This window comes from Vibrio sp. 2132-1 (assembly GCF_033344315.1).
On sequence record NZ_JAWPON010000011.1, the window covers coordinates 1 to 57,671 of the forward strand.

The 57,671-nt window shown below is 41.9% G+C and carries 57 protein-coding genes (1 of these 57 running past the window's edge); 16 read left to right on the forward strand and 41 right to left on the reverse strand.

Annotated elements, in window-relative coordinates:
- Positions 1 to 1,739: 1,739 nt before the first annotated feature.
- From neuC to R8N47_RS13675, 17 genes are all read right to left on the reverse strand, one after another.
- Positions 1,740 to 2,861 (reverse strand): UDP-N-acetylglucosamine 2-epimerase, encoded by a 1,122-nt coding sequence (gene neuC, locus R8N47_RS13595; protein WP_318070314.1) that lies wholly within the window; start codon positions 2,859 to 2,861, stop codon positions 1,740 to 1,742.
- Between the two features lie 7 nt (positions 2,862 to 2,868).
- Positions 2,869 to 3,912 carry an N-acetylneuraminate synthase family protein gene (locus R8N47_RS13600; protein WP_102780293.1) on the reverse strand — a complete coding sequence of 348 codons (1,044 nt, stop codon included), beginning with the start codon at positions 3,910 to 3,912 and terminating at the stop codon, positions 2,869 to 2,871.
- Complete coding sequence (locus tag R8N47_RS13605; protein WP_239912268.1) at positions 3,905 to 4,591, reverse strand: cytidylyltransferase domain-containing protein; 687 nt, start codon at positions 4,589 to 4,591, stop codon at positions 3,905 to 3,907. The genes R8N47_RS13600 and R8N47_RS13605 overlap by 8 nt, the downstream gene beginning before the upstream one ends.
- Before the next feature lie 145 nt (positions 4,592 to 4,736).
- The gene (locus R8N47_RS13610; RefSeq protein ID WP_318070313.1) at positions 4,737 to 5,924 is read right to left on the reverse strand and encodes a hypothetical protein; all 1,188 of its coding nucleotides are present in this window, start codon (positions 5,922 to 5,924) and stop codon (positions 4,737 to 4,739) included.
- Positions 5,921 to 6,712 carry a glycosyltransferase gene (locus R8N47_RS13615; protein WP_102780290.1) on the reverse strand — a complete coding sequence of 264 codons (792 nt, stop codon included), beginning with the start codon at positions 6,710 to 6,712 and terminating at the stop codon, positions 5,921 to 5,923. The genes R8N47_RS13610 and R8N47_RS13615 overlap by 4 nt, the downstream gene beginning before the upstream one ends.
- On the reverse strand, positions 6,709 to 7,554 hold the full coding sequence (locus R8N47_RS13620; protein ID WP_239912270.1) for a glycosyltransferase family 52 protein: 846 nt from the start codon (positions 7,552 to 7,554) through the stop codon (positions 6,709 to 6,711). The genes R8N47_RS13615 and R8N47_RS13620 overlap by 4 nt, the downstream gene beginning before the upstream one ends.
- Before the next feature lie 479 nt (positions 7,555 to 8,033).
- Positions 8,034 to 8,954, reverse strand: coding sequence for a glycosyltransferase family 2 protein (locus R8N47_RS13625; RefSeq protein WP_239912271.1), 921 nt, complete (start codon positions 8,952 to 8,954; stop codon positions 8,034 to 8,036).
- Complete coding sequence (locus R8N47_RS13630) at positions 8,941 to 10,275, reverse strand: hypothetical protein (protein ID WP_102780287.1); 1,335 nt, start codon at positions 10,273 to 10,275, stop codon at positions 8,941 to 8,943. The genes R8N47_RS13625 and R8N47_RS13630 overlap by 14 nt, the downstream gene beginning before the upstream one ends.
- A gap of 19 nt (positions 10,276 to 10,294) precedes the next feature.
- On the reverse strand, positions 10,295 to 11,272 hold the full coding sequence (locus tag R8N47_RS13635) for an NAD-dependent epimerase/dehydratase family protein (protein WP_239912273.1): 978 nt from the start codon (positions 11,270 to 11,272) through the stop codon (positions 10,295 to 10,297).
- Positions 11,273 to 11,303: 31 nt separating this feature from the next.
- Complete coding sequence (locus R8N47_RS13640) at positions 11,304 to 13,010, reverse strand: thiamine pyrophosphate-binding protein (protein ID WP_318070311.1); 1,707 nt, start codon at positions 13,008 to 13,010, stop codon at positions 11,304 to 11,306.
- Between the two features lie 16 nt (positions 13,011 to 13,026).
- The gene (gene rfbH / locus R8N47_RS13645; protein ID WP_102780284.1) at positions 13,027 to 14,340 is read right to left on the reverse strand and encodes a lipopolysaccharide biosynthesis protein RfbH; all 1,314 of its coding nucleotides are present in this window, start codon (positions 14,338 to 14,340) and stop codon (positions 13,027 to 13,029) included.
- A complete protein-coding gene (rfbG, locus tag R8N47_RS13650; protein ID WP_102780283.1) occupies positions 14,340 to 15,422 on the reverse strand; it encodes a CDP-glucose 4,6-dehydratase in 1,083 nt (360 codons plus the stop codon). The genes rfbH and rfbG overlap by 1 nt, the downstream gene beginning before the upstream one ends.
- A gap of 3 nt (positions 15,423 to 15,425) precedes the next feature.
- Positions 15,426 to 16,199 carry a glucose-1-phosphate cytidylyltransferase gene (gene rfbF / locus R8N47_RS13655; protein ID WP_102780282.1) on the reverse strand — a complete coding sequence of 258 codons (774 nt, stop codon included), beginning with the start codon at positions 16,197 to 16,199 and terminating at the stop codon, positions 15,426 to 15,428.
- A gap of 21 nt (positions 16,200 to 16,220) precedes the next feature.
- Positions 16,221 to 17,186, reverse strand: coding sequence for an FAD-binding oxidoreductase (locus R8N47_RS13660; RefSeq protein ID WP_102780281.1), 966 nt, complete (start codon positions 17,184 to 17,186; stop codon positions 16,221 to 16,223).
- 160 nt (positions 17,187 to 17,346) lie between these two features.
- Complete coding sequence (locus R8N47_RS13665) at positions 17,347 to 18,339, reverse strand: Wzz/FepE/Etk N-terminal domain-containing protein (protein WP_102780280.1); 993 nt, start codon at positions 18,337 to 18,339, stop codon at positions 17,347 to 17,349.
- 305 nt (positions 18,340 to 18,644) lie between these two features.
- A complete protein-coding gene (locus tag R8N47_RS13670; RefSeq protein WP_318070310.1) occupies positions 18,645 to 21,347 on the reverse strand; it encodes an SLBB domain-containing protein in 2,703 nt (900 codons plus the stop codon).
- A gap of 66 nt (positions 21,348 to 21,413) precedes the next feature.
- On the reverse strand, positions 21,414 to 21,929 hold the full coding sequence (locus R8N47_RS13675) for a porin family protein (protein ID WP_033905977.1): 516 nt from the start codon (positions 21,927 to 21,929) through the stop codon (positions 21,414 to 21,416).
- A 641-nt stretch (positions 21,930 to 22,570) separates the two neighbouring features.
- Between R8N47_RS13675 and R8N47_RS13680 the strand changes: the two genes are divergently transcribed.
- From R8N47_RS13680 to waaA, 9 genes are all read left to right on the forward strand, one after another.
- Positions 22,571 to 22,780: a hypothetical protein gene (locus tag R8N47_RS13680; RefSeq protein ID WP_140094649.1), complete on the forward strand. Its 210-nt coding sequence runs from the start codon at positions 22,571 to 22,573 to the stop codon at positions 22,778 to 22,780.
- Between the two features lie 67 nt (positions 22,781 to 22,847).
- Positions 22,848 to 23,522: a YjbF family lipoprotein gene (locus R8N47_RS13685; RefSeq protein WP_258516110.1), complete on the forward strand. Its 675-nt coding sequence runs from the start codon at positions 22,848 to 22,850 to the stop codon at positions 23,520 to 23,522.
- A complete protein-coding gene (locus R8N47_RS13690; protein WP_318070309.1) occupies positions 23,519 to 24,280 on the forward strand; it encodes a YjbG polysaccharide synthesis-related protein in 762 nt (253 codons plus the stop codon). Before R8N47_RS13685 ends, R8N47_RS13690 begins: the two co-directional genes overlap by 4 nt.
- Positions 24,281 to 24,282: 2 nt before the next feature.
- On the forward strand, positions 24,283 to 26,481 hold the full coding sequence (locus R8N47_RS13695; protein ID WP_318070308.1) for a YjbH domain-containing protein: 2,199 nt from the start codon (positions 24,283 to 24,285) through the stop codon (positions 26,479 to 26,481).
- Positions 26,482 to 26,617: 136 nt separating this feature from the next.
- A complete protein-coding gene (gene rfaD, locus R8N47_RS13700; protein ID WP_258516096.1) occupies positions 26,618 to 27,559 on the forward strand; it encodes an ADP-glyceromanno-heptose 6-epimerase in 942 nt (313 codons plus the stop codon).
- Between the two features lie 126 nt (positions 27,560 to 27,685).
- Positions 27,686 to 28,672 carry a lauroyl-Kdo(2)-lipid IV(A) myristoyltransferase gene (gene lpxM / locus R8N47_RS13705; RefSeq protein ID WP_017634970.1) on the forward strand — a complete coding sequence of 329 codons (987 nt, stop codon included), beginning with the start codon at positions 27,686 to 27,688 and terminating at the stop codon, positions 28,670 to 28,672.
- Entirely contained in the window at positions 28,669 to 29,391 is a 723-nt protein-coding gene (locus R8N47_RS13710) for a glycosyltransferase family 25 protein (protein WP_053807624.1), read from the forward strand. Before lpxM ends, R8N47_RS13710 begins: the two co-directional genes overlap by 4 nt.
- The gene (gene waaF, locus R8N47_RS13715; RefSeq protein ID WP_025768326.1) at positions 29,388 to 30,443 is read left to right on the forward strand and encodes a lipopolysaccharide heptosyltransferase II; all 1,056 of its coding nucleotides are present in this window, start codon (positions 29,388 to 29,390) and stop codon (positions 30,441 to 30,443) included. The genes R8N47_RS13710 and waaF overlap by 4 nt, the downstream gene beginning before the upstream one ends.
- Entirely contained in the window at positions 30,437 to 31,705 is a 1,269-nt protein-coding gene (gene waaA / locus R8N47_RS13720; RefSeq protein ID WP_318070307.1) for a lipid IV(A) 3-deoxy-D-manno-octulosonic acid transferase, read from the forward strand. The genes waaF and waaA overlap by 7 nt, the downstream gene beginning before the upstream one ends.
- A 29-nt stretch (positions 31,706 to 31,734) precedes the next feature.
- Here the strand turns inward: waaA and R8N47_RS13725 are convergent, their stop codons facing one another.
- The 13 genes from R8N47_RS13725 to R8N47_RS13785 form a co-directional block, all read right to left on the reverse strand.
- Entirely contained in the window at positions 31,735 to 32,595 is an 861-nt protein-coding gene (locus R8N47_RS13725; protein ID WP_213911491.1) for a glycosyltransferase family 2 protein, read from the reverse strand.
- A gap of 80 nt (positions 32,596 to 32,675) precedes the next feature.
- The gene (locus tag R8N47_RS13730; protein WP_180944539.1) at positions 32,676 to 33,302 is read right to left on the reverse strand and encodes an acetyltransferase; all 627 of its coding nucleotides are present in this window, start codon (positions 33,300 to 33,302) and stop codon (positions 32,676 to 32,678) included.
- Positions 33,303 to 33,304: 2 nt separating this feature from the next.
- The gene (locus R8N47_RS13735) at positions 33,305 to 33,874 is read right to left on the reverse strand and encodes a GNAT family N-acetyltransferase (RefSeq protein ID WP_180944540.1); all 570 of its coding nucleotides are present in this window, start codon (positions 33,872 to 33,874) and stop codon (positions 33,305 to 33,307) included.
- The gene (locus tag R8N47_RS13740) at positions 33,871 to 34,611 is read right to left on the reverse strand and encodes an SDR family NAD(P)-dependent oxidoreductase (protein ID WP_258516099.1); all 741 of its coding nucleotides are present in this window, start codon (positions 34,609 to 34,611) and stop codon (positions 33,871 to 33,873) included. Before R8N47_RS13740 ends, R8N47_RS13735 begins: the two co-directional genes overlap by 4 nt.
- Positions 34,604 to 34,822 (reverse strand): acyl carrier protein, encoded by a 219-nt coding sequence (locus R8N47_RS13745; protein ID WP_140367251.1) that lies wholly within the window; start codon positions 34,820 to 34,822, stop codon positions 34,604 to 34,606. Before R8N47_RS13745 ends, R8N47_RS13740 begins: the two co-directional genes overlap by 8 nt.
- On the reverse strand, positions 34,823 to 35,890 hold the full coding sequence (locus R8N47_RS13750; RefSeq protein WP_213911493.1) for a 3-oxoacyl-[acyl-carrier-protein] synthase III C-terminal domain-containing protein: 1,068 nt from the start codon (positions 35,888 to 35,890) through the stop codon (positions 34,823 to 34,825).
- Between the two features lie 3 nt (positions 35,891 to 35,893).
- Positions 35,894 to 36,088, reverse strand: coding sequence for a phosphopantetheine-binding protein (locus R8N47_RS13755; protein ID WP_265571544.1), 195 nt, complete (start codon positions 36,086 to 36,088; stop codon positions 35,894 to 35,896).
- Positions 36,089 to 36,125: 37 nt separating this feature from the next.
- Complete coding sequence (locus tag R8N47_RS13760) at positions 36,126 to 37,661, reverse strand: amino acid adenylation domain-containing protein (protein WP_318070306.1); 1,536 nt, start codon at positions 37,659 to 37,661, stop codon at positions 36,126 to 36,128.
- A gap of 27 nt (positions 37,662 to 37,688) precedes the next feature.
- Positions 37,689 to 38,774, reverse strand: coding sequence for a DegT/DnrJ/EryC1/StrS family aminotransferase (locus tag R8N47_RS13765; RefSeq protein ID WP_258516102.1), 1,086 nt, complete (start codon positions 38,772 to 38,774; stop codon positions 37,689 to 37,691).
- Positions 38,775 to 38,804: 30 nt separating this feature from the next.
- Complete coding sequence (gene rfbA, locus R8N47_RS13770) at positions 38,805 to 39,677, reverse strand: glucose-1-phosphate thymidylyltransferase RfbA (protein ID WP_318070305.1); 873 nt, start codon at positions 39,675 to 39,677, stop codon at positions 38,805 to 38,807.
- Positions 39,677 to 40,741 carry a dTDP-glucose 4,6-dehydratase gene (gene rfbB / locus R8N47_RS13775; RefSeq protein WP_258516103.1) on the reverse strand — a complete coding sequence of 355 codons (1,065 nt, stop codon included), beginning with the start codon at positions 40,739 to 40,741 and terminating at the stop codon, positions 39,677 to 39,679. The genes rfbA and rfbB overlap by 1 nt, the downstream gene beginning before the upstream one ends.
- A 143-nt stretch (positions 40,742 to 40,884) precedes the next feature.
- Positions 40,885 to 41,595, reverse strand: coding sequence for a 3-deoxy-D-manno-octulosonic acid kinase (locus tag R8N47_RS13780; protein WP_318070304.1), 711 nt, complete (start codon positions 41,593 to 41,595; stop codon positions 40,885 to 40,887).
- Positions 41,596 to 41,606: 11 nt separating this feature from the next.
- Positions 41,607 to 42,014 (reverse strand): diacylglycerol kinase, encoded by a 408-nt coding sequence (locus R8N47_RS13785; protein ID WP_005395798.1) that lies wholly within the window; start codon positions 42,012 to 42,014, stop codon positions 41,607 to 41,609.
- A gap of 107 nt (positions 42,015 to 42,121) precedes the next feature.
- On the opposite strand from R8N47_RS13785, the gene R8N47_RS13790 reads away from it, so the two are divergent.
- Genes R8N47_RS13790 through R8N47_RS13800 form a run of 3 tightly spaced genes read left to right on the forward strand, consistent with a single transcriptional unit; the run spans position 42,122 to position 44,765 of the window.
- Positions 42,122 to 43,177 carry a glycosyltransferase family 9 protein gene (locus R8N47_RS13790; protein WP_318070303.1) on the forward strand — a complete coding sequence of 352 codons (1,056 nt, stop codon included), beginning with the start codon at positions 42,122 to 42,124 and terminating at the stop codon, positions 43,175 to 43,177.
- Positions 43,178 to 43,212: 35 nt separating this feature from the next.
- Positions 43,213 to 43,980, forward strand: coding sequence for a glycosyltransferase family 2 protein (locus R8N47_RS13795; RefSeq protein WP_047103887.1), 768 nt, complete (start codon positions 43,213 to 43,215; stop codon positions 43,978 to 43,980).
- Positions 43,977 to 44,765: a glycosyltransferase family 2 protein gene (locus R8N47_RS13800; protein ID WP_064377027.1), complete on the forward strand. Its 789-nt coding sequence runs from the start codon at positions 43,977 to 43,979 to the stop codon at positions 44,763 to 44,765. The genes R8N47_RS13795 and R8N47_RS13800 overlap by 4 nt, the downstream gene beginning before the upstream one ends.
- 30 nt (positions 44,766 to 44,795) lie before the next feature.
- Here the strand turns inward: R8N47_RS13800 and R8N47_RS13805 are convergent, their stop codons facing one another.
- The 9 genes from R8N47_RS13805 to R8N47_RS13845 form a co-directional block, all read right to left on the reverse strand.
- Positions 44,796 to 45,731 carry a glycosyl transferase family 90 gene (locus R8N47_RS13805; RefSeq protein ID WP_213869615.1) on the reverse strand — a complete coding sequence of 312 codons (936 nt, stop codon included), beginning with the start codon at positions 45,729 to 45,731 and terminating at the stop codon, positions 44,796 to 44,798.
- Positions 45,718 to 46,200 carry a pantetheine-phosphate adenylyltransferase gene (gene coaD / locus R8N47_RS13810; RefSeq protein ID WP_064377025.1) on the reverse strand — a complete coding sequence of 161 codons (483 nt, stop codon included), beginning with the start codon at positions 46,198 to 46,200 and terminating at the stop codon, positions 45,718 to 45,720. Before coaD ends, R8N47_RS13805 begins: the two co-directional genes overlap by 14 nt.
- An 86-nt stretch (positions 46,201 to 46,286) precedes the next feature.
- On the reverse strand, positions 46,287 to 47,096 hold the full coding sequence (gene mutM, locus R8N47_RS13815; protein WP_046874104.1) for a bifunctional DNA-formamidopyrimidine glycosylase/DNA-(apurinic or apyrimidinic site) lyase: 810 nt from the start codon (positions 47,094 to 47,096) through the stop codon (positions 46,287 to 46,289).
- Positions 47,097 to 47,199: 103 nt separating this feature from the next.
- Complete coding sequence (locus tag R8N47_RS13820; protein WP_318070302.1) at positions 47,200 to 47,673, reverse strand: hypothetical protein; 474 nt, start codon at positions 47,671 to 47,673, stop codon at positions 47,200 to 47,202.
- A 70-nt stretch (positions 47,674 to 47,743) separates the two neighbouring features.
- Entirely contained in the window at positions 47,744 to 49,276 is a 1,533-nt protein-coding gene (locus R8N47_RS13825; protein WP_318070301.1) for a phosphoethanolamine transferase, read from the reverse strand.
- An 88-nt stretch (positions 49,277 to 49,364) separates the two neighbouring features.
- Positions 49,365 to 49,535, reverse strand: a complete 171-nt coding sequence (gene rpmG / locus R8N47_RS13830) for a 50S ribosomal protein L33 (RefSeq protein ID WP_004410866.1) — start codon at positions 49,533 to 49,535, stop codon at positions 49,365 to 49,367.
- A 13-nt stretch (positions 49,536 to 49,548) separates the two neighbouring features.
- Positions 49,549 to 49,785, reverse strand: a complete 237-nt coding sequence (rpmB, locus tag R8N47_RS13835) for a 50S ribosomal protein L28 (RefSeq protein WP_005384783.1) — start codon at positions 49,783 to 49,785, stop codon at positions 49,549 to 49,551.
- 302 nt (positions 49,786 to 50,087) lie between these two features.
- Positions 50,088 to 50,762, reverse strand: coding sequence for a RadC family protein (gene radC / locus R8N47_RS13840; protein WP_213972354.1), 675 nt, complete (start codon positions 50,760 to 50,762; stop codon positions 50,088 to 50,090).
- A gap of 114 nt (positions 50,763 to 50,876) precedes the next feature.
- On the reverse strand, positions 50,877 to 52,550 hold the full coding sequence (locus R8N47_RS13845) for a methyl-accepting chemotaxis protein (protein ID WP_318070323.1): 1,674 nt from the start codon (positions 52,548 to 52,550) through the stop codon (positions 50,877 to 50,879).
- A 193-nt stretch (positions 52,551 to 52,743) separates the two neighbouring features.
- On the opposite strand from R8N47_RS13845, the gene coaBC reads away from it, so the two are divergent.
- The 3 genes from coaBC to R8N47_RS13860 all read left to right on the forward strand — a co-directional run bounded on the left by coaBC (position 52,744) and on the right by R8N47_RS13860 (position 55,662).
- Positions 52,744 to 53,943: a bifunctional phosphopantothenoylcysteine decarboxylase/phosphopantothenate--cysteine ligase CoaBC gene (gene coaBC, locus R8N47_RS13850; RefSeq protein WP_318070300.1), complete on the forward strand. Its 1,200-nt coding sequence runs from the start codon at positions 52,744 to 52,746 to the stop codon at positions 53,941 to 53,943.
- Between the two features lie 171 nt (positions 53,944 to 54,114).
- Entirely contained in the window at positions 54,115 to 54,705 is a 591-nt protein-coding gene (gene slmA, locus R8N47_RS13855; protein WP_005379386.1) for a nucleoid occlusion factor SlmA, read from the forward strand.
- Positions 54,706 to 54,711: 6 nt separating this feature from the next.
- A complete protein-coding gene (locus tag R8N47_RS13860) occupies positions 54,712 to 55,662 on the forward strand; it encodes a Kdo(2)-lipid IV(A) acyltransferase (protein ID WP_033905948.1) in 951 nt (316 codons plus the stop codon).
- An 84-nt stretch (positions 55,663 to 55,746) separates the two neighbouring features.
- On the opposite strand, the gene pyrE is transcribed toward R8N47_RS13860, so the two are convergent.
- Both pyrE and rph read right to left on the reverse strand, forming a co-directional pair.
- Positions 55,747 to 56,388 (reverse strand): orotate phosphoribosyltransferase, encoded by a 642-nt coding sequence (pyrE, locus tag R8N47_RS13865; RefSeq protein ID WP_017634993.1) that lies wholly within the window; start codon positions 56,386 to 56,388, stop codon positions 55,747 to 55,749.
- Between the two features lie 104 nt (positions 56,389 to 56,492).
- Positions 56,493 to 57,209, reverse strand: coding sequence for a ribonuclease PH (gene rph / locus R8N47_RS13870; protein ID WP_318070299.1), 717 nt, complete (start codon positions 57,207 to 57,209; stop codon positions 56,493 to 56,495).
- Between the two features lie 184 nt (positions 57,210 to 57,393).
- Between rph and R8N47_RS13875 the strand changes: the two genes are divergently transcribed.
- Positions 57,394 to 57,671, forward strand: partial view of a YicC/YloC family endoribonuclease gene (locus R8N47_RS13875; RefSeq protein WP_047103771.1) — the 5' end (the start) only. It continues 589 nt past the right edge of the window; the window shows 278 of its 867 coding nt (coding positions 1–278); it begins with the start codon at positions 57,394 to 57,396; the stop codon falls past the right edge of the window.

The window sequence follows — 57,671 nt, forward strand, 5'->3', positions numbered from 1 at the left end:
GCGGCTGCAACCCTGCTTGCTCAAAATCTATTCAAACATGGTTGTGCTTTGGGGAAATTATGAGGGGATCCCTCAGCATCTTGTGTGCCTGCAGCTAATTCGTCCAACGCTGATGCAATGCTAATTGAATTATTCTTAGATAATTCAGGGGCTTCTCGTTCTTGAAGCGTGTTGCTGATACTGTCTGTCATAGAATGGGATATTTTATATGTTCGACTAGCCAATTACTAACAAGTCGAGGATTATAATTTATTTCGTACTGAAATTATATCCTATATTAACAACATGCTCGTAACTTCGTTGATTCTTTAATAAAAGAAGGGCTTAACCCCCTAATTATAAAGAGAGTTTTTATTCACCTGTTCGAAAATGGCGTGTCATATATGGCATTTATAGGTAAACGTTAAATAAGCTGGTGAAATCTTATTCCACGTCACTCAGTTCAATGTTCCATGGCATCAGGTCCGATATATCATCGGCGAGTGAATGCTTCGGAAACTCCGTGAACATGTGCCGGAAGTAATCATATAGCCGGATCAATATAAAATGACATAGCCAATATGTTCCTTGAACAGCCTATCGATACCACACCGCATCTTTCTTCGTATAGACTTTATCTGCGCCCATTTCTTTTCGATTGGATTTAAATCTGAACCGTAAGGAGGCAAAACTCAGCTATACATCTATGTTCTGCAATCGAACCCAAAGTATCTTCTCTTTTGTGAAAGCTAGCATTTCCTATCATAATGGTACTTTCCTTTTTGAGTTTTAGAAGTACCTCCTGAGTCATTCAAGCACGAAATACGTCTGCGCTAATGCACCAAGGGAAAAGACCTACAGTAATCATGCTCATATCTACTATTACACCAATTACATTTAAACACCCTTTAGCTTGCCAATTATGCTTTCCAAAGCAGCGCGTGCCTATATTTCAACACCTTTGAGTTCTAGGCATGAAAGGCAAAACTGCTTTCATCAAGATATATAATTGTTCTTCCTGATGCCTAGTACTCATTAATTCCTTGCAGAAAGCACTCTTCTTTCATCTTGTCGACTTTAGGGTGTTTTAGCATTTTTTATAGCTAACTTTTGCACGCTTAAGCGCATAATGAATACATGCTGAGTCACACCCAAACGCTTCGCTCTTTCCCACAGATAATCATTAGGTCGTTGCTTAACAACTTTAATCAAAACCGCCATGTCTATCTTAGTTGATGGCTAATTACGCGTCTAATTACGCGTAAGTACGGGGACAATATTCTGACTCCAACGAAATAGAGTGTGAATAGAAACATCGATGTACTGACTTAATTGCTGAAAAAGTCAGGGAGTGTTTTTTATTTTGAGCCAAAACTTTTTGGCGAAAATCTATACTGTACGACATCTCACTATAATGCCGTATGATATTTATTAAGCTATATCCGCTCATGATCTGCTGAGTATTGAGCGGATACTCCAAACTAGAATGATACGTTGTTGTAAGGACCATCAACAGAAGGCTCTGCACCTATCACGGAAGTCGCATGAACATCCCCGCCATTCAAGAACTCTGAGAACCTTGCTTAAATAATTTACGTCCATTGCACGCCTCGTTCGTTTGCGTTGAATGCCTCCCTAAAGCTCATTTCTTGCTTTAAAAAGTTCAAACACACCTACCTGACCCTTGAAAAAAACCTTTAAAAATAGGCACATTAATGCGATATTCCTGCTACACCTATTTAGGGTTCCTAGTTTTGAAACTAAACTTTATCGATGAATACTTTTTGCTTACTCACACTCCAAACTTCATCTGACAAAAGCGCATTCATGAAAAGCTCATCACTATTTCCAGCACCAAACTCTTGCTCAGGGCTGTAGGTGCTGACCTTTGCCTTGCTGATTGCAGTCAAAATCTCGTCTTGTTTTTCTGGCACATTGATGATCGACTTTGCTTGAGACCTCATATTTTGCCTTGTACCTAAGTTTATCGAAGGTTTTCCATAGAACGGTACCTCTCTAACACCAGCGCTAGAATTTCCAATCATGAACTCGGAATGCTTGAGAAGAGTCAAGAAATGTTCAAATCTAACACTTGGAAACAGCCTAAACTGCTCTCGGTTCTCAAGCCTCTTCAGTTCTTCCAAAATAACGTCTGAACCATGGTCATTATTTGGGTAGATAACAACATAGTTATCGCCACTTTTAATCAAGGCATCGACTACCTCACTAATTCTGTCAGGCAAGAGGTCGACTTCTGTGGTTACTGGGTGATACATAAAGACAGAATATTGCTTATAAGGGATTTCGTACCTAGCTCTGACCTCGTCCAGCGAAGGAAGGCTAGGCGACACCATGATATCCAAATCAGGAGAGCCAATGACAAAAATACTACTATCCGCCTCTCCTAACTGAATTAATCGCTGTCTCGCAGTACCATTTGAGACAAAATGCAGATGAGACATTTTGGATACTGAATGACGGATCAGCTCATCGATAGTCCCCGAGACTTCACCGCCCTCAATATGTGCCACCAAAACATTATTTAGCGCACCCACGATAGCACCAGCCATCGCTTCAACACGATCACCGTGGACGACGATCATATCTGGGTTAAGCTCTTTGACATAATCGGATAAACCATGAATTGTTTTTGCAAGCACAACGTCCATCGAGTCATGACCGTTCTGGTTAATGTACTGATATAGCGAGTTGAAGCCAGCTTTCTTAACTTCGTTGGCTGTCATGCCATACTTAGCAATCATATGCATCCCCGTCACAAAAATGTGAGCCTCAAATTGAGAGTGGTGATCGACTTTGGCTATCAAGCTTTTTAATTTGCCAAAATCCGCTCGCGTACCGGTCAAAAACAATATTTTTTTCATAGCTTACTTACTTCACGTGTTCTTTTTTGAGCTGGACGTCAGCGGGTATATTTTGCTTAGCAACACTGCCAATAAGCGATTCATAATCTTCTGCTAAGTAATCACCGGTACCAGGGCGTTTTACCCAAAGATTATCACGTGTAAAAGTTTCACCTTCTTTAATTTCCGCGATCGTAACGACACTCGCGTAAGCAAAATCAATCGTGACCTGCTCTTCTTTTGCAGCTTCTTTCTTACCACCACGCATCTGTGCCATACGCTTAGATTGAGCAATCAACTCTGCACACTCATTTGCATCCATCGAGCAAATAATATCCGGTCCCGAACGATTCTTACTGTCGGTAAAGTGTCGCTCTAATACAGAAGCTCCTGCAGCAACTGCACCTAAGCAAGCAAGGTTATCGATACTGTGGTCCGAAAGTCCAACCACTGCATCTGGGAACGCGTCTTGGAGCTGGCTCATAGCTCCGATACGAATTAGGTGATCCGGTGTAGGGTAGAGGTTTGTCGTATGCAGCAGACAAAAATCAGTGTTGTGTTTTCTAAAGATGCTGACCGCTTTTTCGATAGAAAGAATATCGTTCATACCTGTACTGAGTATGATCGGCTTGCCAAAGCTAGCAATCAGGTCAAGAAGTGGATAGTTGTTACACTCACCTGAACCAATTTTGTAAGCGGGAACGTTCATACGCTCCAATCGTAAAGCCGCGGCACGAGAGAACGGCGTGCTAATGAAAATAGCCCCCTTTGATTCAACGTACTGTTTTAGCGTCGTTTCATCTTCTTCGTTTAGAGCACAGCGCTCCATGATCTCATATATTGATACATCTGCATTGCCCGGAACAACATTCTTGGCCTCCGCACTCATCTCGTCTTCAACCACGTGCGTTTGATGCTTAATGACTTCCGCACCACCCTCAATCGCCGCATCGACCATTTGCTTAGCTACATCTAGTGAGCCTTCGTGGTTGATACCGATTTCAGCGATAACGAGTGGCTCATAGTCCAGACCAATTTTTCGGCCAGAGATTTCAAATACAGGGTTACTCATGGTCATCTTCCATTATTCTTTCAATGTTTAATAAGTCTTCTAATCTGTCGATATCCGCTGATTGTTTTTCAGACATTTCATACGGATACACACCTTCTCTTGGAATTTGATCAAACTGTTTAAAACTGTCTACCGAGAAGATGTAAATAGCACCATTAGGTTGATAAGTCGTAGGCAAGTCTTGTCGTCGAGTGTAAGGAGCAGCCGCCCCATAAAGACCACTTATCGTGCCGTTTTCGTTTAATTGATAAGCTTTCGCTGGGCAATGACCTGGTTCAAAGACGCTTATCGTACATGTTGCGCCCTTCTCGTAATAAAGACTCAGCGCATCTGAAATATGCAAAGAGCTTCTAAGTGGGGACGTGGGCTGTAACAACACTATCGTCGTTATGTTCTCTGTCCTTTCAAGCTCAGCAATAGCGTGGCTGATCACGGCCTCACTCGTCGCCTCATCAGTTGCCAAATGTGAAGGTCGGTTAAGTACCTCAGCACCGAACTGTCGACTGACATCGGCGATTTCTTGGTCATCCGTCGTTACAAACACACGGTCAATTTGTGAACACTCGAGGGCCGCCTCAATCGTCCAGGCGATGACAGGCTTACCCTTCAACGGAAGTACATTTTTTCTCGGCAGCCCTTTCGAACCACCTCTAGCCGTGATAAGCGCACAGTTTGACATCTAACACCTCTGCCACTCTAGAATTTTAGTCGGTAAATTAAATCAGTCCAACGAGTTCAATTATCAATGCTCCAGCCCAAAGGCTATTACATGAACACGACCCAAATTGTACATGACTGATTAAGATAATAAAATAAAAATGTAATCAAATTAAAAGCCTAGGTCGGATGGAGCGATGTAAATTATTGCTGACATCTTCACTATTAATAACTTTTCTCCTGCTAAAACACATAAAGAAGAATGTGATATAAAACATAAAGACTGCATCAAAAATTAGATTTACGAAAAGCAAAACTATGAACACAGAAAATGGAATCATTAACCTCTTCGCGAAGTAAGAGATAGAAAAGATAACTAAGAACAACAAAAAAACGCCGTTATCAAACAACATCTGCATATATGAATTATGTAGTACCTTACCAAAAACCTCTATACTTTTTCCGCCCCCGTAGCCAAAGAGTATTATAGACGTATCATCAATCATCATCGAAACAGCAGATAATTGAGCCATCAATCTAAAAATTATAGAGTTTAATTTATACGATACAGCACTGGTCTGGTAGTCATCGTTTGGCTTCAAGTCAAGCATGGCACTCAGATAAAACATCAAAAGTATATAACTTATAGCAATAGCGAATGACCAAAAGTAAGCATTATACTTGATATCTTTAAAGGAGTTTAAGACTACGTACAATACAAGAAGGATTATAATGGAAAAAGACTGACTAGCAAAAATAAAGAGCACAAGTGCTGCTTTATATCTTGTAGATTTAAGTTCTGAAAAATCTAAATACATTAGAAATAATAGAGAAGTTAACGCAAAGTAGTTTGAATCATTCAAAAACCCACTAAATCGTATGGTATTATAAATACCATTATCCCAACCAACAATCCAAAGATATATAACACCGAAAAACGGGGTTATTATTACGAATGACTTTATAATACTCAACACATCAAACCTACTACTATCATTTATAAAGAATAGTGGTAAAAATATAGCAAAGACCTTGACCGCTTTGAAAAAAGCTTCCAATATCGTCGCTTCGTGTGTAATAGAGAGACCACAAAAGATTATGCTCGAAAGAAAAAACAAAACTAACTTAAATATCATTGGTCTAGTAAAACACATTGTTCCATACATTAAGAATAGACCGAGAACTAGAACTAGTGACAACATATTTACATTAAGTCTACCAAACAACGTGAGTGTCACTAAGAAACACGAAAAAATCATGTATTCATATCTTAACTTCCCTTTGTTCAATAATAATGACATAAAAAGGCATAGTAAAACACCAGAAGAAGAAACTATTGCTTCAGCTGGATTCATTTATATAACCTCTTGACTGGCTTGACTGCCGAGCCAATATACTTAGCAAAAACCAACCTTTTGACATGTATATAACAAGGAGCAACTATAAAGCCTTTACAATAATTAAAAAAACTCTGCGAAGGTAACATTAACCTCTCATAATATTCAGTATCAATAAAACTGTGGTCAAGTTCTCTTTTGAATATAAAAGGCTCATGTGTAATATATCCCCCAGTTATTTCCACCCCTCTATATCGAATAATATCACAACCCAAATTCATCTTCTTTTGAATTGAATTTAATCCATTAGGTGTGAATACGTAGTGCGCATCACATTTCATTAAATAGTCACACGAACTCAAAGAAAAGCAATAGTTATAAAACTTTGCCAATGAACGCTCAGGCTCCTCTCTAACTGAATCATAATATCCTTCACCAGCCAATATTGGAGATATATCATAGGAAAAGATTTTAATTTCACAAATATCCTTTAGCTCATTTTGCAATCTCTTTACAATCGACAATGTATTATCGTCAGAACCGTTATCAACTACTATTATTTCTTTACAAAGCGTGCAAACTGATAGTATCGACATTTCAATATAAGCCGAACCATTTTTTATTCTATATATTGCAGCTAAAGAAGGTGATAAATTAGATTTTTTGTTGATATTCAGATAGTTCTGTGTTGAATTCGAATCATGCTGCTCTCTCGTTACAAGCCGCCCTTTAAATGTGTGCTTGTATACATCTAGCTTAATAAAAGAAAGTACAAACAAAACAATCTTTTTAAAATAGGAAATCAATTTTCACCTCTTAGAATGCAATTTATTTCAATTGAGTATGAGCTACTATCACTTTTGATTTTTCCAAATCTATGAATGAGTCTCTTGTCAAACATACAGCCAATAGTTAAAAATTGACAACCAAATGAGTTACTGTTATCAATAGCCCCACTTGAAAATAGAGATACTACGACCTCAACATTAGGATCATTGTAATAAAGTTCGCTAATAACCCCTGACTCCAAAATTTCAACATTATCGATGTCGTACATAGTTGAATCTCTTGGGTGTAGTTTTAAGCACACTTTATAAGACGTATAATTAATAAAATACTCACAAATCGACTGATAAATGCGTTTCTTTTCTCCTTCGCTTAAAACACCATCCTCACTAAGGGGTTGCGTCAATACAACGACGGACTTATCAGATATTAATTTTGGCTTGGTAGAAAAAATCTTACATTCCCTCGCAAGGTAATCATATAAGTCAGTGCCGTTAACTCTTGTGGCTTTGTTATCTATCACTTTTGGCGAAGGCTTGTCGTTAATTAGGTACACTTTATTAACTACGTCTGAATAGCCAAATGGCTTATAATCTAACCCAACTATTTTTTTTATTTCATTTTGAAAATTTCCAGGCCTATCTAAATAGTTTGCTAAGCCATCTTCTAAAAGCCTTACGTCTTCAATGCGTTTAAACAATGGAAACAACTCTAGATGATCGTGACCAAAAAAGACATTTTCATGATAGTTAAAAAAGTTAGATATTTCTTTATACTTCCCATGGATACATCCGTATCTAAGCAACACCTTTGAAAAAATTGAGACCTTGAAAGCTGAATTAAGTATCAGGTAATTTTCCATCTCATCCTTTTTAATAATTGAAGCTAAGCCACTATAAATGACGAAAAGAGTATTACGAGTCCCTTTGTTAAGGTATAAATATAGACACAGAGAGTGCAAACTGTCTACGTAGACTATATTTTTATAATCCGAGGTGCATTTTGACTCTACAACCAATTTGCTTTGTCTTATATTCTTAGTCAACATTATTTCTCTAAAAACCCAATTAGAAATTATATCTTGAGATTAGTGTTAATTCAAAAAAGATAAAATCACCACATCAAAAGATTAATCTCACCAATTTAAAACACAATCTCACTATTGTTAAAAATCATCTATTAAATATCGCCTAATTGAAATTAAGATATAAAACCTTTTTCAAACAATCTGTTCTATTATCTAAATCATTATCACGGTGATTGTAATTTTCCACTAGCGATTGATATATACATGTATATTAAACATATACAAACTGTAATCCACTTAGATCCTGTAAATGCTCACTTTCTAATTATCTTATAGATGATTTTTTTCACTAAAGCCATAATGACTAAATAAGTTAACTTTGACTTATAAAGATCTTGAATAAATCTAGTTAAACCAGTATATCTTAAATTAGAGTTTCTTAAATTATAGATTATTACATTTGCAAAGAAAGATGCCAAAGAAGAAGAAACAAATTCCATTTTTGTAGACTCTAGGTTCAATTTATCAATCACGCGTATATATCGGAGTAATAATTCTCCTCTCATATCAAACCTATCATATCTATGTGTTTTATATACATCTGATTCAAGGGATGTGCCTTGATTGCAACTGCACCTATCCTCTACAACAAGGTTACCGCCTCTTGAAAGTATCTGAAGCACAAATATTTCATGAGGATACAAAATAATACTTTCTCCTGATATAGCCTTTAAGAACCCTTCAATATCAATATACCGCTTATTAAAGATTGTTCCACTCATATAGGAATGAGTAAAAGCATACTTCTCTATTGCATAGTTGCAATCAGTCACTAGTGCTGGGGAAAAGTTATACATATTCCCATTTTCCGTGCTTACATTTGTAAAAACGATACCCACACTATCTTTTTGATCAATTCCAGTCCATATTTCATACAAACTTTCCGAGTCAACAATATCCTCGTCACTCAAAAAGAACACATGATCGTTGCTAGCCATTTCAAGCAATTTTAAAATGTTTCCAGTAAAGCCAAGGTTTTGTTCATTTCTGTTTATTTTCAAACGTTCATCAGAAATTTTTTGTAATGAGTGCCAAGTACCATCGCTAGAACAATTATCAGAAACTATTACTTCAAAGTCTAAACATGATTCTAAAATTTTTTTTACGTTTTTGGTCACAGTATCGCATCGATTAAAAGTAGGGATAGCAATTGTGAGCTTCTTATGGTTTTCCATGTTTATTCCTAAATTTTGTAAAAATATATCTAGAGTGAGGATAAGAAAACAACAGCACAACACTCGCGTATGCAATAATAAAATTGAAACTTGAAGAAAATTTTCCAACTATAGGTAAAACTATAGCAACAGCTACTCCTGTTATTATTGCGTTCAATGCATGTTTTTCAGATTTAAAACTTCTTATGTAACATGCGTGACCATTTATAAGATTTCTAGCGAATGTCATCATTAAAATTATAATAATATAACTGTTAGAAAGAATATTTTTGGAAAATGGCAACTCGAAATATGTTACAGCTTGAAAAGAGACAAATACCATAGTGCCTAATAGAAAAAATCCCGCGGAAGATATTATTTGCACTCTATTAAAGTAATTATCTAATTGGCTAATATTTCCTAAGGACACCATTCTTGAAAACATTGGCATTTTTGTTGTAACCAAAGCAGCAGTGACAGATAAACATAAGTTGGAAATTTGAAACAGCAAACCCAATTTACCGGAAAACTCAGGTCCGTAATACTTGAAAGCTAGTGGATTGATAATATAGAACATAAAATAACCGCCTAGCCAAGAAATACCCATTTTCCATTGTAAAGGCCAGATTTCCTTTCTCCAACTGAGGGGGGATTTTATGCTCTTACATCTTCTGTAGTTTCTGAATGCTTGAATGAAATATCCAGTATGATTCCTAGCCACCCAAATGGAAATAAAAATAGCATTTACAAAGTTCAGAATAACTAAAGAGTATAGTGGTGCACCAAAATATAGTGTACTCCAAACTCCAAGACTAGAAACTATTGTAGCTAGAAAAATAACTTTCTTTACTCTAGCAATGTAGCCTAACCCTTCTAATATAGACACTACAATAGTAATAAAACAGTTTATGCTTGCGAAGATGACTAGAAGCATCCATGGATTTTTCCATGTCACATCGTAGCTCTCTGTTGTGCTAGAAAAAAAATATAAACCAGCCGGAATTAATATAAGTACAATAAGAATACAGATAACAAAGTAAACCATTAAAGATTTAACTATCAAGCAACTTAAACGGTTTGTATATTGCCTCCTGCCAAAATAATAGCTATCTTTGACAGTTATCTTTGCCACTTCATGACTAATAAACTGCCTTACTATAGTTGACAGACCTAATTCAAAAATCATTTGAAGACCAATCAGGCTACTAAAGGCATAATAATAGCCGAGCTCAACTTCTGTTACATAGTTTAGTAATAAAAATAAGGTTAGAGCTCCAGAAAGAGACTGCCATAACTTTTGAGCAATCGCGTAAATAACTGCCTTATCGAAGTATTTTTCCATAACGAGAATTCAACGAACATCAATTAACATAATATTTAATAGTTTTATCTATCGCTTCATTTAAAGTCGTATATACTCTCAAGCCCAACTCTTTCTGAGCTATTTCAATTGAAGGGAAGTAAGTATTGAAACCCAGACTTTCGGGAGCGAGGACTGACACATCCGTTCTCGTTTTAGCAATACTTTCGGCAAGCTCTCGAATAGTAACAGGCACATCGCTACCCACATTGTAGATGGAGCGGTCCTTTCCTTTTACAAGCATTGTTAACAACCAGATAACCAAATCTGCTGCATACAAATAAGAACGAACTGTTTTTCCATTACCTTGAATGGTAATGTTTTTTTGATTAAGACGGTCAGCTATGAAGTTACCAAACGCAAAACTCCCATCTAGCGGGAGATAAGGCCCCGAAAAAGCGAAGCACCTAGCTATTACGACATCACAAGTTGCATGTTCTTTAAGGTATTGCTCTGCTTTGTTTTTGGATAGACCATAAACGTCAGATTCGACTATAAACTCACCTTCAGAAAAGGATTCGGTTATGCCCTCACATACGGACGGAGGAATTCGACCATAAGCGGCACCGGAGCTGGTAAACAATAGACGCCTACAGCTCACTGATTTTGCGAAATGCACGACTTCCGCCATTCCGTCTAGTATCGTGCTTCTTGCGTCTTCTATATCAGTAGTCGAAACGGATTTACTTGGTACATCCGTTGCTGCATGAATAATGTAATCAAACGTTGTTGCTACTGCGGGAATGTTTCGAACATCGCCGGAAACAAAGCTCACACCTTTAGCATAAGCAAGATGAGGATACTCAAGAGCGAAACGATCTGGATTGCGGGTCAGAACCGTTGCCTCAAGTTCTAACTCATGGTTCAAGTTGAGATAGTTGATCGCCTCTAATAGCCATTTACCAAAGAACCCTGTTCCACCTGTGATAAAAAGCTTCTTCTTTTTAAATAGCGGCAGAACAGAAGACAGTTTACTCACGATCAACTCCAAATCAGCTTTGTCAATTCTTCTACTCGCTGTCATTTGGGTACTGCTCATCAATTGGTTTACCGAAGGCTAAACGTGGTTTGCAAGCAGTTACACCACTGAGAGACACTTCTAACAAGAGCGGTCTAGGGTCACTCACATAACTCATAACCGCTTCTCTAAATTGACTTTCGCTCTCAACCAGTTCAGATTCAACGCCATAGGCTTGACCAATTTTGAAGAATGAACTGGAGAATTCGTCCCAGTACGTTGGTTGGTTACGCCCCTCGAAATACATATCTTGAAAGTTTTTCACCATACCGAGCGATCTGTTGTTGAACACCAGCACGAGTAAAGGGATCTTCTCCCTATTTAAGATATCCAACTCTTGGATGTTAAGTTGAATACCTCCATCACCGGATATAGAAACAGTATATTCACCGGTTGTCACTTGAATTCCTATCGCAGTAGGCAATGAGAAGCCCATAGCTCCCAAGCCACCTGAGTGATGCATCTTTTGTTTTGGTTCCAACAATAGTGAGTGTGCAACCCACATCTGGTGATTACCAACATCAGGCACATAATGGACGGTTTTTCCACCAAAGCTTTCACTGAGAACCTTAACCAACTGAAACGGCGTCAAATCATACTCATGATATTCGTCGACAAACTTTTCTTGAAAAATCGATTGCACTTCATTGCGCCAATCGCAGCAACTTACGTCGTAGTCTGCTAGCAAATAATGGCTAAAAAAGTCATTGCAAGGCGCGATAACGCTATGAGTGGATTCGATACGGTTATTGATTTGAGCCTCATCAATATCAATTTGGATTATCTGCTTAGCACTGCGAGCAAAGTCTCCAGTGTTAGCGCCAGTTTGTCGAACATCGAGTCGACTACCTAACACAATAACGACATCAGCATTCTGCACTGCGTAGTTCGCTGCACGCGTGCCATAGGCACCTAACATACCCAAATAACCCGGGTAATTTGATGTTTTCTCGCTCCCTTTCAAGCTCGAAACATGAGGAATACCCATGGCTGACACTTTCTTCTGCCAAGCATCAAATTCAGGCTCAGAGCAAGCGCCACCACCAATGATAAACAATGGTTTTTCAGCCTGTTGTAATGCCTGATCGACGAATGAAAAGTCATATTTTTCGGTATTAGTTTCAAGAAAATCAGTATTTCGAGCTATGGCTTCAATCTCATCCAATGTTATAACTAAACTTTCACGCTGAAGATTCATCGGAATATCAATAAGCACAGGACCGGGGCGTCCACTTCGTGCAATGTTGATGGATTTTTGAATTTCGAATAACAGCTGTTCAACTGCGGACACTTGAACACTGTACTTTGTGATGGTCCCAACTAAGCTAACGATATCTAGTTCTTGAAAGCCTTGTTGCCGGATTGGACGATCACCTTTCAACTCATAAGTATTAACTTGACCTGTGATGAATACACACGGGTAGCTATCTAACCAACAATCCGCAATACCGGTAATCAAGTTCGTGGCACCAGGTCCACTCGTACCCAAGGCTAAGCCGATTTGCTGGTTGTTCGTTGCTCTCGCCACGCCACCAGCTGCAAATGCTGCAGCTTGCTCATGATGGAGTGAAATGAGTTTCGTCTTCCCTACCTCGTTTATACTATCAACAAGGTGAGCAATCATTCCACCGATAAGTTCGAAACCTACGGTCACGTGATTAAGTGAAAGTAGGTGTGCTACAGCATCTGAAGCTTTCATATATAACCCAACTATCCTAAAAACTTACGCCAAAGAACTCTTCAAACTTCTCAATAACAAAGTCCAAGTGGTCATTCCCTAGGCCTGGAAACACACCAATCCAGAATGTATTGTTCATGATTAAGTCAGTGTTGGTCAAGTTACCAACAACGCGATAATTTACATGCTCAAAATACGGTTGACGAGTTAGATTACCTGCGAATAACAGACGAGTACCAATCTTGTTTTGGTCCATAAACTTAAGTAAGTCTACTCGATCAATACCAGAGTCTTCACGAATTGTAATTGGAAAACCAAACCATGATGGGTCAGAATTCACAGTTGCTTCAGGAAGAATGATAAACTCTTCACATGAAGCAAGACCATTACGTAGATAAGTGTAATTATCTTTACGTTTCTGAACTAGTTCTTCTACTCGATCCATCTGTGCGAGACCACAAGCCGCTTGCATATCAGTGATTTTTAAGTTGTAACCTAAATGTGAGTAGGTGTATTTATGATCGTAACCTTGTGGTAAAGAGCCTAACTGCATATCAAAGCGCTTTTTACAGGTATTATCACAGCCTGGCGCACAGTAACAATCACGCCCCCAGTCACGGAAAGATTCAACTAACTTACGTAGTTCGTTGTCTTTCATAAATACTGCACCGCCCTCACCCATAGTAATATGGTGGGCAGGATAGAAACTTACTGTCGAGATATCGCCAAAGGTACCGACCATCTGTCCATTGTATGTCGAACCTAAAGCATCACAACAGTCTTCGATAAGCCATAAGTTATATTTGTCCGCTACGCGGCGCGCTTCTGTTAAGTCGAACACATTACCTAGAGTGTGCGCGACCATAATCGCTTTAGTTTTACTGGTAACAGCTGCTTCGATCATTTCGGGCTTAATTTGGTATGTTGGAATATCAACATCAACAAATACAGGTACCAAACCATTCTGGATAGTTGGGTTTACCGTTGTAGGAAAACCCGCTGCAACAGTAATAACTTCGTCACCAGGCTTTAGCTGACGTTCGCCTAATTTCGGGGATGTTAGTGCCGTTAACGCAAGAAGGTTAGCCGAAGAGCCCGATGTTGTGGTTAGCACGTAAGGTACACCTAAGTACTCGCCTAGACGCTTTTCGAATGCATCATTAAAACGACCAGTGGTTAGCCACCCATCTAAAGAAGCCTCAACCATCAATTGAAGTTCTTTTGCGCCAAGAACTTTACCGGAAGGTGGAACTACGCTTTCTCCGCCAATAAATTCTTTTGGCGCGTATTCTAGCTCTGCGTATTGCTCTACAAGTTCTGCAATTTGTGCTCTTAATTGCTCTTTCGACATTATTTTTTACCTGCTCTTGCGGTCATGTATTCTTTTATCTCATTAATCGTATAGGTCTTAATGTCTTCACCATTAAGCCAAGCTTTTTGCCAGCTCACGATTTTATCTAAAGTAGTTTCAAGATCCCAAACTGGCTGCCAATTCAGGCGCATTTTTGCTTTAGAGCAATCCAGTTTTAGATAATGCGCTTCATGAGGGTGTACCTCTTGGCTCAAAAACCACTCAGCCCCCTCTCCCCATGATTGAGTGAGGTGGTTGACGATTCTCTCAACAGGTTGAGCATCTTCATCTTTAGGACCAAAGTTCCACCCCTCGGCGAAGCTTGGTCCCTCTAAGTATAACTTTTCTGCTATCGTGATATAACCCGATAGCGGCTCTAAAACATGTTGCCATGGTCGAATAGCATGAGGGCTTCTGATCTCGACTTTTCGATTTTCGCCAAAGGCCTGAAGAATATCTGGGATAAGACGATCTGCTGCCCAATCACCACCACCAATAACATTACCAGCACGTACTGATGCTAGAGCACAACCATGCTCTGAGTATTTATCGGCATTAAAGAAAGACTGACGATAAGAAGAAGCCACAAGTTCAGCACAACCTTTACTGTTGCTATATGGATCATAACCGCCCATTGCTTCATCTTCGCGGTAACCCCAAACCCACTCTCGATTTTCATAGCACTTGTCTGAGGTGATGTTCACAACGGCTTTTATACCGCCAACCTGTTTCACGGCTTCAAGTAAGTAAACTGTTCCCATCACGTTGGTCGAATAGGTTTCCATTGGTTCATCATATGAACGGCGAACCAAAGGCTGAGCAGCCATATGAAAAACAATTTCAGGTTTGAAATCATTCATCACTTGGCGTATGTGGGTAAAGTCGCGAATATCTCCCTCTTCGGTAGACATACTTTCCCACACTTTTGCTTCCTCAAACAAACTAGGGGTTGTTGGTGCTGGAAGAGAGTATCCTTTTACAATTGCTCCCATCTCTTGAAGCCAAAGGGACAACCAACTACCTTTAAAACCAGTATGACCGGTAACAAAGACTCGTTTGCCATTCCAAAAATTAGGATTCATCGTTTACTCCCAGATTTTCCAAGGGGCTTTGCCTTCTTGCCAAAGCTCTTCTAGATAAACTTTATCACGTAGCGTGTCCATTGGCTGCCAGAAGCCATGATGCTCGTAGGCCATCAATTCGCCATCTTCAGCAAGTTGGTTTAGTGGATACTGCTCCCATACGGTACTATCACCATCAATGTATTTCAAAACTTCAGGAGAAAGCACGAAAAAGCCGCCGTTAATCATCGCTCCGTCGCCTTTGGGTTTCTCTTTAAAGCTATTTACTTTCCCGTGCTGTATATCTAACGCACCAAAACGACCCGGTGGGTAAGTCGCCGTCAATGTTGCTTTCTTCCCATGAGAGAAATGAAAATCAATAGTTTTGGTAATATCGATGTCACCCACACCATCGCCGTATGTGAAACAGAAAGCTTCTTCATCTTTAATATGCTCTGCGACGCGACCTAAACGCCCCCCCGTCATTGAATGATCGCCCGTGTCCACCAACGTCACCGTCCATGGCTCTGCTCTCTTGCGATGGACAACCATCTCATTTTGCTTCATATCAAATGTTACATCGGACATGTGTAAGAAATAGTTGGCAAAATATTCCTTGATCACATAACCTTTATAGCCACAACAAATCACAAAGTCATTAATGCCATGAGCAGAATATTGCTTCATAATGTGCCATAAAATTGGCATTCCGCCGATCTCAACCATTGGTTTTGGTTTTACAGCGGTTTCTTCACTCAAACGAGTGCCTAAACCACCCGCTAAGATGACTGCTTTCATTTTCTTCTCCAACTAACGAATTTATTTTGCTGGGGTAAATGCATCAGAGAGAAAGGCCTCTGATGGTAAACCGTGTTCGATAAATAGCGCTTTTGCCGCCTCGATCATTTTCACTGAACCGCATGCATAGACCTCAAAGAATTCCAAACCAGCAACGTTTTTAATCACGATGTCTTGCACATAACCACATTCACTTTGCGGATGAGACTCTTGAGACAATACTGAGGTAAAGTGAATATTTGCGTATTGCTGCGAGTAGCTCATTAACTCCTGACAGTAGATTTCTGATTGATATTGCATACCCCAATAGATATGAACTTCTCTTTGATCATCAGTACTAATAAGTTGCTCAACCATCGCTTTGACTGGTGCGATACCTGTTCCTGTTGCAATAAACACTAACGGTTTATCACCGTCTCGAACAAAGAACGTTCCTTTCGGTCCTTCCATTCTCATCAGTTGATTTTCTGCAACGGAACCAAATAATAAACCAGACATTGCGCCATCTGGCACTTTGCGTATGTGGAGCTCAATTTGCTTAAGAGCGCTACACGCGTTTGCGATCGAATAGCTTCTTTTCACTCCCTGAAAACTCAAGTCCACATATTGACCAGCTAAGTATTCAAATTGAGCGGTCGGAGGCAAACGAAATGTCAACGAGAGAATATCATCGGTTAGGTATTGCACTTTCGCTACTTTACAAGGCACTGTTTGTGTTTTGATATGGGTTAACTCAGGGTAGTAATTTGCTTTTAGTACCACATCTGACAGTGCTTTAGACTGACAGGTTAACACACTGCCTTGAGTAACAGTTTGTCCTTTCTCATTTTGTACCTGCCCTGAAAGCACTTGCGCACTACAAGCGCCACAATCGCCAGTTTTACAACTGTGGTCTAATGGCAAAGATTGTGCTAACGCATCGTCCAGTAAGTTATTTTCACTCTGAAAATGCACGCCTGCAGGTTGAATTTCGATGGTATATGACATAATTGCTAGTTCTAATTCATTTGTTTTATCTCAGATTTTCTTTACTCTCTGAGACACTTCTCATTCAAAATGGACAGCCTTACTTTACTATCCCTTTTAATTCAATATTTTAACCTATCTAATCAAACAGGTTCCAATAGGTAATGCAAAATCCTAGGTTCTAGGTCCTAGGTCCTAGGTCCTCTGTATCCTCTTTTCGAAATACAAAGCGAATCAACACAATCGCAACACCTAGCATACCGCCAAGTAATGTGCCTAACATACAAATCAGTGCGCGTTTTGGTCCTTCTTTTAGCTCTGGGACAACAGCCGGATCAACGACTTTGAAGATGAACTCTTCTTGAACCTCTGCCAGCATCAAGCTTTTGGTTTGCTCTTCAATGAGTTTATAGAACGTACTTTGCATATCTGCCACGGCGGTTTTTTGTAGCTGAGTGTTTAGGTAGGCAAGGTTCTGTGAGGTTTCCGCAATCGTACGTTCACGCATCACTTTGTTGATGTCTTCAATCAACCAGTTTACCCATTGCTTAGCTGCATAAGGTGAGTAGTTTTTGACTGATACCGTATATAAGCCACTCTCTTTGTCTTGGTTGATACTCAACACTTCTTTATTGAATACTTGAAAAGCTTCTTGCGCCGTTGGTGTTGCACCACGTAGTCCATCAGGTTCTCGCAGCCACTCACCTGTAGTTGGGTTATATAGCTCTTCATTTAAGATGAGTTTGTTATTCGCTAAATCCCAATCTTTTGCCGCCATTAGCGGCACAAGTAAATCATGTTTGTTAATGAATGCTTCGACAAACTGCCGAGACTTCATTACTTGCACAGCAAGGTCCGTTTGAGAAGACTCATCTGCCCCCAAGTTAACGCCCGCTAGAGCTGCCAAGCCCCCAAGTTGCCCTGCCATTTTTGAAAGACCACCGCCTCCGGAGCTTTCTGCAGGCGCAAGCAATGCATCTGCTTTGTAGATATTTGGTAGGCTCAGTGAGTAAAGTACAGAGCTAATAGCAAAAACAAATGTGGTTGCAATAATAATCCACTTACCTTTCCATAAAGCCTTAAAAAGCTCACGCAAATCGATTTCATCATCTGTGGGTTGCGGTTGGGGTGGATATGGCAGATAGTTTGGATTGGGTTCTTTTTGTGGTTCCATTAGTCTTTAATCCTAAGCTCTGAGGTTCTTTATATTAGACTCAGAGGTTGGTGAAATTTGATAGATTGTTCTCCGACTTTCAAAACAAAACCGCGCTGTGACAAGATTCCTAGTCTCGCTTCGGCTCGCTGGAATGACGGGCTACGGCTGAATAATGCCACTATTGGTGTTCAGAGTAGTATTTGCCGTTTTGATTAATAATGTTCATAAAATTGAGCTTATGTAACTTCAATCGTTACATAAGCTCTTACTATTATTGTATTTCTAATCTTGTTTTAAGCTGATTGGAATAACCTTGTCGTTCCTTACTTCAACGCGTTGATCGCTACACCTGTTTGGTAAAGGATTTGCGTAGCTGCAGTCCAGGTACTTAATGCATCGCGGTAGTCAGTATCGATTGGCACGACAATGGTGTCGCCCGCTTTTAGCTCTTCGTGATTGTTACCAAACCAGTATCCTGATGTTGGTTTGTAAACCGAGCCGTCTGCACGTACAACGAAGATACGGTCTTCGTCTGCTTGTTTTTTAGCGCCGCCGGCTTTGTTTAGGTAATCATCTACGTCTAGCTTATTATCCAACAAGTACGTAATTGGAACTTGAACTTCGCCCATGATCGAAACCGTATTGCGGAAGGTCGGTACAAATAGGAAGTCACCATCTTCTAACATAAAGTCCGCAGAACGCTCGTCTTTTAAGATGCGATTAATCTGCACAACCATACGTCCAAGGGCTTTGCTACGGCTTGCTTCTTCAACGAATTTCAATGTTTTATCTGGGTCAGAGATCACTGAGCCCATGTTACTATCAGCACGGAAGGTTTTCTTCGCGGTTTCTGCTCGCATATCTGCGGCATATTGGTTTAATAGCTTTTGCTCTTTAAGGCGTAAAGCCTCACGAGTAAAGATAGCCCCTTGCGGATGTGCAAATTCGGTTAGACCACCAGCACGTTCAAGTAACTCGCCTAAGGTCTCTCCTTGACGAACAGTATAAGTACCTGGGAAGCGAACTTCACCTTGCAGTGTTACTGTGCTTTGTAGTTTGACGTTGGGCTTCTCAAGAATGTTTAGGCGATCACGACCAACAATAACGACATCGTCAGCGGAACTGCCCTTGATAGCTTGGCGTAAATCAATACGCTCAACATTAATAGAAGCGCGCTCATCTCTACTGTTTATTACTGTACGAGCTAACTCGGCGTTGATGGTGAATGCGTTATAAGTTAAACCACCAGCAGCTTCAATTAAGGTAGAAACCGTCATACGTGGGGTGATTGGGTAACGCCCAGGGTGTTTTACCTCACCGAAGACTTCTGCAATCTGCGGAGCCAAACCCAAACGCGATTGCTGTTGAAGCTGCAGCAAAACAGGAGCAAGTAACGTGCGGCGCGTATTTTGTTTTAATGCTTCAAAGTCTTCTTTGGTAATTTCTTTGCCACGGAATATGATTTTCGGCTGTTCTGATTCTTCAGTTGAAGATTGCCCCTTCGACACATTGCCTGTTGCTGAAGATATTGCAACAGAAGAGCTCATAACTTCTTGCTCTTTTTGTTGATCCAGCTCGGCTTTAAATTGTGCTTGCTCAAGCGTTTTCGCTTTCGTAACCGTATCTTGATTTGCAAGGGTATCTAAATCTTCATTATTGAAACGGTTAAATACCAGCACTCGGTCACGTGAGTTTAGCTTTAGGTTATCTTTGCTGCTCGGCGAAAGAATCGCGTTAGCAAGGTTAATTTGATAAACCTCTATGTCACGTTGTGGGTTAGTCTCACGAACAACTACAGCATAGTTTACATCTGCAGTAGAATTAAATGAGGTATCAACGGATTGGAATAAGTCTGCGATTCGCAGACCGCTCTTCCACTCAATAAAGCCGGGATGGCGAACATCACCTTCAATTTGTACGTAACGAGTCAATTCTTCACTCTTCTTCAGTACATTAACGGCGTCACCATCTTTGACTTTGGTCTGCTGTTCGTGTGACTGACTAAAGTTCAGTGTTAATGCATCGCGAGCACCTTTCGCTGCATAACGTTTAACTTCAATTTGATCGCTATGAGCGTTAGCGGTAAAACCGCCAGCCATTTGAATCGCTTGCTTATAGGTTTCACCTGGTTTGATTTCATAGATTGCAGGGCGGTTTACTTCACCATCAATCGAAATCGTGTTACCCAATGCACCGATGAAGACCACATCACCTGGTAATAAGCGGATATCATTGCGAGCATCACCTTTAAGTAACAGATCGTACATATCCAGTTTACGAATTACCTGACCATTACGCTTAAGTTGCACGTTACGCAGGGCACCACTCTCACTAAAGCCACCACTGTAGTAAATCGCTTGAGAGATTGTGGTTAGTGCACTAACTGTGTAAGCCCCTGGTTTGTACGCATCACCCATAACAAAAACTTGCATGGTGCGCATTTCACCTAACGAAATGTCGCTGCGCACACCAATCATTTGCTCTTTTACTCGCTGGTTTAGAGAATCACGCACATCAGAGAATGTCATGCCGGCCACTTGAACAGGACCAAGGGAAGGGAAGTTGATGATGCCTGCACGATTAACACGAAGACGATGCGTTGTGTTTTCTTTACCAAAAAGTTGGATAACGATTTCATCACCAGCTCCTACCGTGTAGTCAGCCGGAACAGGTACGTCACTGATTGGTGCAAATGTCGTCGGTGAACCCGCAAATAAATCTAGACCAAAGCGCTTTAGACCTTGCTCATTTTTTTCTGGGTCTTCTGAGTCGTTAGCTTTTGCCTCAACAGTACTACTAGCAGCCGGGCGTTGCTCAATCACTTGAGGGTTTTGATAACTACTTGGCTGAGAAGAAGCGCCGGAAGGAATAGAGATACCATACTTACTCGCCAATGCTTGTTGCTGGTCAGCTGGCAAGTTCTGAAACATTTGAATTTGTTCTGGGGTTGGAGTCTGCGCATTAGTAAGCGGCGCAAATAGGCTTGCTAGAATGCAAGCACCTATCGAGAAATATCCTTTGAGCATGATAATTCGCTATTTAAAGTCAGGAGTTAAAAATCCTAGCCACAAAACTAGGCGCTAGGTCTTTAATTAAAATCGGTGTTGAAAGCCAAGAGTAAGTGCGTTCAAGCGTGCCTGGTCTTCAGATGTGCTATCAACAAACTCAAAAACAACTGCATTCTGCTTGTCCAAAGCATAATGCATACCCAAGCCAAAGCTAAAGCCTTGATCTTTATTAGGGCCTACATTTTGTTGGTCGATCTGGACACTAGAATAACCGGCAAGTCCGTAAAGTGCTACACGCTCGGAGACAGGCATATTCAACTTAATAAAACCACTCGCAAGACTATCTACTGCAAGTCCGCTATCTCGTTGTACAGAAGTTCCGTAACGTGCTTCAAAAGCGAGGTAATCATTGAAGAAGTAACCAGCTTGCGCTTGAAGAAGGAAAGGGTTTCCCTCGGTTACTGGAGAAGAGGAATGATGAAATTCAGCGTTAGAGTAACTTACTAACGCACCAGCATAAAAATCTGCTGAGGCAGAAAATGAGCACAAGCCTAAGCTGATTGCACTCAACGCCCCTAGCCATGGTCGTTTATTAATCACGTAAGTGTTCCTTGGGTGTCGACTGACCGCTGCACATTATGAACGACGCGCGCAGTGAATGTCTGTTAACTTTTGTCAATTTCGCTTGTGCGTTTACACGCTACCGCCCGGCGGCATTACGCGTTAGCCACTGTTCGCTGATTCCCGATTCATTCGGTTTATTGATATAAATATTCTTTTTAAGCCTCACTTTTGCGACTAACCGTTCAAAAAAACAATCTTTTATAAACGCAACACAAAAGCTGGCAAATTATGCATGTATTAGCGCAAAACGGCAAGGGGGCAAAAACGTCTCAGATTTCCGTTTATGGTTCGTAAATTCTCACGAATGAGAAAAACACTGGCTGCCAGCCTCTTAAAACAGAACACAACTACGGATGCATTGAGTAAAAAATGTGAACGTTTGCGTAAATTCAGAGGTGACCGGAAATAACGCAGTCGAAGACGCATTTTGATTCAGTACAAATATCAAACCTAAGCTGCTCTCTCTTCTCAATTTTGCAACAACTCTTCTTTAACGTTAGGTAAATTCACATAGGAAACTATTTACATGCTGATTGTTTTTTAACTAAAATGACTAGTGGTATGTTCTAAACAGACCAAACATCGATGTTTTAAAATCTGAAATACAAGGATTAATAATGAAGAACACAGCTCTAGCTATTCTTATGGCTTTAAGCGCATCAACTGCATTTGCAGCTGAAGAAGCAGGTTCTGCTGGTGCCGCATCTGCGTCTGCCACTGGTACAACTGCAGTAGCGGTAGGTGCAGCAGCAGCAGTAACTGTAGTAGCGGTTGCAGCGTCAGATAGTGACTCAACTACAACTACGACTACTAGTGTTAAAAAATAAGCAAGCCTAGCTTGACTTATATATCGCCCTGATTTCTCAGGGCGATTTTATTTGTAATGAGGGAATGATGAACACCTTTCTATCGCTAAAATGGATGCGCTTACTTATTGCCCTACCTTTACTGAACTCAATCTTCGGCTGTACACAAAAATTTAATGACGTATCCGCGACAATCCAAGAAGCTTATGGCAACTACATCGATGTCGAGCTAACGCCAGAAGAAATTGAAGCAGTTCCTTATGCTAGTGCTTACTTAAAAATTGGTGACCAAAAACAGGTCTTCGTAGTGTTGGCCTTTGCTGAGCAAAACCCATTAACTGGCAATACCCAATTAAAGTGGGTAAGTGCAGATAAGGCAATGGTGGTAACAGAGAACGGTCATATTGTTAAAACTATTGGTTTGCAAACCACCAATCTAGCAGGCATTTATGGCAACGTTCCTGCCTACTCAGCACCCTCTGTGCAATATTCTCTTTCTTACGATTGGGCTGACAAATACCGTTATGGGTTCCCGGCTAAAGTCCAACGTTCTCGCCAAGGTAAAGAAACCGTCATAACCCCTATTTCATCTACCTCTACTGATGTTTATACCGAGGTTGTAACGTTTACCAGCTTAGAAAAAACTGTAGAAAACCAATACTGGGTAAACGGTAAAGGAGAAGTAGTGAAAACACGTCAACACTTAGGTCCAAACATGGTGCCTGTTGAATTGACGATTCTGAAAGGGTACAGCAAATCATGAATAAGCGACTGCTATCTTTATTAAGCCTAAGTTTAACGGCAACGATTCTGGCGACACCGACTACCGTTCAAGCTCAAAATCACACCTCACCACCGCTCAATATAGAACTTGTCGGAACGGGCAAAGCATTGCAATTCCAACAAGCGGCACGTTTAGAGAGCGTACTTAAGCATGCACAAGAACAACAAATCGCCCTGCAATACCCTTTAGCTGTGACTCTATTTGATAACACCGAAACCGCAGTGCAAGAAAGTACTGCCTTAAAAAATTCGGTGTTAAACCAAATGATTCAACATAATTTAGTTGCGCACCCATTTTACAAGTTTATCCAACGAAGCCAGTTTGCACCTCGCGTGCTATCGGCCATTGATGTTGATCGCATCCGTCTAGATAAATTTGATAACCCTCTTTTACAAGGTCAACTTGCGTTAAGTGCACCAAAACGTGAAGAAAAAGTGTTGTATGTGGGTAACTTGGAAAAAGTCTACGCGGTAGAAAACCAAACGGGTGTCGCTCTGCATGAACAGATCGATAACCTACGTTCAAGTGATATTGATGAGCTTTCCTATCCGCCAATCCTAATTTATCCGGATGGCAAGGTTATTCATCCTCACCATGGCAGTTGGTTAACCACTCAATATTACTTGCCGCCACTTACCATTGTGTATATCCCATTTGATGAGTTCGAAAAATCACAAATGGATAAAGACATTGTCGCTCTGCTTGCACAACGTAAACCAACCTCATCGAAGAACTAGACATGAACCTGATCAGAACCAGTTTATCCCTTTCTTTAATGGGTCCAGCGTTGGTGTGGGCTCAAGACATGCCTTTCGAAGCACCACCATTGCAACCATCACAAATGGACTTTGGTGGTGTCGGCTTAATGCAGATGCCAACAGGTCGTATGGCACCTGAAGGCGAGTTTAACTTTGCTGTTACCGGCAGCGATGAGTACCTTTTTTACAATGTCACACTACAAGTGATGCCCTGGTTAGAAACGACTATTCGCTATACTAGAGTCAATGATGTTCTTTATAGTGAAGACCCAACGTTTTCTGGTGATACAAAATTTACGGATAAAGGTATCGACTTTAAAGTTAGACTTTTACAAGAATCAAGTTACCTACCGGAACTTTCTATTGGGGTGCGTGACTTTGCGGGCACTGGTCTTTTTGATGGTGAGTTTATTGCCGCAACAAAACGTTACTCTAACCCAAGCCTTGGTACCTTTGATTTCACTTTAGGTATGGGTTGGGGCTACTTAGGCACGCGCGACAACATCAGCAACCCGGCTTGTAAGCTGTCCGATAGTTTCTGTGAACGCCCTTCAGATTTCAAAAATAATGGCGGAAGCGTGGATTTTGAACGTTGGTTCAAAGGTCCTGCTGCACTCTTTGGTGGTGTCGAGTATCAAACTTTGCACGCACCGCTACGCTTTAAGCTTGAATACGACAGCAACGACTACAGTGAAGACTATCCTGTGGTACGTGGTAGTATAGACATGACACCTCATACGCCTTGGAACTTTGGTGTTCTGTATCGTTTAGGGCATATGGCCGATTTGCGTTTGAGCTACGAGCGCGGTGATACGTTAGTTGCAGGCGTAAGCCTTTACACAAACTTCAATGATATGCCGTCTTTCTGGCGTGATGCTCCAACTCCAGAAGTTGAAGACAAACAACCAGAGCAGTTATCTGATGTAGATTGGGAACGTGTTACCGAGGAGCTGGATAAGATTGCTGGCTACCAAAATACCCAACTCTATGTTGAAGACAATACCGTCTCGATTGTTGGCGAACAGAAAAAGTATCGTGATCGCAACGAAGCTCATGAAAAAGCGGCGGCAATCCTTTACAACGAAATGCCAAACAACATTGATACCTTTACTATTAATGAACGTAGTGGTGGATTAATCGGTGATCAAACGGCTATCTCGAAAGAGAAATACCGTGACTTTGCAGAAGTTAACTACATCACTCCTAGCATTGAAGACGCAACTTCAAAAGGAAATGAAAAACCACAAGGTAATCTTATCTACGACGGTTTTGAGCGTTTCGATTATGGTTTTTCCCCGCAACTGGTTCAAACACTGGGTGCTGCTGAAACATTTTACTTCTTTAGTGTGGGACTTAAAGGTGAAGCCTCTTATTGGCTGACAGATGACTTAGAAGTAGGCGGTGCTCTTTATTGGGATTGGTACAACAACTACGACAAGTTTAACTACGTCACTCCGCCGGATGGCACGACGATACCTCGTGTACGCACGATGTTTAGGGCCTATAGAGATGAATATCCTGTAACTATGCAGAATCTTCAATTAACTTGGTTCAAAGAGTACTCAGATACCATGGACCAACAGTTCTACGCCGGTTATCTAGAGAGCATGTTTGCGGGTGTGGGTACCGAATTCTTATATCGACCGAAAGGCGCAAACTGGGCGATCGGTGCAGATGTAAACTTGATCTCTCAACGTGACCCGCAAAGTTACTTCGGTGTGTACGATGAAAAGTGGCAGTATGTTCCAGAATACGGAGATCCTTTCCAAGTTATTGATAAAGGCTTCACAGGTTTCGTTTCTGCGTATTACTACCCCCAATGGGATTTTCTATCCAATTTGATGGTACAAGTAGATGTGGGGCAGTTCCTCGGTGGTGACGTCGGTACTCAAATAAACATAGCTAAGCAGTTTGACAGTGGCGTAATCGCCGGTGCTTACGCTTCGTTTACGAATTTAACTGCAGAAGAGTTTGGTGAAGGCAGTTTTACTAAAGGTCTCTACATTTCGATTCCATACGATATCATGACAGTGAAACCAAGTAACAATAGAGCAAACTTCTCTTGGCAACCAATCACTCGTGATGGTGGTCAGAAGCTAAATAGAAAATACGAACTTATTCAATTAACAGACGAGCGCAACCCTTGGTACCAGAGACCAAACGCGTCAAACGCTGAATAACAACACTATTTAAGGGAGCTTCAGCTCCCTTTTACTTATGCCCAAGCGCTCTTTACCTTTCTTTTCCTTCCAATAGCGCAAATTTCTGTTTCTTGCTAGAATTCCTGAGAAAATTTTAATCTATGGTGGAAGTCTTATGATCATCGTAACTGGTGGTGCTGGCATGATCGGCAGCAACATTGTTAAAGCACTGAACGAAGCAGGTATTAACGATATTCTGGTTGTCGACAACCTAAAAAATGGCAAGAAGTTTAAAAACTTAGTTGATCTTGATATCACAGATTACATGGATCGTGATGACTTTCTGACCCAAATTATGGCGGGCGATGATTTTGGTCCGATTGAGGCAATTTTCCACGAAGGTGCTTGTTCTGCAACGACTGAGTGGGATGGTAAGTACATGATGCTAAACAACTACGAGTACTCTAAAGAGCTGCTGCATTACTGTTTAGATCGCGAGATTCCATTCCTATACGCTTCTTCAGCAGCCACTTACGGCGATACAGAGACTTTTGTTGAAGAACGCGAATACGAAGGCGCACTGAATGTATACGGTTACTCGAAACAGCAGTTTGATAACTACGTTCGTCGCCTATGGCAAGACGCTGAAGAACATGGTGAGACCCTTTCTCAAATCACTGGCTTCCGCTACTTCAACGTATATGGCCCACGTGAAGACCACAAAGGTAGCATGGCATCAGTTGCGTTCCACCTAAACAACCAACTTAACGCAGGTGAAAATCCTAAATTGTTCGCGGGCAGCGAATCATTCAAACGCGACTTCGTTTACGTTGGTGATGTATGTAAAGTTAACCTGTGGTTCTTAGAAAACGGCGTATCAGGCATTTTTAACTGTGGTACTGGCCGTGCTGAATCTTTTGAAGAGATAGCAAAAGCAGTTATCAAGCATCATGGCAAAGGCCAAATTGAAACCATCCCATTCCCTGAGCACCTAAAAGGCGCTTACCAAGAATTCACACAAGCGGATCTGACCAAACTGCGCACCGCAGGTTGTGATGTTGAATTCAAGACAGTTGCAGAAGGCGTTGCCGAATACTTAACTATCCAAAACAGTTAAGCACCACAAGGTGGTAGAACCATAACCTGCCACCTTTACTCAAGTGCAATAGCCTGTATCATTCCTAACTATCTTTTTCTCATTTAAACCACTTCGCCCGTACACGAATAGGTAACTAGACACGCCATGACCATAAAACGTGATGACTTCGACCCTAAAGCATATAACCCTGAGTTTAAGCGCCACTTTCTGTCGCCTAAGTACTGGGGCACGTGGTTAGGTGTTATCTTATTTTTACCTTTATCATTAATGCCACTGGGTTTACAAAAGTGGTTGGCGAAAACCATAGCCAAAAAACTGTCTAAATCCCACAAAGGTCCAGCTCACCGAGCGAGGGTGAACTTTGAGCTGTGTTTTCCGGAAAAGTCGTTCCAAGAACGTGAAGCTTTGATAGAAAAAACACTCTACACAGCAGCCATGTTCTTTTTTCGCTTCGGGTTACTAAGTTTACGCTCACCAAAGTGGCTTCAGAACCGTTGCCAAATTCGCGGCCTAGACATTTTACGACAGCACATTGATAACAACGAAAATGTGATTTTAATGGTTCCCCACTCTTGGGCAATTGATGTGCCTGCTATCTTGCTCGCTTCAATGGGAATGCCAGTGTCTGCAATGGCGAAGAAACAAAAGAATGATGTTGCTGACTGGCTGATGCACAAGCAAAGAGTCCAATACGGTGGTCGTGTTTATGAACGCTCAGGTGGCATTAAGCCTTTTCTGAAATCCATTCGAGATGGCTATGTAGGGTATTATCTACCCGATCAAGATCACGGCCCAGAGCATAGTGTGTTTGTAGATTTTTTTGCTACACGTAAAGCAACACTACCTGGTTTAGGCAAAATTGCGAAACTATCACGCTCAAAAGTACTGCCTCTATTTGCGTCGATGAACACTGAAGATGGTACGTTTGATATTGAGATTTTACCAGCGTTTGAGCTGGATAAAGGCGAAGAGCAAGACGCTCGTACCTGTAATGAAGCCATTGAATATTTTGTCGGTGATAAACCCGAACAATATATGTGGGTACTACAGTTGCTGCACTCTCAAGAAGACGGCAATAACTATTACAATTTGTTTAAACCAAGATATAACAGCGACTGGAAAGTACAGTGAAAGTATTTGTCGTAAGCTTGGCTCGATCGCTAGATCGCCGAGAACGTATTGAAGAAAAGTTAAAACAACAAGGCATTACGTTTGAATTTTTTGATGCAGTAGATGGCTCTGTTGACCGTTTTCTTCATTCAGAAAAAAGTCGTCCTACCATTACTCTACGCCGCAAAGGGTATCAATTAAAAACCAGTGAAGTCGCCTGTTTTGCAAGCCATTACGAGTTGTGGGTTCGCTGTGTTGAGCTTGATGAACCGATCGTCATCTTAGAAGACAACGTCGACCCCGTAGAAGGGCTGAAGCAAGTACTCGAACATACCCTTCCATTGACTTCTAATTATGACTACATCAAGTTGTCTGCCACTCAGAAGCGTGTATTCACCCCAATCGTACCGATTGATGATAATCATATGCTAGGGGGATACTCAGCAGGCACTTGTGGTACCACCGCTTATATCGTTACACCTAAAGCAGCCTCAAAGTTTGTTATGCATGCTCAAGAGTTTATTGAACCAGTCGATGACTACATGGAAAAACCATGGAGACATGGTGTTCAAGTCTACAGCGTGTCTCCAGATCTCTTTACTAGAGCAGAGATTGCTTCGACGATTGGTGGTAAAAGAAAAGATAAATCCAAAATGACTCTTGCGAATAAAATATACGCTGAACTTTTTAGAACTTATGAGTCAATTTTGAAATTCCTATACTGGAAAAACAAAGCATGAAGATTTTAGTCATTGGCCCTGCATGGGTCGGCGATATGGTAATGTCGCAATCGTTATATATCGTATTAAAGCAACGCCATCCAGATAGCCAAATTGACGTTATCGCTCCAGGATGGTGTAAACCGATTCTTGAGCGTATGCCAGAAATCCATCAAGCGATTGAAATGCCTATCGGTCATGGTGAGTTTAACTTATTAGGCCGCAGGGAAATTGGCAAATCATTACGTGAAAAGCAATATGACCACGCCTATATCTTGCCTAAATCAGCGAAATCGGCACTGATCCCATGGTTTGCCAACATTCCTCTTCGTACTGGCTGGAAAGGAGAAATGCGCTATGGTTTATTGAATGATTTACGCCCTAACATGAAGTCTTTTCAGTACATGGTAGAGCGCTATGTAGCGTTAGCTTATCCAAAAGCAGAAATGGTGGACTCTAACTCTCTTGGCGGGCTTGAAACCTTACCTCGCCCTCGCCTTGCAATCAACGCGGCAGAGCAACAAGCCACGATCAAAAAGTTCAACTTAGCCCAAGACCAACCAATTATCGGACTGTGCCCAGGAGCAGAGTTTGGTCCTGCCAAAAAATGGCCCGAAACACACTACGCTGAAGTTGCGACGCAAATGGCTCGTTCTGGACATCAAATCTGGTTGTTTGGTTCTCAAAAAGACTTAGAGACTTGTAACAATATTCGCGCACTTGTTCCGACGCAATTCCATGAGCACATTCATGTTCTGGCAGGCCAAACCAGCTTAATTGAAGCGGTCGACCTACTTGCTGCATGTAAGACTGTTGTCGCGAATGACTCAGGCTTAATGCATGTGGCAGCTGCGGTTGGTTGTAATGTTGTTGCAGTGTATGGCTCAACTTCACCGAAGTACACCCCCCCACTCGCAGAAAAAGTGGAGATTGTTCATACCGATATTGATTGTCGCCCTTGTTTCCAGCGTGAATGTCAGTACAAACACCTTAAGTGCTTGACAGAACTTTCGCCTAAGCAAGTGCTAGATAGTATCCAAAAACTTGACGCCATTACGATAAGCTCATGTTAGTTCGCATTATTTATACCTTACTACTCGCCCTAGCGTCACCGCTGCTTTTATTTGGTTTGTACAAGAGCAAACCAAATAAGCCTAAGTTCGGCTCTCGCTGGAAAGAGCACTTTGGCATAACCCCCAAGTTAAAAAGCAACGACAAACCTATTTGGATACATGCCGTATCTGTTGGTGAAAGCATAGCAGCAACACCTTTAATCAAAGCCCTTAAGGAACAAAACCCCGAACAATCTATTCTAGTTACAACAACAACAAGTACGGGAGCTGAACAGATTGCTAAGTTGGGTGATTTAGTTGAACACCGCTATATGCCAATTGACTTTGGGTTCGCTATCAAAGGTTTTCTTAAAGCAGTGCAGCCAAAACAGATGTTGATCATTGAGACTGAGCTGTGGCCAAACACGCTTCACAATGTTCACAAAGCGGGTATCCCTATAACTGTCGTGAATGCGCGCCTATCTGAAAAATCGTGTCAGAACTACGCCAAAATACAGCGGCTTTTTAACCAGCTTCATCCATGCCTAACTCAAGTACTCTGCCAAACGGATTCAGATGCAGAGCGCTTCGAACGCTTAGGCGTTGAGAAAAAGAAACTATCCGTTACTGGCTCGATTAAGTTCGATATTCAAATATCAGAGCAAGTGAAACAGCAAGGACAGCAGCTTCGAGCCCAACTTGGAAACGATCGTCCGATTTGGATAGCAGCTAGCACCCACAAAGGCGAGGACGAACAGGTATTAGATGCACATAGACAAGTTTTAAAATCTCATCCAAATGCATTACTTATTTTGGTTCCTCGCCATCCGGAACGATTTGATGATGTATTCACGCTTTGCCAACAGCAAGGATTTAAAACTGTGCGTCGTACTTCAACGCATGCAGTAGAGACGAATACTCAAGTATATCTCGGCGATACAATGGGTGAGATGCTAACGTTGATTGGCGCAGCGGACATCTGCTTTATGGGTGGAAGCCTAATTGGAGATAAGGTTGGTGGGCACAATGTATTGGAGCCTGCTGCTTTGGGCGTCCCTATTATCAATGGTCCAAGCTTCTTTAACTTCAAAGAAATCGTACATGAAATGAAGCAGAACAACCTCATCAAAATTGTGAAAAATGAGGATGAACTGGCAAGAGCTATCGTGGCTCTAATTAAAGACGTCGCAGCTCATGAGCGCATCACGTCAGAGCTTGCTCATTTTATGTTAGCAAACTCAGGCTCCTTACAACGTACCACCACAGCCAACTCTTCTATCTAAAAAAGCCGAGTATTAACTCGGCTGCTTTTTTAAACTTTAGCTGTAAGCCAACGCTTTATTTTCTTTCGGTAATATTTTTTCGACTTTTTCAAATATATAACTAAAAAGCACTTCCAGTACTTATAATTGTAAATCTTGTTCAAGCCCAAAATACGGATTTTATAATACGTAAACTCTCGCTCTTCTGCCGCTGGGTCTTGTGCTTGTTGTAAACTCCAAGAGCCTTCATGCATACTACGATAAACTGACATTATTTCAGGGAGATACCAAGCTCCGTGCTCGATACTATTGATAATTTGCAATACAGAGTGCTCGCCATAAAGCTTGAAAAAGTCTTCATGTTGATAAATTAGGTCAAAAAACGGCTCTTTTCTAATAAACATCGATGCCATAGGCATAGTGTCTCCGCCCTTCTTAATGACATACTGATAAGATATTTTCTTTTCTAAATCGCCTTGGTATCCGTATTTCTTGTCAACCAACTGGTCTTTTAGCAAAGTCAAAGAAGGATGAAAACAAACATTAATATCCTTGTGGTATGCCAATGCTTTAAGCTGTTTTTGAAGCTTGTTGTCATCAACCCAATAATCATCACCTTCACAAAAAGCTATATACTCCCCATCAACATGAGGTAACATGTTAAAAAGTACAGCAGATGATCCTTTAGAGTATATATTTTCCTCTGGATAAATTCTCTTTACTTGGCATTTACCAGAATACTCATTAAAAACCTTATCGATAACTTTTCGACTATTGTCAGAGGAGCAATCATCATGTATGAGCAACTCGTATTCAAAGTCTACCGTCTGATTAAGTATAGATAAAAGTGTCTGCTCAATATATTTCTCGTGATTATAGCAGGTACAAATGACTGAGACTTTAGTGGACATTTTTTCCTCTGTCTTCTAATTTATCGGTTAAGTAGAGTTATTTCTTCAGCTATATTTCTAGGGATGATATTCATTAATAACTAACTAATTTTTCTTGCCGGATTTCCAAATACAGTAGTATTTGGCTTGACATTCCTTATAACGACACTCCCTATGCCAACTGAAGCATAATCACCTACCTTTATATTAGGATGTAATATTGCACCTGAGCCGATAGTAACGTAATCACCAATAAAAACATGTCCATTTATAGCAGCGTTTCCTAATACTGTAACATAATCACCGACAACACAGTCATGACCAATACCATTGCTACAGTTAACAATAGTGTACTTTCCTATTTTTACATCTGAAGATATAGTACAGCGAGGGTTAATAATACTCCCCTCACCTATGACAACATTCTGTCCAATAAGTGCATTATTGCTCACGAAGGATTTCGGTGTACCACCATGCATCAATGCTTGTTCAATAACTTTCTTCCTTGGTAAGGAGGTTCCAACACAAACTAAAAACTCAAAACCTTTTTCTTCAGCAATCGAATCTAATACTTTTACTGGTACACCATCATAAGACTCGATTGAACTGTAATTAGAGTCGGTCACTAAAAAACCTCGAAGCTCCTCTAACATAGGCGACTGCTCAGCGACTAACCATCCATAAACTTCCTTAGCTAATCCACCCGCACCCAGAATATATAAGCTCACAATCAACCTCTAGTCATTAAAATATAGTCGGATCCACTACTGATCATATTAAAGCCATTATTTTGATAAAACAGTATCGCGTGCTCGTTTTCTTTATTTACGTGAAGAGAACAAGGGGTATTCCCTGAACTGGCTCGCTCAATAAACCTATTTAGTAGCGCAGTTCCTATCCCAACATTAGTTTTAAAAGCATGAATTTTATTTAGGTACAAACCAGATGTCTCAAGCGGTGCAACTCTTTTAGAAAACTCCGTGGCTAAAGATATAATCTTTTTCTTCTCAATAGCTGACTTATTGTCTAGGAGTATCTTCAAGGAAGTCGCAGAGCGAAATTTTTTCTCTTTCGCGGGGAAGTAGCAAGAGTATCCAACGAACTCGCCATGATAAAATGCAGCATCTCCAACACATAGATCCGTTCCGCTCGTTATAATCAATCGATAAACTTTTGCAATACACTCAGACTCATCTTGAGATAGCTGCATATAGAACAAAGGATCAAGTTGGCAAACAGATTTCGCCACGACTTCTATTTCATTATCATTTAACTGCTCAAGTGGCTTAAATTCAATCACAATAAACTCTTTCCACCATCTAGTACAATCTCCTGTCCTGTTAACCATCGCGACTCTTCGCTAATTAAGAAGTTACAAAGAGATGCAACATCTCCTGGCTTCCCTAACCCTAATGGATAGCTTGCCCTTAATTCTGTGAACTTCTCTGATGACATCGTCGACTCTACAAACTCAGCATGCTTTGTCCGAACCCATCCAGGGAGAATACTATTGCAAGTTATACCTCTCGGAGCTAATTCGACCGCTAAAGTGCGCATTAACCCGTTCAGAGCCGCTTTTGATGACGAATACGCAGATAAACCTGGCTCTCCGCTGATCGATGCAATAGAGGATATAAAGAGTATTGAGCTTCCATCGTGAGAAAATTGTGACTTAGCAAAACAATGTGCAAACATAGCTTGTGAGACGAAGTTTAGCTGCATCATCTCCTTAAAATCCTGCTCTTTTGTAACTCGAAATGGCTTTATCTTATGGAAACCAGCACAGCCAATAAAACCGCTGAGTTTCGCACCTATGTCATTAACAATAGTTTTAAACAAATCCTTTACATCTGACAACTCGTTGTTGTCAAAGAGGTAATAACGTACATTAGGGTTATCTAACTCATCGATAGCTTTTTTTAGCGATTCGATATTCCTTCCTATTAAAATTGGAACACAGTCACTTTCAATTAACCGCTTCGCAACAGATTTTCCAATGTCGGACGTAGCCCCTGTAATTAAGATATACTTAGCCATTTAAAACTAACTTATGTAAATCAGTAAAAGTTTTTGCATTTTTTAACTGTTCGTGTGATACATTTACATCATATTCATCTTGAGCCATTGCAATAAACGATAGCTGAGCTAATGAGTCCCACGACTCCATTTCTGAGAACTCAGAATCCATATCCAATTCTTCCATCTCAATGTCTAATATCTCAATCAAGTGTTCTTTAAACTGCTCCATTTATAACTCCAATTCTATTATTTTACATACGGATAATTCACTCAAATCACAAATAGCGGCTCCCCAACTCAGACCAACTCCAAAACCTGCCAAGATAGCTCGTTTGCCAACAAAAGTGTGCGCACCTTGCCAAGCTTCAGCTATAGACAGAGGGATCGTTGCTGATGATGAATTACCATATTTTTTGATAACTTCAGAAGGCAATTGGTTCGAATCAAGTTGCAGTCCAGTTCTGAATCGCTGAAGAATAAACTCATTTGCTTGATGCAGAAAAAAATAATCTACTGGATTTTCAGTCGCATGATCCGAAGTAAATCGTTTAAGGAAAGATAGTGCTTTCGTTTGAGTGAATGTGAATACGTCTCGACCTTGCATAACTAAATGCTCCAAAGAACGTAAGTTCCCCTCTTCATCCTCTTCCAAAGTTGAACTTCCTTCTTGGTAAGGTATCGCCAGACCACCTACTGGGATGTTCAAAGCCATAGCACCTTGGCCGTCATGATGTATCTCTAGAGGTGCTCTATCAACAGTATCTTTATATTCTACAAGAGTCACAACTATAGCATCACCAACAAGGGGGTAAGAGTTTCTATCTTTCTTTGAAACTTTTAGACTCAGTACATCGCCAGTAATCAGTAATATCTTCTTGGCATCACTATTACGGATGATACTAGAGGATTCGAATAAACCTCGAATATAACCATTACATCCATCATTAATATCAATGCAATAGCAATCTTCATTGAAGTCAAACATGCCATGTATTATCGAAGAGGTTGATGGAATCAAGTAGTCAGGTGTCTGAGTTACAACAACTATTGCATCTATATCATCGTACGAAACACCCAGTACTTTCGGTAAGTTTTCAAGTAACGGCTTTACCATCTCACTAAAACAAATTGGTTTAGAAACTACGCGATGCTGCTCATAACCCATCAACTTTTTCAGTTTCTTAGAGCTCTGTTCTGTATGAGAGTAATTTTCGATCTCGTCATCGAAATAAGAAATATGCTTGGGTATCGCGGCAAGTATTCCCTTTAATGCTATATTACCAATATTACTTTTCATAAGTTAACCCTGAATCGTTTTAAGATACTCACCAATAACATGCGGCGAAACAAAATTCTCAGGAACCAAACCTTCACCAGGGATTGAAATAGCTAGCTGAGCTTCGATCTCACTTACTAGGACTAACAAATCAAAAGAGTCCAACAGACCTGACTCAAAAAGTTCAGTATCTTTAGTAAACTCATGTTCTGGTTTCATTGTGGTTAGGATTGCTATAATTTTTTCACACATACTACTATTTAACCTTTACAAATTCTTGTAGCGCTTTCTCTGAAAAAGCTTTTCTATTTAACTTACCATTTGGCGTAAAAAGCATTTCTTGTACAAAGCCAACCTTGCTTGGAATCATGTACTTTGGTAAACGTTTCGCCAGTGCAACTTTAAGCTCAACTTCACTCATCGAACTACTGCATTGAACAAAAGAATAAAGCACTTTATCTTCTGATAAATAACCAACAACACACTGTTCGACAGCATCTAGATCCATGATCTGAGACTCAATTTCGCCAAGTTCTATACGATAGCCATTGTGCTTAATCTGGAAGTCTTTTCTACCAATATAATAAATTAAACCATCAATAAGTCTAACCAAGTCTCCGGTACGATAGATCATATCAATATATTTATCTTGAAGTGGGTTTTGACAAAATACTTCTTCTGTTTTTTCTGAGTTAGCCCAATACCCAAGCGCTAAGCTAGAGCCTCGAACGCACAATTCACCTTCATCATTACGCTGGTCGTTTTCATCTAGGATTAGAATTCCTGAGTTATGGCAAGGGATTCCTATAGGTAAGCTATCCCCATCCCAGTCTGACGGCACATCATAGTAGGTGCAATCAACGGTAATTTCTGTTGGTCCGTACAAGTTAGAGTAATGAGCATTAGGATGCTTATCTAACCAGTACTTAATCGTCTTCGCTGGCATTACTTCCCCAGCAAACAATACATTCTTCAAGCATGGCAATTGAAACTGATCAAGTAACTTAAGGTTCGCAATATTTACAAGCAATGAAGGAACCCAGAAGATCGTTGTTATTGCTTTTTCTTTCAGGTATTCAAGTGTTTTCTGAGGAAAAATAAACACGCTTTCAGGAATAACATGCAATTCTGCCGCATTAGACAACGCCAAATAGATGTCTAAAGTCGAGTTATCAAAGAATAGTGGAGCTTGACTACCAATAATATCAGCCTTGCTCACTTCATAGGCTGAATTAGCCCAATCTATATAATCAATAACACTAGAATGGCAAATAGTGACACCTTTTGGTGTGCCAGTAGAGCCTGAAGTAAAAATTATATAGCATGGATCTTTATCAATAACGGTTTGATTAAACTTTTCGATATCAGCCCAAATATCTCGCATAGGTAGCTTAGATGCTGGTATTTCATCGATATTAATAGTTGAAATTGGACTATCTAATTCTAATGAACTTAATAGATTTCGTGAAGTTTCATCATAAAGAACAAGACAATCTTGAAGGTTAGATAAGATCTTTAATAGTCGTTCTTTAGGTGAGTTAATGTCTACCGGACAGTAAACACCTCCAGCCATTGTCGCAGAAAAGATCATGGAGAGTGCATTGACAGATTTTTTCGCAAACACAACTATCGGCTTGTTTAAACTTTCCTGCTGTCTTAGTTGCAATGAGATAGCATATGACTTTGCCGTACTTTCTGCATAAGTCAAAGAGTAGCTCGAATCCGAAACACAAATATTTCCTGGGTGTTTCATTGACGATGCTTGTAGATATTTCAGAATGCTGTTTCTCATCTTATACTCTCTTTTTGCAACCATTCATTATTTTTTAAGTATTTGTTTTATCTTGTTTATCATTGATTCACACAAATCAAAATATATAGGCAAGCATAAGATCCTTTTACTAATCGAGCGACTAACTTCACATGGAGTTCCGTCATGACTATAACTATCAACAAGATCTAAACTTGGATAAAAGTACCTTCTTGGAAAGATGTTATTCGCTTCCAAGTTAGCCTTAGCTCTAAGTAATGACTGCTCCGAGTCAAACACGATTGGTACGTACGCACCATTAGGTTTTGAGCTATCCGACCAATGTTGCATTTGGAAAACATCAGAAAGGTGAGTTTGATAACTTTGCCATAAGCCTCTTCGCTTGGTCATGACACTTTCTATATCATCTAGAACGCAGTGACCCATAGCGGCTTCAAACTCATTCATCTTGGCATTGGTTCCAACACCCTCTATTGAATCCGGTCCCGTTATTCCAAAGTTAATCATCAAACGTACTTTCGCTGCAAATCCATCATTTTGTGTAACCACAGCGCCACCCTCTATCGTGTGGAATAGCTTCGTAGCGTGGAAGCTTAATGTGCTTATATCACCGTGCGTTAATATACTTTCTTTATTTAGCCCCACCCCAAAAGCATGGGCAGCATCGTAGATAACTTTTAAACCGTGCTTGTTTGCTATCGCTTGAATCTCCTTGACTTTACATGGATTACCAAACACGTGCACCGGTACTATTGCAGACGTTTTTTCTGTAATAAGACCTTCAATTAGCTCAGGGTTAATATTGAAGGTATCACTTTCAATATCACAAAAAACAGGGGTTAAGTTTTCCCAGTTAAGCGTACTTGCGGTCGCAGCAAAAGAGAAAGGTGTAGTGATCACCTCTCCTGATAGATTTAGTGCTTTATAAGCCACTTGAAGTGCCAATGAGCCATTTGCAACCAATATAACATGCTTAACCCCAAGATACTCAGCTAGTCGAGATTCTAAATCCTTAACGAGAGGACCACTATTGGTCAACCAACCGCTCTCGTACACACGATCAACATATTGTTTATACTTATCTTTTGACGGTAGATATGGTTTTGTTACAGGAACAATTTCATTGCTCATCATTTAATATCTCATTGCAACTAACGAGTAGTGCTAGTTTTGTTCGGTGACTAACTCGGAAAGGTAACGTCCGTAATCATTTTTTTGCATCGGTTTTGCAATGAATAGTAGCTGGTCCCTTGTTAACCACCCATTGCGCCATGCAATCTCTTCTAAACAGGCAACTTTAAGACCTTGAACATTTTCAATGGTTTGAACAAACGAAGAAGCTTCATGTAGGCTTTCATGCGTTCCAGTATCTAACCAAGCAAAACCGCGCCCTAGTAATTGAACATTCAGGTCACCTTGCTCAAGGTACATTTGGTTTAGCGTCGAAATCTCCAATTCACCACGAGCTGAAGGTTTGATTTTTTTTGCCAATTCGACGACTCGGTTATCATAAAAATACAGCCCAGTGACAGCATAATTGGATTTAGGCTTTACTGGTTTTTCTTCAATCGAAATCGCCTGCATATTGGCATCAAATTCTACAACGCCAAATCTCTCAGGATCTTTAACCTGATAACCGAATACCGTCGCACCACGGGTCTTCATCGCGGCTTGCTGAAGGATAGGTGTGAACCCTTGCCCATAAAAGATGTTGTCACCTAGCACCAAACATACTGAGTCATCGCCAATGAAGTCTTCACCAATGATGAAGGCTTGAGCTAAGCCATCTGGGCTTGGTTGAATCGCGTATTGCAACTCAATGCCAAACTCTGAGCCATCCCCTAACAAGCGCTGAAATCCTTCTTGGTCTTCTGGCGTGGTGATGATCAAGATTTCACGAATGCCAGCAAGCATGAGTACCGACAACGGGTAGTAAATCATTGGTTTGTCATAAACCGGCAGTAACTGCTTAGAGACACCGCGTGTAATAGGGTAAAGGCGAGTGCCCGAGCCACCTGCCAAAATAATGCCTTTCATTATTCGCCCGCTCCTAATCGCTCTAAACTGTATGAACCATCAAGCACGCGTTGCCACCATTGCGGGTTGTTTAGGTACCATTCCACGGTTTTACGAATGCCGCTTTCAAAGGTTTCTTCTGGCGTCCAGTTAAGCTCTTGAGCGATCTTGGTGGCATCAATTGCGTAACGTACATCATGACCAGGACGATCTTTGACATAAGTGATCAAAGATTCATAAGACTCAACACCTGCCGGCTTGTCTGGTCGCAGCTCTTCAAGCAAAGCACAAATGGTTTTCACTACTTCGATGTTGGCTTTTTCGTTATGACCACCGATGTTGTAGGTTTCACCGACTTCACCTTCGTTGACCACTTTGTACAGCGCGCGAGCATGGTCTTCCACAAACAGCCAATCCCGGATCTGCATACCATCACCATACACAGGCAACGGCTTGCCATCGAGGGCATTTAAAATCATCAGAGGGATCAACTTCTCTGGGAAGTGGTACGGACCATAGTTGTTGGAGCAATTAGTGATAAGTGTTGGTAAGCCATAAGTCCGTTGCCAAGCGCGAACCAGGTGATCGCTCGAAGCTTTAGATGCAGAATATGGGCTGCTCGGCGCGTATGAGGTGCTTTCGGTGAACAAATCATCCGTTCCCTCTAGATCGCCATACACTTCATCCGTAGAAATATGATGAAAACGGAATGCCGATTGGCGCGCTTCATCTAAGCTCGACCAATATTGACGAGCCGCTTCAAGCAAATGGTAAGTGCCCATCACGTTGGTCTCAATAAAAGCAGCAGGACCATCAATAGAGCGATCGACGTGAGACTCGGCGGCCAAATGCATCACCCTATCGGGTTGATGCTCTGAAAACACGCGATCTAGTTCAGCTCGGTCACAGATATCTACTTGCTCAAAGTAGTAACGTTCACTCTCTGAGACATCAACCAGTGATTCTAGATTCCCTGCGTAGGTCAGTTTATCTAAATTGATGACGGTATCTTGGGTGTCACGAATGATATGTCGGACAACAGCTGACCCAATGAAGCCTGCTCCACCGGTTACTAATATTTTCATTACAAATGTTACCTACGTTAATTTTTGTGCCATCAGATACACATGAATACTTTATGATTATTGTAGTTTATAGACTCACTCGAGCATCGTTAGACTCAAGAAGGCTTACTTAGAGCAATCAATATAAAATGATAAAAACTCAATTAAGATTGAGAAGCATAACCGTCCTGAAAATGTTCAAAATCGGATTCTTGCCAAATAATCTGTCGCTTTAAACGCTCTTTATTAAATGAACGCAGAAGTCTATTTAGATTTTGATGCTTCCAGTCACCAGAAGTTTCAAAACGACACTTATCAAAATCGATAATCCATACCTTATCTTTGTCGTCGATCAAGATATTGTGGATATTCAAATCGGTATGGTTAACGCCAACCTGATGCATCTTGGCAATTTCTTGCCCTATTTTCTGATACATTTCTACCGATAAAGACTGTTCTTGCAAGATACTAACCAGATCTCTGGCGTTTGGGATTCGCTCACTTAATAAATCAGCTTGATAGAAGAGTCCTGACTTTACGGCTCTTGCTGCAATAGGACGAGGAACGTGCACCCCAGCCTCAATTAGCGCCAACAAAAGCTGAAACTCTTGCGCACAACGGGTATTATCCCAGCCAGAGAACCAATAATGATCGTTAACTAACTTCCCAAACAAACCGCCACGACGGTAATGACGTAGTGCCGCTTGCATGTTCTCTAGTTGGATAAACCATGTCGTACCTCGCCCCGTCGCACTGCCAACCACCTTGTCGGAGGACTGCCAGTATTCCGCATCAAATATCGGTTGGCTAGGGTCTGTAATGACCTCGTCATCAAACCAGATCACTTGGTTGTTGTTTTTATACTGTTGAGTCATACGCTCACCCTCTAGCCTAAATACCGGCTGGCTAATATATACAACCAAGTAAATGCAGCAAACGCCAAAGCAACCATAACGGCAGCAGAGCCTATATCTTTAGCTCGACCACTGAGTTCATGCCGTTCAATACCGATACGATCCACTACCGCCTCAATCGCTGAGTTTACAAGCTCTACAATCAAGACTAATACCACGACCCCGATCATTAAGATACGCTCAACCATGCCGACATCCACTAGCCAAGCCAAAATCACGGCGATACTCAACAAAGCCAACTCTTGTCGAATGGCAGCTTCATGCTTAAAAGCCGCTTTTAATCCTTGGATCGAATAACCCGTCGCTTTAACGATGCGCTTTAGTCCGGTATTACCCGGCTTACCAGATTCTTGCGATTGATGTGGTGTTGTCTTTGACATTGCAGAACACTTATCAGTACTTAGCTATATTCGAGCCGTGTATTTTACATTTATTGGGGATGTCTGCATAATTTACCTGCTTCTATTCATCAAATCAGACAATAATTATGTTCACTTCTGCCCCATCGTCACTATGCGTCTTGCGTTTGTCCGCTATTGGAGACGTTTGCAACACTATCGCCACCGTTCAAGCTATTCAGAAACACTGGCCTTCGACCCAGATTACTTGGATAACGGGTAAACTTGAAGCCCAGTTATTAGCCGCCATCGATGGTGTAGAAGTGATTGTTTTTGATAAAAAAGCGGGACTTGATGGCTACAAGTCGCTTTGGCGACAGCTGAAAGGCAGAGAGTTTGATGCGCTATTGCATATGCAGTACGCGATTCGAGCTAGTGTCGCAACGTTGGGTATTAAAGCAAAATACAAACTTGGTTTCTCTTCTGATAGAAGCCAGGACTTTCAAACGCTATTTACCAATGTCAAAGTGCCTTCCCCACAATCTCTGCATGTTGCAGATGGCTTAATGGCCTTTGCCCATCAAATTGGGATACCAAAGGCTGAACTAGACTGGGTACTTTCTTATTCAGACCACGACCAAGCTTGGGCAGAGTCTCATATTTCTCGTAGTAAACCTAACCTGCTGATTGTGCCTGGTGCGAGCAAAGCTTATAAAAACTGGAACGCGGAAGGTTATGTGGATGTGATTCATCACGCCAGAGCAAAAGGCTGGAACGTGATTCTGGCAGGCAGCCCTGCTCAGGTAGAATTGGATCTGGCAGAGGCCATTCAATCTCGCTTGGAAGAACCGTGCCTAAATTTAGTGGGACAAAGTTCAATTCTGCAAATGCTTGCGTTAATAGATAAGGTTGAAATGGTCATCGCCCCCGATACCGGACCAGCACACATGGCGAATGCAATGAAAACGCCAATCATCGGGCTCTATGCACACCATAATCCGCTGCGAGTGGGACCTTACCGTTATCTAAAATACGTTGTCTCGGTGTATGAAGAAACGATCTTTGCGGAAACAGGTAAAAACAGTAACGAGTTAAGCTGGCGAACTCGCGCTAAAGATGAAACGGCAATGAAGCGCATTACTAACACTCAAGTAATGAGCATGTTCGATCAAGTCTTAGAAGATTTGTATCCTCAATACCAGTAAACTTACTGTCTTGATTTGTTAAGAAGGAAATGACCTTGTCCAAACCAACCTTAGCCGTTGCCTTAATTGTAAAAAATGAAGAGAAGCACTTACAAGCTTGTCTAGACACAGTAAAAGATTGGGTCGATGAGATTGTCCTTCTAGACTCGGGCAGCACTGATCGCACTGAAGAAATCGCCCGACAATACACAGATAAGTTTTACACCAACCTAGATTGGCCAGGATTCGGTAAACAGCGCCAACTGGCGCAGCAATACGTTACGGCAGACTACGTTTTGTGGCTTGATGCGGACGAACAAGTCACTCCAGAGCTAAAAGAAAGTATCTTACACGCGGTATCAGCCAATAAGCCGAACGTTTTATACAAACTTAATCGACTAAGCTCAGCGTTTGGTAAGTTCATCTACCATTCTGGTTGGTCTCCAGACTGGATTGTGCGCTTATATCGCACCGAATATACACAATATAATGATTCGCTCGTTCATGAAAAAGTTGATGAGAAAAACTATCAAACTGAAAAACTGGATGGTCGACTGCATCACTACACTTACGAGCACCTTCATCATTACATCAATAAAACCACTGGCTACCTCAAGGCCTGGACGGATGAACGTGAAGGTAAAAAGAAAGCGGGTTTAACGACCGCTATCGTTCACGCTCTTGCTAGCTTTTTGAAGATGTATGTTCTCAAACGAGGCTTCCTTGATGGCAAACATGGCTTCATTCTAGCTTGGCTAAGCATGCACTCTACTTTTGTAAAATATATCGATCTCTACTTACGTGAACAGGCAAGAAAATCATGAAAACGACTTTAATTATCACCACTTACAACTGGAAAGAAGCATTAAAAGCGGTGTTAGAAAGCGTGAAACGTCAAACCGTTTTGCCTGACGAAGTCATTGTTGCAGATGACGGTTCTCGAGACGATACCAAAGCAATGATCGACCAACTGCGTGACGGCTTTCCAGTACCACTTATTCATAGCTGGCACGAAGATAATGGCTTTCAACTTTCAATGAGCCGCAACCGTGCGATCGCAAAAGCATCAGGTGACTACCTCATCATGATTGATGGCGACATGGTGTTGTCTCAAACGTTTATTGAATCACATAAGCAAGTCGCAAAGCCAAATTGGTTTGTGCAGGGTGGACGTGTGTTAACGGATGAAAACTGCAGCAAGGCCATCATGGAAAACGGCTTAGTGCCTTCCATTTTCAGCAAAGGCATTCGCAATCGTAAAAACTGCATCACCAACGCCTTGCTATCGAAATGGTTCTCTTACGAGCGGAATAACGATAAAGCCACTCGCGGTTGCAACATGGCATTTTGGCGACAAGATGTCATCGAGGTGAATGGCTTCAACCAAGATTTTGTTGGATGGGGACGCGAAGACAGCGAGTTTGTTCATCGCATGTTGAATGCGGGTAAGTCACGTCTTTACCTAAAATTTGCAGGTGTAGGCTACCACTTGTACCACGTAGAAAACTCTCGCGCGTCACTCGGAAAAAATGACGAGATTTTAGAAAACACCATTAAAAACAAGCTTAAACGCTGTGAGAATGGTGTTGATCAATTTCTAGAAGCTTAAGATTATAAAAAGGGGCGTTTCGCCCCTTTTTTATTGTTGCTGAGATAAAGCGAAGTACTTATCGGCAACCATCAATGAGATCAAACGCTCTTTACGTTTATCTTTGAACTGCTCAACCCACTGGTGCGCATTTTCAATGATCGCTAATGCTTCTTGCTCATTCGCTAGGTAATAATCCATCTTTTCGGGCAAATCCGAATAGTCATCCTTCACTTCAACATAGTGGACGCCTGCCTTTAACTTACCTTCCATAAACCAAGTCTCATATTTTGGCTTTGACATAATAACCAAGGAGTTAGACGACATAGCCCACTTAAGGTTGGTGGCTACATCATTGCCTTCTATACAGAGCAAAAACTTATACTGCAGTTGCTCTTCAATACTCATAAAGCCCTTTTCCCATGGTTTCCCTTCTACCGGGCGGGTCTGGCCAATATTGCATTGCGGATGGTTATAAAACGCATGAATCACCTTTTTACGATGCGGCTGAAAACCCACGCCGCGCCACGCTACCATGTCCTTTTTATCTTGATAGCGAACAGGATCATCAATAAATTTAAAATGACGAACTTGATTAAGTTTCAACACCACTGAATTTTGGTTGTTACCAAAAATAGGGCGGCTTTTTATAAAGCTCGGTACATTGGGGATGTGTGTAACATCGCCGTTGATGTAGTTAAACGCAAAACTGGAAGGGAAATAGCGTACAACTTGGCGAAGATCGAAAAAATACGTCCAACCTTTCGTTTTTTTGAATGTATCGACAGTAGCGTAACTTTGTTCTCGGCTATCGACTGAAAACGGCGTTTCACACTTGTTGTAATAGTTCACCCGCTCAAGGCAGCGTTGCTTCTCGGCTTCAGTTAAATTCGAAAGTAAACGCTTTGCTTGTGCTCGATATACAAAACGAGGGATAAGTATCGAGAGAGCGTTTGAGAAATAATAAGGGAACTTACTGTCTTTCATTCAGTTTTTCCCCAATCGCGATGGCTACTGGCTTGGGAACGAACTGATCGATACTTCCGCCATGAATCGCTACTTCTCTCACGATAGTCGACGATAGAAATGCAAACTCTTCTTCAGGAGTCAAAAATACACTTTCGATACCTGGTAATAGCTTTCGGTACATGTTGGTTAGTCCAAACTCGTATTCAAAGTCTACCGTTGTTCGTAAACCACGAATAAGAACCTTAGCTTTCTCATTTCTCGCGAAATCCACTAATAACCCGGAGAACCCCTTTACCGTCACACCAGGTAAATGCGCTACAACGTCCTGCATCAGCGCAACGCGCTCTTCCAATGAAAACATGGTGTTCTTCGATGGGCTTGCGGCTACGCCAATTACTACCTCATCAAACATTTCGTGAGTACGCTCTATTAGATTGAGGTGACCATTAGTCACTGGATCAAAAGTGCCCGGATAAATGACTTTCATATAATTTACTAAGTTATTCGAAACTGATTGAATTATTGAGGCTCGAGCGCAAGATTACAACAACTTAAGCTCGATAATAGCTCGACTTACTTCTGACACTCACCACAAAAGAAGGTATTACGTTGGCCAATCTTTAGCTCTTGAAGTCGTTCACCGCACTCTGGGCATGGCTCTCCGGCTTTTCCGTAAACCAATAACTCTTGTGCAAAGTAACCCGGCTTTCCATCGGCTTGCGCAAAGTCTTTCAGCGTAGTCCCACCTTGCTGAATCGCGATTTCTAACGTGGCTTTGATGTTCTCCACCAGTAATCGCCACTCTTTCTTAGTTAGTTTTCCTGCTGGGCGAGTTGGGTGAATGCGGGTTTTGAACAAAGACTCATTGGCGTAGATATTCCCAACGCCAACCACCACTTTATTGTCCATAATGAACTGTTTAACCGCAACACGCTTACCTTTGGCTTTGTCTGCCATATATACAGCGTTGAACTCCTCGGTTAAAGGCTCAGGTCCCATATGATCTAACACGGTGTGAGACTCATTAGGAGCGCTCCAAAGCCAAGCACCAAAACGACGCGGGTCGTTGTAGCGTAACACTTTGCCATTGGTGAGTTTAAGGTCAACATGATCGTGCTTTGCCGCAGGGAAGTCAGCGTCGAGTACACGCAATGATCCAGACATGCCAAGGTGAACAATCGCTGTACCTTGGTCAGTATCAATCAATAAGTACTTGGCACGACGACGAATATTACGAATAACCTGCCCTTCCAAAAGCTTAAGCTCTTGAGGAATATCCCAACGTAGCTTCGGAGTACGAAAAACAAATGCCTTGATCGTCTGCCCAATCATATGAGGGCTGATCCCCATTCTGCTTACTTCAACTTCTGGTAATTCAGGCATTTGACTCTCCTTAACAGCGTCAGAAACAACATTAGTGAGCGCTTAGCATAATTGAAAAGCAGTATGACAAACACAGTTTCAGAGAAAGGTTATTACGCAACTTTTACTTAGGCATGATGTAGTTACCATCAACAGAAATCGCGATCCACTTGTCTTGCCAATTTTTAAATAGCCAAAAATCGTCAAGGCGGTAAAAAGTGATACGTTGTGGCTCTTCCAAACCTTGATACCAGACTTCGATGCTTTCCGGCGGTGAAAGGCGAGGCTTTAACTGTTCATACTGCTGAGAGTTCAGTTCTGTGCCTTCAAGTGATTGCCAGCGAGTCACTATTTCTTGTACGGGGATATTGGCTTTAATGTTGGATTGCCACTGTCCATTTTGCTTGTCTAATTTCCAACCAGCATAGTAAATGGCACTGACATTATGATCGGAGCGTAACAAGTTTGGATACGGATCCACTTGTTCATCGATAAGATAGTTTTTGATCCAAGTTGGCGCATTAAGGATCACCATGAACACGATGATGCCTAAGATTAGAATATTGTTCCAACGGCGGCGGTGCACCTTTTTAGACATAATTCACCTCATCGCTTAAATCAGCAGCAGCTTAACCAAGCTGCTGCTGATTTAGAAAATCTACATTAAATTATGATTGAATCGGATCATCTTTTAACGTACTTAGCGGAACCAATTTACCTTCTCCATTATTCACTTCCGGCACATCCGCATGTGAAGAGAAGAAAGAAGGTAATGCATCCAACCTCTGACTAGAGACACCCATCAATTCAGAGATTGCTTTGATCATTGTGAAGCCATTACGTGGATAATCAACTACTTTTCGTTCATTGAAATCCGAACCAATGACAAACAAAGGCACTTCGTAGGATTGTTTTACCGATGGATCATGACGCAAGTTTTCACCACTATTACGATGCCCAAGTCCGTGATCGGAAACATAAATCAAGTTGTATGGAAGCGACTGCTTCCCTGCAAGTTGGGTAATTTTCTCTAGCATTGTGTCTGTTTGCTTTATCGACTCAATGTAACAAGAGATCTTGCTGCCATTGAAGTTAAACTCAACATCACCTTCCACACGATCACAGAAACCTGGGTGTGAGCCAATTAAGTGGATCACAATCAATTTTGATTTATCGTCACTCGACAGCGCTTTTTGAATGCTTGGCAGCAGTGTGCTGTCATAAACGTTCGAGTCTCTAAAGCTACCGCTGCGTGTAAAGGAAACATGCTCAGCATAGTTAGCAATTGAACTGATTCCGGTATCGAATTCTCCCATTCGACCTTGGTTAGAAACCCAATAGGTTTCCACACCAGCCATTTGCGCTAAGGTGTTGATGTTGTTATTCAGCTCAATATCAATACCATCATTCATTGTGACGTAGCGCATTACCGAGGTGAACGTGTTCGGACCTGGGGACAAAAAGTTTGTCCAAAGTTGCCCTTTGGCCGTCGACATAAACGGCGTATTTTCCATCGGCAGACCATACGCATTCATGTAGTCTTTTCGTACGCTTTCACCAATCACAAAAATGGTGTTCTTAGCCTCGCTTGGTGTTTTAGTGATTTTCCAAGAGGCTGGGATTTTACGCTGAGCCATGATCTCTGCGTTGTACTGATAGTACATGTTGTACGAATCAAACCAATCAAAAATAAATCGAATCGGCGGATAACGCATGTAAGAGAGCAATGCATGTATGTAGTCACTATTAACATTGCGATCTTTAATGGTGCGAATAGGTTTGTCCAGGAGTAAAAACGAAAACAAGATCAAACAGAATACTGATGCTTTACGACCTTTAAGTTGTGGCACATATTTGAACAGATAAAAGGACACTACAGCGAAAAGTGCCGCGACTGCCAACGTTCTGAGCTCCAAATCATTAAAGAACTCAAGCGCTTCTGAAGGGTTGGTCTCAATCAATGAAGAAATGATGGTCAAATTAGGATGACCATAATTCCAAGAAATAGGAATATAGAAAGTCGCAATCACAGCTAACAGGGCATATACCCAGTGACCAATACGATGAGCTTTAAGAAAAGCGAGCGTAATCGACATTAAGATAAGACAGTCCGCTTTTATTTCATAACCCAACGCGGCACTAAACATCACAGCTAAGATAATTAATGCAACAAACTTTAAGGCTTGTAACCCTAAATGCATCCTTTTTTGGCTCCTATAACTAAAGCAAATAATAAAAAACCCAACTCGAAAGTTGGGTTTTTCAATTCATCAAAGAGACTGAAACCAATTATTTGATTTTTGCTTCTTTGTACATAACGTGCTGGCGAACTACTGGATCAAACTTTTTGATCTCAAATTTGCCTGGCATGTTACGCTTGTTCTTATCAGTTGTGTAGAAGTGGCCTGTACCTGCAGAAGATACTAGACGGATTTTCTCACGAACGCCTTTCTTTGCCATTGCTTATTTCCTCTTAAACGTTTTCGCCACGTGCACGCATGTCTGCAAGAACAGTATCAATACCTTTCTTGTCGATGATGCGCATACCTTTAGCAGATAGACGTAGTTTAACAAAACGTTTTTCGCTCTCTACCCAGAAACGATGAGTTTGTAGGTTCGGCAGAAAACGACGCTTAGTAGCATTTCGTGCGTGTGAACGGTTGTTACCCGTTACTGGACGCTTACCAGTTACTTGGCATACTCGTGACATGAATGTCTTCTCCAAAATCGTTTCAGCTCGATATCAACCTTGGTGGCCGAACCTCTCTATCTCTCGAAAAGAAGTTAGAGGTTAAGAACCGCTATGGAAAATCCATACAAGGCTATCAAAGGTCGCGCATTATACTAACTTGATATGCATTGCTCAAGACCCGAACAGATCCTTTTTACAGGTTTTCGTGATCTTTTTTTAGACAGCAGATTTTTTTAGCAGTCCAAGCTGAATTCAGTTAAAAATTTAGTGGCGTGGATGATAGCAGATTTTTAGCAACTAACAACCTAAAAAACGCACAGTTATATCCAGCCTCTTTCAGCAAAAGAGACACTTTCCCCATCTCCGATGACGAAATGGTCCAAAATACGAATATCCACCAATGCTAATGCGTCGGTGAGACGCCTTGTAATCCTTCTGTCAGCTTGGCTCGGCTCAGCGACGCCTGAAGGATGATTGTGCGCTAGAATCAAAGCCGCCGCGTTATGATGCAGAGCACGCTTGACGACTTCTCTCGGATACACCGACGCTGCATCCAACGTTCCTTCAAATAAAATTTCATCTTTTATCACTCGGTGCTGGTTATCGAGAAAAAGAATATAAAAAGCCTCTCTTTGCCGATCCCTTAAAATAGAAGACAGATATAACTTAGTTTGGTCGGGGCTGGTTAAGGCATCACCACGCTTTAGCGTCTCCGCCAAGTAACGTTGTGTCATTTCTAGTACCGCTTGCAACTGAACATACTTGGCTTGCCCCAATCCTTTGTGATGACAAAACTCTTGCTCTGATGCTGAAAATAGTTGTCTGAGCGAACCAAAGTCTTGAATAAGGAAGTCTGCAAGCTCAATCACGTTCATTCCGCGGGTGCCTGTGCGCAAGAAGATGGCCAGTAGCTCAGCATCGGTCAAAGCTTGCGGCCCTCGTTGCAGTAGCTTCTCTCTGGGCATGGACTCATTTGGCAAAGCTTTCAGTATCATCTGATGTCTCTTTATATGGAAAGTGTCCCTATTCCACAAAACAAAAAGCGAAAGTCGAGTATGACTTTCGCTTTCTTCGTACTATCAGTGTTTTCCATGCAACTTAACAGTTCATCAGAGTTTAAAGTTGCCAACCAAGCCGTGAATTTCTGTTCCAGACTGTGATAGCTGCGTGCTGATTGACTCGGCATGCTGCAACGTCTCATTAATGTTGTTCACGATCTGTTGAATAGCCACTAAGTTTTGGTTGATGTCTTCTGCAACCGCGCTTTGTTCTTCTGCGGCAGACGCGGTTTGAATACCCATATCTCGAATTGTTCCGATAGAATGATGAACACCAGAAAGAGATTGCTGAATGAGCGCAGATTCTTCCGCCGTTTTGACACCTCGTTTTTGGCTCACCGACATTGTACTGACCGCTCTTGATACACCATTTTGTAGCTGCTTGAGCATGTCGCCAATTTCATGAGTACTATTTTGCGTACGACTGGCTAACGAGCGCACTTCATCCGCAACGACGGCAAACCCTCGACCTTGCTCACCGGCTCTAGCCGCTTCAATCGCCGCATTTAGGGCCAACAAATTCGTTTGCTCGGCTATCTCGCCAATCACATCCAGTACTTTGGTTATTTTTTCGGTCTGTAAACTTAACTCAGAAATTGCATCTGACGTGCTGTCTATCTCCGTCACGAGTTCGGTAATGCCTTCTATTGCTTGCTCGACCTCATGCTGAGCGGCGGTGACTTGACTGTTGGCATCGTCAATTGCCTGCGCGGTCGCATTAGTATTGCTGGCTACTTCTTTGGCAGTCATGCTCATTTGCGTCACTGCCGTCACGACTTTGTCCGTCTCTAAACAGTGATCCTGCATTTGAACGCTCGCTTGGCTGGTCTGAGTGTTCAGGCTTTGAGAAACGGTCTGTACTGTTGTCGCAGAGCGATGAATGTCCTGCATTAGTGGGTGCAGCTTATCCATAAACTCATTAAACGCGGCCGCCACTTCACCGACTTCATCCTGACTTTCGACTTTTAAACGAGCCGTTAAGTCACCGCCGCCTGCGGCAACATCTTTTAATGAAGCCGCGACATGTTGTAATGGCTGAATGCCTTTAGACACCACGATACTGGTGAGAACACTGGTAATGATCAATCCAATAACGGAAATCAACACGGCAGATAACGTATGCTCTTTTAGCTCTTGAGTCTTTAACTCTCTGTGCATCGCAACTTGCTGGTCGATGTCATCAATATAAACGCCAGTACCTAAAACCCAGTCCCATTTCGATAGATATTCTGCATAGCCCAACTTAGGCGCTTGTGCGTCAATGGTCGGTTTGTGCCACGAGAAATAGAGGAACCCATCCCCTTTTTGAGAAGCGTCAATCAAGCCCGCAATAACTGCGACCCCATTTTCATCTTTTAAGTCGTAAAGGTTTTTACCCTCTAATGCAGGTTTGATGGCGTGCAACGTATTCACACCTTGAGAGTCGTAGGCAAAAAAGTAGCCATCGCTTTCAAAGCGCATGGCTTTCAGAATTTCTTTTGCTGCCTCTTTATTACTTCCATTTACATCCGCGTCGTATAACGGTTTTATCGCCGTCACGCCCATCATCATGTAGGCTTGTAACTCTTTCTTTTTCGTTTCGATGAGCTCTTGCCTGTCTCTTGCCAGCTCCGCTTCCAAACTTTTACTGCTGTTGATGTAATACACCACTGAGATCAACGTGGTGATCAACAACAGCGGAATTAGGGTTATCAGCAGCAATTTGTTTCGACTTTTCAACACCATGGTTTCCACTACCTCTTTTTCTTTTCAGACTTGCAAACTCCGCGCAACTTGTCTGTGAGGTAGGCGAGAATTTTCCCTTCCTCGGTCAGATTAATACTCTGGAGTTTGATGTGAATTATCTTCTCGTTATATATGCTCGGGCGGTCAGACTTTGAATTGTGTTAAAATCCGGCCATCAAATTGGAGATCTCACATGCAAACACTAGCAGGAAAGAAAATTCTACTCGGCATCAGTGGCGGTATTGCCGCGTATAAATGTGCGGAGCTAACCCGTCGCCTCATAGAGAGAGGAGCGCAAGTTCAAGTTGTAATGACGAAAGCCGCAAAAGAGTTCATTACCCCTTTAACCATGCAAGCCGTTTCGGGCCGTCCTGTCTCGGACAGTTTACTAGACCCAGCAGCGGAAGCCTCTATGGGCCATATTGAATTGGCCAAATGGGCAGATTTAGTGCTATTAGCGCCCGCGACCGCGGACTTAATCGCGCGCATGTCCGCAGGCATGGGGAACGATTTACTTACTACGCTCGTGCTCGCGACGGATTCCCCTGTTGCCGTTTCTCCTGCGATGAATCAACAGATGTATCGCAATATCGCAACCCAAGAGAACATCGCTACGTTAGCGCGTCGTGGTATGCACATCTGGGGCCCTGCGGCAGGAGAGCAAGCCTGTGGTGATGTAGGACCAGGTCGAATGCTGGAACCAATGCAGCTAGCACATCTATGTGAACAGTTCTTTCAACCAAAATTGCTAGAAGGTAAGTCGATACTCATTACCGCCGGACCAACTCGTGAAGCGATTGATCCAGTGCGTTACATTACGAACCATAGCTCCGGGAAAATGGGCTATGCATTGGCGAGCGCCGCAGCGCAGATGGGAGCAAAAGTCACCCTCGTGAGCGGTCCTGTCAGTTTAAATACGCCCGTAGGTGTTGAGCGCATTAATGTTTCCAGTGCACAAGAGATGCACGAAGCCGTTATGACACATGCAAACAGGCATGATGCGTTTATTAGCTGCGCTGCCGTTGCCGACTACCGCCCACAAACGATCGCGTCTCAAAAGTTGAAAAAGACAGAAGACAACGACGAAATGGTCATTAATATGGTTAAAAATCCTGATATTGTTGCATCTGTGGCAGCAATGACGGAGAAGCGTCCGTTTACCGTCGGTTTTGCGGCTGAAACCAATGATGTAGAGACCTATGCTCGAGGCAAGTTAACAAAGAAAAACCTCGATATGATCTGTGCAAACGACGTTTCGGTTGCAGGGCAAGGATTTAACAGCAACGACAACGCAATTACCCTTTACTGGCCTGAAGGTGAACTTGCGCTCGCTTTAGAATCAAAAGAAGCATTGAGCTTTAAAATTCTCGAAAAAATGCATCAATTGATGTAACTAACGTTTGAAAACCCTGCCAATTTTTTACAAAAGCTGGCATAAATTTGGTACAAAAATGACAACTAAGGGTGTTAAATCTCCCATTCCACCCTTAGTGGTCTAGTTTGAGGCGAAATAGCGTCTTATAATCCCCTCCGCTCAACTTTGTATTTTGAAAGGAAGTAACTAATGGCCGGCAGTAAAAAATCCAACCGTCGTGAAGAGATCTTACAAGCATTGGCAGAAATGCTTGAATCAACAGATGGCGCTTCACGCATTACTACGGCAAAACTGGCCAAGCAAGTCGGCGTTTCAGAAGCCGCGCTGTATCGTCATTTCCCAAGTAAAGCGCGCATGTTCGAAGGGTTGATTGAGTTCATTGAAGAAGCCTTGATGACACGTATCAACCGTATTCTAGACGACGAAAAAGATACACTAGAGCGTATTCGTATGGTGATGCACCTTATTTTGGCGTTCTCTGAACGTAACCCAGGTCTGACACGCATTTTGTCGGGTCATGCTCTAATGTTTGAAAATGAACGCCTACGTGAACGCATCAATCAACTCTTTGAGCGTATAGAAACACAATTGCGCCAAATCCTGCGTGAACGTAAGATTCGTGAAGGGAAGTCTTTCCCTGTCGAAGAGCGCATCCTAGCCGCGCAAATTCTGGGACAAGTTGAGGGGAGCCTAAACCGCTTTGTGCGTAGCGACTTTAAATACCAGCCGACTGCAAACTTTGACGAGTACTGGGCGCTTTTGAGTGCACAAATAAAGTAAAAGACTATGAGTAAGGACAAATACACGCAGCCCGAGTTTTCTCTTTCACTTCTTCACCCTCGTAACTGGGGCGTATGGCTTGGTTTTGGTCTGTTGGCCATCCTCGTCAATATTCTTCCTTATCGGCTGCTGCTTTCATTAGGTCGTTCACTCGGCAAACTTGGCATGCGCTACGGTAAAAAGCGTGTCCACGTTGCTCAGCGTAACTTAGAATTGGCCTTTCCAGACAAAACACCTGAAGAGATTCAACACATTGTTGAAGAGAACTTCAAAAATACCGGTATGGCACTGATAGAAACCGGAATCACTTGGTTCTGGCCGACTTGGCGCTTTAAAAACCTGATCGTCGAGAAAGATCTCGGCGCACTGCGTGAAAAAGCCAAAGAAGGTAAAGGCGTCCTACTTTGTTGTGTCCATGCTCTAAATCTAGAGATCACTGCGCGTGCTTTCGCCGTGTTAGGCGTGGCCGGGTACGGCGCGTTTCGTCCGCATAATAATCCTGCTTATAACTTTATCCAGTATTGGGGACGAACACATAACGGCAATAAACTGATTGATCGTAAAGATGTAAAAAAGATGATTCGTGTATTACGCAGTGGTGAGCGTCTGTTCTATTTACCGGATCACGATTACGGTCGCAAAAAATCAGTATTTGTGCCCTTCTTTGCCGTAGACGATGCGTGTACGACAACAGGCACGAGCATTCTGGCGTATACCTCAAAATGTGCGATCATCCCAGGCTCAGGGTTTCGCAATGACGAAGGGAAATACGACATCATCGCCGATAAGTGCATTGAAGCCGACTATCCACAAAAAGACGAAGTCGCCGCTGCCGCTTATATGAACAAGTATGTGGAAGAAGTCATTCTACGCGCTCCAGAGCAATGGATGTGGCTCCATAAACGCTATAAAACCATGCAAGATGAGCATGTCGAGAAAGGCATTCGCTATAAGTAAGTGGTCAAGGCGATGAATCCAAAAACAAAAAAGGGCAGATGAATATCCATCTGCCCTTTTTACTTTTTCAGAAAAAGTAACCAATTAAATGCCGTATTCTGCGCGGTATGCTTTGACTGCTTCTAGATGCTCTTTGTCTGTGCCTTTCTCTTCAAGGAAAGTCACAAGGTCAGTCAGGCTAACGATTGAGATGATTGCACAACCAAAATCACGCTCCACTTCTTGGATCGCAGACAACTCACCTTTGCCTTTTTCTTGGCGGTCAATCGCAACCAACACACCAGCAAGGTCTGCACCATTCGCCTTGATGATTTCCATCGATTCACGAATCGCGGTACCCGCTGTGATTACGTCATCCACTAGCATGATACGACCTTCAAGCGCAGAGCCTACAAGGTTACCGCCTTCGCCGTGATCTTTCGCTTCTTTACGGTTGAAGCAGTAAGGCGTGTCGATATCGTGGTGATCCGCCAGCGCGACTGCTGTTGTCGTCGCGATTGGGATACCTTTGTACGCCGGGCCAAACAGCACATCAAACTCAATGCCTGAATCAGCGAGCGCGGCTGCGTAAAAACGACCAAGACGCGCTAGGTCACGACCAGTATTGAAAAGACCAGCGTTAAAGAAGTACGGGCTTTTACGGCCAGATTTCAAAGTAAACTCACCAAACTTAAGAACTTCTTTCTCAAGTGCAAACTCAATAAATTCACGCTGGTATGCTTTCATTATTTTCTCTCTATGTCCTTGGTTTCTTGTGTCTCTTCTCGACAATCATTCATTTCTCTATTGTCGAGATAAAAAAATAGCCCCCATAATGGGAGCTACTTAAATCAATTGGCTAACGCCGCCTTCTGCGCTGTGACAATTTCCGTAATGCCGACTTTCGCCGACTCGAGCAATGCCATCAGCTGTTCGTGACTGAACGGTTCACCTTCTGCGGTGCCCTGAATTTCAATCATCTTGCCTTCTTCGGTCATTACTACGTTCATGTCTGTGTCTGCCGCTGAATCTTCAACGTATTCAAGATCACACAATACTTCGTCGCCTAGCAAGCCGACAGAAACTGCCGCTACGTGGCCTTTCATTGGATTCGCTTTTAGCTTACCGCTATCCACTAGGTGTTGGAATGCATCGGCCATTGCAACACTTGCGCCGCTGATGGATGCAGTACGCGTACCACCGTCAGCTTGGATAACATCACAGTCAACGGTGATCATGAACTCACCCATGGCTTTTAGATCGACAACAGCACGTAGGCTTCGCGCGATAAGACGCTGAATTTCCATCGTACGGCCGCCTTGTTTGCCACTTGCCGCTTCACGACGAGTACGAGAATGTGTTGCTCGAGGTAGCATGCCGTATTCAGCTGTAACCCAGCCTTTACCTTGACCTTTTAGCCAACGTGGCACAGATTCTTCGACGGTCGCATTACACAACACTTTGGTGTTACCGAACTCAACTAGCACTGACCCTTCAGCGTAAGCTGTGTAGTTACGAGTAATTTTGATAGGGCGAACTTGATCCGCCTTGCGATCGTTTGGACGCATGGGCATCTACCTTAAATATGAGGAGAAGACGATTTGGTTGGGCGAAGATTATAACGGAATCGATTCCGGATTCATAGGTTACGCATCTGGCACAACATAAACAATCCATACATCCCGCGCACCTATCGACGCAGCATGATACACTCTTGAAGTAATTTTCAAAAAATGAAGACAGGAAAATTCGATGATTTACAGTATGACAGCGTATGCACGCAAAGAAGTAAAAGGCGATTGGGGTTCTGCGGTATGGGAAATCCGCAGCGTGAACCAGCGTTATTTAGAAACATACTTCCGCATGCCAGAGCAATTTCGCGGGTTAGAGCCCGTTTTACGTGAGCGTTTTCGTAAGCGCTTAGCGCGAGGCAAAGTAGAATGTAATCTACGTTTTGAAGCAAACCCTGCCGCAAAAGGTGAGCTTAGCATCAATGAAGCGCTTGCTAGCCAGGTAATTAAAGCCGCTGA

Excerpts from the sequence above, each read along its gene's own strand:
- R8N47_RS13630 (WP_102780287.1), bottom strand. The coding sequence starts at position 10,275 with ATGGAAAAATACTTCGATAAGGCAGTTATTTACGCGATTGCTCAAAAG.
- R8N47_RS13660 (WP_102780281.1), bottom strand. The coding sequence starts at position 17,186 with ATGTCATATACCATCGAAATTCAACCTGCAGGCGTGCATTTTCAGAGT.
- R8N47_RS13845 (WP_318070323.1), bottom strand. The coding sequence starts at position 52,550 with ATGGTGTTGAAAAGTCGAAACAAATTGCTGCTGATAACCCTAATTCCG.
- R8N47_RS13745 (WP_140367251.1), bottom strand. The coding sequence starts at position 34,822 with ATGGAGCAGTTTAAAGAACACTTGATTGAGATATTAGACATTGAGATG.
- lpxM (WP_017634970.1), top strand. The coding sequence starts at position 27,686 with ATGACCATAAAACGTGATGACTTCGACCCTAAAGCATATAACCCTGAG.
- R8N47_RS13690 (WP_318070309.1), top strand. The coding sequence starts at position 23,519 with ATGAATAAGCGACTGCTATCTTTATTAAGCCTAAGTTTAACGGCAACG.
- radC (WP_213972354.1), bottom strand. The coding sequence starts at position 50,762 with ATGATACTGAAAGCTTTGCCAAATGAGTCCATGCCCAGAGAGAAGCTA.
- R8N47_RS13790 (WP_318070303.1), top strand. The coding sequence starts at position 42,122 with ATGTTCACTTCTGCCCCATCGTCACTATGCGTCTTGCGTTTGTCCGCT.
- R8N47_RS13780 (WP_318070304.1), bottom strand. The coding sequence starts at position 41,595 with ATGACTCAACAGTATAAAAACAACAACCAAGTGATCTGGTTTGATGAC.
- R8N47_RS13860 (WP_033905948.1), top strand. The coding sequence starts at position 54,712 with ATGAGTAAGGACAAATACACGCAGCCCGAGTTTTCTCTTTCACTTCTT.
- waaF (WP_025768326.1), top strand. The coding sequence starts at position 29,388 with ATGAAGATTTTAGTCATTGGCCCTGCATGGGTCGGCGATATGGTAATG.
- neuC (WP_318070314.1), bottom strand. The coding sequence starts at position 2,861 with ATGAAAAAAATATTGTTTTTGACCGGTACGCGAGCGGATTTTGGCAAA.
- rpmB (WP_005384783.1), bottom strand. The coding sequence starts at position 49,785 with ATGTCACGAGTATGCCAAGTAACTGGTAAGCGTCCAGTAACGGGTAAC.
- R8N47_RS13725 (WP_213911491.1), bottom strand. The coding sequence starts at position 32,595 with ATGTCCACTAAAGTCTCAGTCATTTGTACCTGCTATAATCACGAGAAA.
- rfaD (WP_258516096.1), top strand. The coding sequence starts at position 26,618 with ATGATCATCGTAACTGGTGGTGCTGGCATGATCGGCAGCAACATTGTT.
- R8N47_RS13755 (WP_265571544.1), bottom strand. The coding sequence starts at position 36,088 with ATGAAACCAGAACATGAGTTTACTAAAGATACTGAACTTTTTGAGTCA.
- rfbG (WP_102780283.1), bottom strand. The coding sequence starts at position 15,422 with ATGAATCCTAATTTTTGGAATGGCAAACGAGTCTTTGTTACCGGTCAT.
- rph (WP_318070299.1), bottom strand. The coding sequence starts at position 57,209 with ATGCGTCCAAACGATCGCAAGGCGGATCAAGTTCGCCCTATCAAAATT.
- R8N47_RS13805 (WP_213869615.1), bottom strand. The coding sequence starts at position 45,731 with ATGAAAGACAGTAAGTTCCCTTATTATTTCTCAAACGCTCTCTCGATA.
- R8N47_RS13800 (WP_064377027.1), top strand. The coding sequence starts at position 43,977 with ATGAAAACGACTTTAATTATCACCACTTACAACTGGAAAGAAGCATTA.
- R8N47_RS13670 (WP_318070310.1), bottom strand. The coding sequence starts at position 21,347 with ATGCTCAAAGGATATTTCTCGATAGGTGCTTGCATTCTAGCAAGCCTA.
- slmA (WP_005379386.1), top strand. The coding sequence starts at position 54,115 with ATGGCCGGCAGTAAAAAATCCAACCGTCGTGAAGAGATCTTACAAGCA.
- R8N47_RS13605 (WP_239912268.1), bottom strand. The coding sequence starts at position 4,591 with ATGTCAAACTGTGCGCTTATCACGGCTAGAGGTGGTTCGAAAGGGCTG.
- R8N47_RS13665 (WP_102780280.1), bottom strand. The coding sequence starts at position 18,339 with ATGGAACCACAAAAAGAACCCAATCCAAACTATCTGCCATATCCACCC.
- R8N47_RS13640 (WP_318070311.1), bottom strand. The coding sequence starts at position 13,010 with ATGAAAGCTTCAGATGCTGTAGCACACCTACTTTCACTTAATCACGTG.
- R8N47_RS13740 (WP_258516099.1), bottom strand. The coding sequence starts at position 34,611 with ATGGCTAAGTATATCTTAATTACAGGGGCTACGTCCGACATTGGAAAA.
- rpmG (WP_004410866.1), bottom strand. The coding sequence starts at position 49,535 with ATGGCAAAGAAAGGCGTTCGTGAGAAAATCCGTCTAGTATCTTCTGCA.
- R8N47_RS13760 (WP_318070306.1), bottom strand. The coding sequence starts at position 37,661 with ATGAGAAACAGCATTCTGAAATATCTACAAGCATCGTCAATGAAACAC.
- R8N47_RS13680 (WP_140094649.1), top strand. The coding sequence starts at position 22,571 with ATGAAGAACACAGCTCTAGCTATTCTTATGGCTTTAAGCGCATCAACT.
- R8N47_RS13825 (WP_318070301.1), bottom strand. The coding sequence starts at position 49,276 with ATGCATTTAGGGTTACAAGCCTTAAAGTTTGTTGCATTAATTATCTTA.
- R8N47_RS13695 (WP_318070308.1), top strand. The coding sequence starts at position 24,283 with ATGAACCTGATCAGAACCAGTTTATCCCTTTCTTTAATGGGTCCAGCG.
- R8N47_RS13625 (WP_239912271.1), bottom strand. The coding sequence starts at position 8,954 with ATGGAAAACCATAAGAAGCTCACAATTGCTATCCCTACTTTTAATCGA.
- coaBC (WP_318070300.1), top strand. The coding sequence starts at position 52,744 with ATGCAAACACTAGCAGGAAAGAAAATTCTACTCGGCATCAGTGGCGGT.
- R8N47_RS13765 (WP_258516102.1), bottom strand. The coding sequence starts at position 38,774 with ATGATGAGCAATGAAATTGTTCCTGTAACAAAACCATATCTACCGTCA.
- rfbA (WP_318070305.1), bottom strand. The coding sequence starts at position 39,677 with ATGAAAGGCATTATTTTGGCAGGTGGCTCGGGCACTCGCCTTTACCCT.
- R8N47_RS13785 (WP_005395798.1), bottom strand. The coding sequence starts at position 42,014 with ATGTCAAAGACAACACCACATCAATCGCAAGAATCTGGTAAGCCGGGT.
- R8N47_RS13620 (WP_239912270.1), bottom strand. The coding sequence starts at position 7,554 with ATGGAAAATTACCTGATACTTAATTCAGCTTTCAAGGTCTCAATTTTT.
- rfbB (WP_258516103.1), bottom strand. The coding sequence starts at position 40,741 with ATGAAAATATTAGTAACCGGTGGAGCAGGCTTCATTGGGTCAGCTGTT.
- waaA (WP_318070307.1), top strand. The coding sequence starts at position 30,437 with ATGTTAGTTCGCATTATTTATACCTTACTACTCGCCCTAGCGTCACCG.
- R8N47_RS13610 (WP_318070313.1), bottom strand. The coding sequence starts at position 5,924 with ATGAATCCAGCTGAAGCAATAGTTTCTTCTTCTGGTGTTTTACTATGC.
- R8N47_RS13820 (WP_318070302.1), bottom strand. The coding sequence starts at position 47,673 with ATGTCTAAAAAGGTGCACCGCCGCCGTTGGAACAATATTCTAATCTTA.
- rfbH (WP_102780284.1), bottom strand. The coding sequence starts at position 14,340 with ATGTCGAAAGAGCAATTAAGAGCACAAATTGCAGAACTTGTAGAGCAA.
- R8N47_RS13685 (WP_258516110.1), top strand. The coding sequence starts at position 22,848 with ATGAACACCTTTCTATCGCTAAAATGGATGCGCTTACTTATTGCCCTA.
- pyrE (WP_017634993.1), bottom strand. The coding sequence starts at position 56,388 with ATGAAAGCATACCAGCGTGAATTTATTGAGTTTGCACTTGAGAAAGAA.
- rfbF (WP_102780282.1), bottom strand. The coding sequence starts at position 16,199 with ATGAAAGCAGTCATCTTAGCGGGTGGTTTAGGCACTCGTTTGAGTGAA.
- coaD (WP_064377025.1), bottom strand. The coding sequence starts at position 46,200 with ATGAAAGTCATTTATCCGGGCACTTTTGATCCAGTGACTAATGGTCAC.
- R8N47_RS13750 (WP_213911493.1), bottom strand. The coding sequence starts at position 35,890 with ATGAAAAGTAATATTGGTAATATAGCATTAAAGGGAATACTTGCCGCG.
- R8N47_RS13600 (WP_102780293.1), bottom strand. The coding sequence starts at position 3,912 with ATGAGTAACCCTGTATTTGAAATCTCTGGCCGAAAAATTGGTCTGGAC.
- mutM (WP_046874104.1), bottom strand. The coding sequence starts at position 47,096 with ATGCCTGAATTACCAGAAGTTGAAGTAAGCAGAATGGGGATCAGCCCT.